This window comes from Veillonellales bacterium (genome assembly GCA_039680175.1).
Classification (GTDB): domain Bacteria; phylum Bacillota; class Negativicutes; order JAAYSF01; family JAAYSF01; genus JBDKTO01.
This window is the reverse complement of the sequence record JBDKTO010000011.1, coordinates 1-57,671: the sequence shown is the minus strand read 5'-3', so window position 1 is coordinate 57,671 and position 57,671 is coordinate 1. Positions and strand designations below refer to the sequence as shown.

The 57,671-nt window shown below is 46.6% G+C and carries 59 protein-coding genes and 1 other annotated feature (1 of these 60 running past the window's edge); of the genes, 35 read left to right on the top strand and 24 right to left on the bottom strand.

The features are described from left to right. The 3 genes from ABFC84_01835 to ABFC84_01825 form a co-directional block, all read left to right on the top strand. Positions 1-775 carry the 3' portion of an FAD-linked oxidase C-terminal domain-containing protein gene (locus tag ABFC84_01835; protein ID MEN6411487.1) on the top strand. It extends 620 nt beyond the left edge of the window, so 775 of the gene's 1,395 nt are visible here — the last part of the coding sequence; its start codon lies beyond the left edge, outside the window; its stop codon occupies positions 773-775. A gap of 381 nt (positions 776-1,156) precedes the next feature. Further along, positions 1,157-2,002, top strand: a complete 846-nt coding sequence (locus ABFC84_01830) for a hypothetical protein (protein MEN6411486.1) — start codon at positions 1,157-1,159, stop codon at positions 2,000-2,002. Between the two features lie 348 nt (positions 2,003-2,350). Then, complete coding sequence (locus tag ABFC84_01825; GenBank protein MEN6411485.1) at positions 2,351-2,509, top strand: hypothetical protein; 159 nt, start codon at positions 2,351-2,353, stop codon at positions 2,507-2,509. 218 nt (positions 2,510-2,727) lie between these two features. Here the strand turns inward: ABFC84_01825 and ABFC84_01820 are convergent, their stop codons facing one another. The 7 genes from ABFC84_01820 to ABFC84_01790 form a co-directional block, all read right to left on the bottom strand. After that, on the bottom strand, positions 2,728-4,005 hold the full coding sequence (locus tag ABFC84_01820; GenBank protein ID MEN6411484.1) for a M20 family metallo-hydrolase: 1,278 nt from the start codon (positions 4,003-4,005) through the stop codon (positions 2,728-2,730). 162 nt (positions 4,006-4,167) lie between these two features. Continuing rightward, on the bottom strand, positions 4,168-5,472 hold the full coding sequence (locus tag ABFC84_01815; GenBank protein ID MEN6411483.1) for an MFS transporter: 1,305 nt from the start codon (positions 5,470-5,472) through the stop codon (positions 4,168-4,170). 42 nt (positions 5,473-5,514) lie between these two features. Beyond that, a complete protein-coding gene (larA, locus tag ABFC84_01810; GenBank protein ID MEN6411482.1) occupies positions 5,515-6,810 on the bottom strand; it encodes a nickel-dependent lactate racemase in 1,296 nt (431 codons plus the stop codon). 11 nt (positions 6,811-6,821) lie between these two features. After that, the gene (locus tag ABFC84_01805) at positions 6,822-7,538 is read right to left on the bottom strand and encodes an aspartate/glutamate racemase family protein (GenBank protein ID MEN6411481.1); all 717 of its coding nucleotides are present in this window, start codon (positions 7,536-7,538) and stop codon (positions 6,822-6,824) included. Beyond that, complete coding sequence (locus ABFC84_01800; GenBank protein ID MEN6411480.1) at positions 7,539-8,132, bottom strand: indolepyruvate oxidoreductase subunit beta; 594 nt, start codon at positions 8,130-8,132, stop codon at positions 7,539-7,541. After that, positions 8,129-9,931 (bottom strand): thiamine pyrophosphate-dependent enzyme, encoded by a 1,803-nt coding sequence (locus tag ABFC84_01795; protein ID MEN6411479.1) that lies wholly within the window; start codon positions 9,929-9,931, stop codon positions 8,129-8,131. The genes ABFC84_01800 and ABFC84_01795 overlap by 4 nt, the downstream gene beginning before the upstream one ends. 13 nt (positions 9,932-9,944) lie before the next feature. Continuing rightward, complete coding sequence (locus ABFC84_01790; protein MEN6411478.1) at positions 9,945-12,089, bottom strand: acetate--CoA ligase family protein; 2,145 nt, start codon at positions 12,087-12,089, stop codon at positions 9,945-9,947. Positions 12,090-12,250: 161 nt separating this feature from the next. On the opposite strand from ABFC84_01790, the gene ABFC84_01785 reads away from it, so the two are divergent. The 4 genes from ABFC84_01785 to ABFC84_01770 all read left to right on the top strand — a co-directional run bounded on the left by ABFC84_01785 (position 12,251) and on the right by ABFC84_01770 (position 16,716). Continuing rightward, entirely contained in the window at positions 12,251-13,051 is an 801-nt protein-coding gene (locus tag ABFC84_01785) for an IclR family transcriptional regulator (protein MEN6411477.1), read from the top strand. A 6-nt stretch (positions 13,052-13,057) separates the two neighbouring features. Beyond that, positions 13,058-14,446 (top strand): dihydroorotase family protein, encoded by a 1,389-nt coding sequence (locus tag ABFC84_01780; GenBank protein ID MEN6411476.1) that lies wholly within the window; start codon positions 13,058-13,060, stop codon positions 14,444-14,446. Between the two features lie 32 nt (positions 14,447-14,478). Beyond that, entirely contained in the window at positions 14,479-15,774 is a 1,296-nt protein-coding gene (locus ABFC84_01775) for a CapA family protein (GenBank protein ID MEN6411475.1), read from the top strand. Between the two features lie 261 nt (positions 15,775-16,035). Continuing rightward, a complete protein-coding gene (locus ABFC84_01770) occupies positions 16,036-16,716 on the top strand; it encodes a hypothetical protein (protein ID MEN6411474.1) in 681 nt (226 codons plus the stop codon). A gap of 115 nt (positions 16,717-16,831) precedes the next feature. Here the strand turns inward: ABFC84_01770 and ABFC84_01765 are convergent, their stop codons facing one another. From ABFC84_01765 to ABFC84_01740, 6 genes are all read right to left on the bottom strand, one after another. Continuing rightward, positions 16,832-16,987 (bottom strand): hypothetical protein, encoded by a 156-nt coding sequence (locus ABFC84_01765; GenBank protein MEN6411473.1) that lies wholly within the window; start codon positions 16,985-16,987, stop codon positions 16,832-16,834. A 104-nt stretch (positions 16,988-17,091) separates the two neighbouring features. Beyond that, entirely contained in the window at positions 17,092-17,679 is a 588-nt protein-coding gene (locus tag ABFC84_01760) for an HDIG domain-containing metalloprotein (protein ID MEN6411472.1), read from the bottom strand. A 195-nt stretch (positions 17,680-17,874) separates the two neighbouring features. Beyond that, the gene (gene rbr, locus ABFC84_01755) at positions 17,875-18,411 is read right to left on the bottom strand and encodes a rubrerythrin (protein MEN6411471.1); all 537 of its coding nucleotides are present in this window, start codon (positions 18,409-18,411) and stop codon (positions 17,875-17,877) included. A 20-nt stretch (positions 18,412-18,431) separates the two neighbouring features. Beyond that, positions 18,432-18,812: a desulfoferrodoxin gene (locus ABFC84_01750; protein MEN6411470.1), complete on the bottom strand. Its 381-nt coding sequence runs from the start codon at positions 18,810-18,812 to the stop codon at positions 18,432-18,434. 133 nt (positions 18,813-18,945) lie between these two features. Beyond that, the gene (locus ABFC84_01745; protein ID MEN6411469.1) at positions 18,946-20,178 is read right to left on the bottom strand and encodes an HDOD domain-containing protein; all 1,233 of its coding nucleotides are present in this window, start codon (positions 20,176-20,178) and stop codon (positions 18,946-18,948) included. Positions 20,179-20,255: 77 nt separating this feature from the next. Further along, the gene (locus ABFC84_01740) at positions 20,256-21,242 is read right to left on the bottom strand and encodes an AEC family transporter (protein ID MEN6411468.1); all 987 of its coding nucleotides are present in this window, start codon (positions 21,240-21,242) and stop codon (positions 20,256-20,258) included. Between the two features lie 261 nt (positions 21,243-21,503). On the opposite strand from ABFC84_01740, the gene ABFC84_01735 reads away from it, so the two are divergent. After that, entirely contained in the window at positions 21,504-21,662 is a 159-nt protein-coding gene (locus tag ABFC84_01735) for a rubredoxin (protein MEN6411467.1), read from the top strand. A 93-nt stretch (positions 21,663-21,755) separates the two neighbouring features. Here ABFC84_01735 and ABFC84_01730 read toward each other — a convergent pair whose 3' ends face one another. After that, the gene (locus ABFC84_01730; protein ID MEN6411466.1) at positions 21,756-22,040 is read right to left on the bottom strand and encodes a hypothetical protein; all 285 of its coding nucleotides are present in this window, start codon (positions 22,038-22,040) and stop codon (positions 21,756-21,758) included. A gap of 110 nt (positions 22,041-22,150) precedes the next feature. Continuing rightward, on the bottom strand, positions 22,151-22,972 hold the full coding sequence (locus ABFC84_01725) for an NlpC/P60 family protein (protein MEN6411465.1): 822 nt from the start codon (positions 22,970-22,972) through the stop codon (positions 22,151-22,153). Positions 22,973-23,138: 166 nt separating this feature from the next. On the opposite strand from ABFC84_01725, the gene ABFC84_01720 reads away from it, so the two are divergent. The 7 genes from ABFC84_01720 (at position 23,139) to ABFC84_01690 (ending at position 29,981) form a co-directional block, all read left to right on the top strand. After that, positions 23,139-23,315: a hypothetical protein gene (locus ABFC84_01720; GenBank protein ID MEN6411464.1), complete on the top strand. Its 177-nt coding sequence runs from the start codon at positions 23,139-23,141 to the stop codon at positions 23,313-23,315. 59 nt (positions 23,316-23,374) lie between these two features. Next, positions 23,375-24,067: a DUF2225 domain-containing protein gene (locus ABFC84_01715; GenBank protein MEN6411463.1), complete on the top strand. Its 693-nt coding sequence runs from the start codon at positions 23,375-23,377 to the stop codon at positions 24,065-24,067. A 154-nt stretch (positions 24,068-24,221) separates the two neighbouring features. After that, a complete protein-coding gene (locus tag ABFC84_01710) occupies positions 24,222-24,869 on the top strand; it encodes a bifunctional 2-keto-4-hydroxyglutarate aldolase/2-keto-3-deoxy-6-phosphogluconate aldolase (GenBank protein ID MEN6411462.1) in 648 nt (215 codons plus the stop codon). Positions 24,870-24,880: 11 nt separating this feature from the next. Beyond that, positions 24,881-25,903: a sugar kinase gene (locus ABFC84_01705; GenBank protein ID MEN6411461.1), complete on the top strand. Its 1,023-nt coding sequence runs from the start codon at positions 24,881-24,883 to the stop codon at positions 25,901-25,903. A gap of 18 nt (positions 25,904-25,921) precedes the next feature. Continuing rightward, positions 25,922-26,932, top strand: a complete 1,011-nt coding sequence (locus tag ABFC84_01700; GenBank protein ID MEN6411460.1) for a substrate-binding domain-containing protein — start codon at positions 25,922-25,924, stop codon at positions 26,930-26,932. Between the two features lie 118 nt (positions 26,933-27,050). Continuing rightward, positions 27,051-28,067, top strand: coding sequence for a TRAP transporter substrate-binding protein (locus ABFC84_01695; GenBank protein MEN6411459.1), 1,017 nt, complete (start codon positions 27,051-27,053; stop codon positions 28,065-28,067). Positions 28,068-28,139: 72 nt separating this feature from the next. After that, positions 28,140-29,981 (top strand): TRAP transporter large permease subunit, encoded by a 1,842-nt coding sequence (locus tag ABFC84_01690; protein ID MEN6411458.1) that lies wholly within the window; start codon positions 28,140-28,142, stop codon positions 29,979-29,981. Positions 29,982-30,039: 58 nt separating this feature from the next. On the opposite strand, the gene ABFC84_01685 is transcribed toward ABFC84_01690, so the two are convergent. Continuing rightward, on the bottom strand, positions 30,040-30,543 hold the full coding sequence (locus ABFC84_01685) for a flavin reductase family protein (GenBank protein MEN6411457.1): 504 nt from the start codon (positions 30,541-30,543) through the stop codon (positions 30,040-30,042). Between the two features lie 216 nt (positions 30,544-30,759). On the opposite strand from ABFC84_01685, the gene ABFC84_01680 reads away from it, so the two are divergent. The 5 genes from ABFC84_01680 (at position 30,760) to ABFC84_01660 (ending at position 35,792) form a co-directional block, all read left to right on the top strand. Beyond that, entirely contained in the window at positions 30,760-31,479 is a 720-nt protein-coding gene (locus ABFC84_01680; GenBank protein MEN6411456.1) for a FadR/GntR family transcriptional regulator, read from the top strand. A 180-nt stretch (positions 31,480-31,659) separates the two neighbouring features. Continuing rightward, the gene (locus ABFC84_01675; GenBank protein ID MEN6411455.1) at positions 31,660-32,253 is read left to right on the top strand and encodes a DUF1847 domain-containing protein; all 594 of its coding nucleotides are present in this window, start codon (positions 31,660-31,662) and stop codon (positions 32,251-32,253) included. 319 nt (positions 32,254-32,572) lie between these two features. Continuing rightward, entirely contained in the window at positions 32,573-33,931 is a 1,359-nt protein-coding gene (gene dcuC, locus ABFC84_01670; protein ID MEN6411454.1) for a C4-dicarboxylate transporter DcuC, read from the top strand. A 70-nt stretch (positions 33,932-34,001) separates the two neighbouring features. Further along, complete coding sequence (locus ABFC84_01665) at positions 34,002-35,168, top strand: MalY/PatB family protein (protein ID MEN6411453.1); 1,167 nt, start codon at positions 34,002-34,004, stop codon at positions 35,166-35,168. Between the two features lie 243 nt (positions 35,169-35,411). Further along, positions 35,412-35,792, top strand: coding sequence for a RidA family protein (locus ABFC84_01660; GenBank protein ID MEN6411452.1), 381 nt, complete (start codon positions 35,412-35,414; stop codon positions 35,790-35,792). 264 nt (positions 35,793-36,056) lie between these two features. On the opposite strand, the gene serC is transcribed toward ABFC84_01660, so the two are convergent. Together serC and ABFC84_01650 are read right to left on the bottom strand one after the other, a co-directional pair. Then, positions 36,057-37,145, bottom strand: coding sequence for a 3-phosphoserine/phosphohydroxythreonine transaminase (serC, locus tag ABFC84_01655; GenBank protein MEN6411451.1), 1,089 nt, complete (start codon positions 37,143-37,145; stop codon positions 36,057-36,059). Positions 37,146-37,169: 24 nt separating this feature from the next. Next, positions 37,170-38,426, bottom strand: coding sequence for a DUF1015 family protein (locus ABFC84_01650; protein MEN6411450.1), 1,257 nt, complete (start codon positions 38,424-38,426; stop codon positions 37,170-37,172). A 62-nt stretch (positions 38,427-38,488) separates the two neighbouring features. Next, positions 38,489-38,689 (bottom strand) — a binding site (T-box leader). A 208-nt stretch (positions 38,690-38,897) separates the two neighbouring features. Between ABFC84_01650 and ABFC84_01645 the strand changes: the two genes are divergently transcribed. Both ABFC84_01645 and ABFC84_01640 read left to right on the top strand, forming a co-directional pair. Next, positions 38,898-39,905, top strand: coding sequence for an aldo/keto reductase (locus tag ABFC84_01645; GenBank protein MEN6411449.1), 1,008 nt, complete (start codon positions 38,898-38,900; stop codon positions 39,903-39,905). 37 nt (positions 39,906-39,942) lie between these two features. After that, on the top strand, positions 39,943-40,818 hold the full coding sequence (locus ABFC84_01640) for an NAD(P)/FAD-dependent oxidoreductase (protein MEN6411448.1): 876 nt from the start codon (positions 39,943-39,945) through the stop codon (positions 40,816-40,818). Here ABFC84_01640 and ABFC84_01635 read toward each other — a convergent pair. Then, positions 40,815-41,861, bottom strand: a complete 1,047-nt coding sequence (locus tag ABFC84_01635) for a hypothetical protein (GenBank protein ID MEN6411447.1) — start codon at positions 41,859-41,861, stop codon at positions 40,815-40,817. The two genes, ABFC84_01640 and ABFC84_01635, sit on opposite strands and share 4 nt — an antisense overlap. Before the next feature lie 129 nt (positions 41,862-41,990). After that, positions 41,991-42,665, bottom strand: coding sequence for a uracil-DNA glycosylase (locus ABFC84_01630; GenBank protein MEN6411446.1), 675 nt, complete (start codon positions 42,663-42,665; stop codon positions 41,991-41,993). A 138-nt stretch (positions 42,666-42,803) separates the two neighbouring features. On the opposite strand from ABFC84_01630, the gene ABFC84_01625 reads away from it, so the two are divergent. Together ABFC84_01625 and serS are read left to right on the top strand one after the other, a co-directional pair. Further along, entirely contained in the window at positions 42,804-43,787 is a 984-nt protein-coding gene (locus ABFC84_01625) for an HD domain-containing phosphohydrolase (GenBank protein ID MEN6411445.1), read from the top strand. A gap of 171 nt (positions 43,788-43,958) precedes the next feature. Further along, on the top strand, positions 43,959-45,233 hold the full coding sequence (serS, locus tag ABFC84_01620; GenBank protein MEN6411444.1) for a serine--tRNA ligase: 1,275 nt from the start codon (positions 43,959-43,961) through the stop codon (positions 45,231-45,233). A gap of 82 nt (positions 45,234-45,315) precedes the next feature. On the opposite strand, the gene ABFC84_01615 is transcribed toward serS, so the two are convergent. Then, complete coding sequence (locus tag ABFC84_01615) at positions 45,316-45,471, bottom strand: hypothetical protein (protein MEN6411443.1); 156 nt, start codon at positions 45,469-45,471, stop codon at positions 45,316-45,318. Positions 45,472-45,714: 243 nt separating this feature from the next. Here ABFC84_01615 and ABFC84_01610 point away from each other — a divergent pair, with 243 nt between their 5' ends. The 4 genes from ABFC84_01610 to ABFC84_01595 all read left to right on the top strand — a co-directional run bounded on the left by ABFC84_01610 (position 45,715) and on the right by ABFC84_01595 (position 48,808). Then, positions 45,715-45,945 (top strand): FeoA family protein, encoded by a 231-nt coding sequence (locus ABFC84_01610; GenBank protein MEN6411442.1) that lies wholly within the window; start codon positions 45,715-45,717, stop codon positions 45,943-45,945. A 21-nt stretch (positions 45,946-45,966) separates the two neighbouring features. Beyond that, a complete protein-coding gene (locus tag ABFC84_01605) occupies positions 45,967-46,179 on the top strand; it encodes a FeoA family protein (GenBank protein ID MEN6411441.1) in 213 nt (70 codons plus the stop codon). Positions 46,180-46,258: 79 nt separating this feature from the next. Next, the gene (gene feoB, locus ABFC84_01600; protein MEN6411440.1) at positions 46,259-48,637 is read left to right on the top strand and encodes a ferrous iron transport protein B; all 2,379 of its coding nucleotides are present in this window, start codon (positions 46,259-46,261) and stop codon (positions 48,635-48,637) included. Positions 48,638-48,655: 18 nt separating this feature from the next. Next, positions 48,656-48,808: a FeoB-associated Cys-rich membrane protein gene (locus tag ABFC84_01595; GenBank protein MEN6411439.1), complete on the top strand. Its 153-nt coding sequence runs from the start codon at positions 48,656-48,658 to the stop codon at positions 48,806-48,808. 64 nt (positions 48,809-48,872) lie between these two features. On the opposite strand, the gene ABFC84_01590 is transcribed toward ABFC84_01595, so the two are convergent. Both ABFC84_01590 and ABFC84_01585 read right to left on the bottom strand, forming a co-directional pair. After that, entirely contained in the window at positions 48,873-49,511 is a 639-nt protein-coding gene (locus ABFC84_01590) for a YigZ family protein (GenBank protein ID MEN6411438.1), read from the bottom strand. A gap of 155 nt (positions 49,512-49,666) precedes the next feature. Then, positions 49,667-50,944 carry a dicarboxylate/amino acid:cation symporter gene (locus ABFC84_01585; protein ID MEN6411437.1) on the bottom strand — a complete coding sequence of 426 codons (1,278 nt, stop codon included), beginning with the start codon at positions 50,942-50,944 and terminating at the stop codon, positions 49,667-49,669. Positions 50,945-51,172: 228 nt separating this feature from the next. Here ABFC84_01585 and ABFC84_01580 point away from each other — a divergent pair, with 228 nt between their 5' ends. The 3 genes from ABFC84_01580 (at position 51,173) to ABFC84_01570 (ending at position 53,708) form a co-directional block, all read left to right on the top strand. Continuing rightward, positions 51,173-51,664: a GNAT family N-acetyltransferase gene (locus tag ABFC84_01580; GenBank protein MEN6411436.1), complete on the top strand. Its 492-nt coding sequence runs from the start codon at positions 51,173-51,175 to the stop codon at positions 51,662-51,664. Positions 51,665-51,947: 283 nt separating this feature from the next. Further along, positions 51,948-53,054: a hypothetical protein gene (locus tag ABFC84_01575; GenBank protein MEN6411435.1), complete on the top strand. Its 1,107-nt coding sequence runs from the start codon at positions 51,948-51,950 to the stop codon at positions 53,052-53,054. A gap of 36 nt (positions 53,055-53,090) precedes the next feature. Next, positions 53,091-53,708, top strand: coding sequence for a LysE family transporter (locus tag ABFC84_01570; protein MEN6411434.1), 618 nt, complete (start codon positions 53,091-53,093; stop codon positions 53,706-53,708). 21 nt (positions 53,709-53,729) lie between these two features. Here ABFC84_01570 and ABFC84_01565 read toward each other — a convergent pair whose 3' ends face one another. Next, positions 53,730-55,100, bottom strand: coding sequence for an MFS transporter (locus tag ABFC84_01565; protein MEN6411433.1), 1,371 nt, complete (start codon positions 55,098-55,100; stop codon positions 53,730-53,732). A gap of 191 nt (positions 55,101-55,291) precedes the next feature. Here ABFC84_01565 and ABFC84_01560 point away from each other — a divergent pair, with 191 nt between their 5' ends. From ABFC84_01560 to ABFC84_01545, 4 genes are all read left to right on the top strand, one after another. After that, on the top strand, positions 55,292-55,771 hold the full coding sequence (locus ABFC84_01560) for a pyridoxamine 5'-phosphate oxidase family protein (GenBank protein MEN6411432.1): 480 nt from the start codon (positions 55,292-55,294) through the stop codon (positions 55,769-55,771). Continuing rightward, a complete protein-coding gene (locus ABFC84_01555; protein MEN6411431.1) occupies positions 55,764-56,102 on the top strand; it encodes a hypothetical protein in 339 nt (112 codons plus the stop codon). Before ABFC84_01560 ends, ABFC84_01555 begins: the two co-directional genes overlap by 8 nt. Before the next feature lie 48 nt (positions 56,103-56,150). Then, positions 56,151-57,050 (top strand): alpha/beta fold hydrolase, encoded by a 900-nt coding sequence (locus tag ABFC84_01550; GenBank protein ID MEN6411430.1) that lies wholly within the window; start codon positions 56,151-56,153, stop codon positions 57,048-57,050. Positions 57,051-57,101: 51 nt separating this feature from the next. Then, a partial coding sequence (locus ABFC84_01545) for an MBL fold metallo-hydrolase (GenBank protein MEN6411429.1) occupies positions 57,102-57,671 on the top strand: 570 nt, incomplete at its 3' end.

The window sequence follows — 57,671 nt, the reverse complement described above, 5'->3', positions numbered from 1 at the left end:
CATTACTCTGCGGCTGGTGCCTATCCCACCGGTAAAGAAAACTTTAATGGCCGTTTATGACCGCCTGGAGGATGCGGCGAAAACGGTAAGCGTTACCATGGCGTCGGGAATTATTCCGACAACACTGGAAATCATGGATAACTTAAGCATTGTATCGGTAGAAAACTATCTTAAAATCGGCTTGCCGGTACAAGCCGGCGGGTTATTGCTGATCGAAGTGGACGGTGTGCAGTCCACAGTCGAAGAAGATGCCGACCATGTCAGCGAAATCTGCAAGAAATGCGGTGCCAGCGAGGTGAAGATGGCCCAAAACGCGGCAGAGGCCGAAGAACTGTGGCTGGCGCGGCGATCCATCAATCCGGCCTTTGGCCAGGTGGCTCCCTGTAAGTTTGCCGAGGACGCGACAGTCCCCCGCAGTTTGGTTCCTGTTCTTGTCGGCAGGGTGCTTGAAGTTCAGAAGAAGTATGATGTACCGATTTTTATTTGCGGTCATGCCGGGGATGGCAATATGCACCCGACCATCATGTTCGATAAACGGAATAAGGATCAGAAAGAGCGGGCGGAAAAAGCGCTGCACGACGTGCATATCATTACGCTTGAACTGGGCGGCACTCTTAGTGGTGAACACGGAATTGGTTTCGCCAAAGCACCTTACCTCCGGGCTGAAACCGGCGAGATAGGTTACAAACTGGGGCAAGAAATAAAGCGGTCTGTTGATCCCCACGGACTATTGAATCCCGGGAAGATATTCTTTTATGAAGGTGTGCTTCATTAAAAAAAACAGGTAGAATTTGAGTAAGTTATTTACCTGGTGCGGGGGGCTCCTATGCCGGGTATTTTAAGAAACATGGCAAATATAAGCCATGTCTCAGTCAGTATTAAAGAAGAAAGGCCAGTGTATCTGAGATTGCCATACTCCGCTTCGCTGCGTTCGCAATGACAAATCACCCATTCTGTCATCGCGAGGAGCGATAGCGACATGGCGATCTTTGGAGTCTCCCAGATGTTCTTTCATGATACGTTGTGAATTTATTTCATGCCCGTTGCGAAGCAAAATGAGCGGTCCTGTTTAGGAAGGGTTTCACCTTTTTTTAACGAATATATACCACAACCTCCAGAGTGAATTCTATTTTTTGTTATGGATGAGGTGAAAAGGTTGAAAGAGGCAGTTGTTAAGGAAATTCAGGCATTCGTGAGTTCGTCGTCCTTGAATCGGAGTCAGGACGGCCGGTTTCCCTATTTTGACCAGCCTTTGATTGGTTTTGCCAGTCTACAAGACCCAATTTTTTCAGAGTACAAAGAGCAGATTGGCGATTTCTATGTATTGCCGGCCGAATGGCTTGACACAGAAGACAGATCGCCTTTACCCCGCCGAGGAACTGTCATTAGCTGGGTGCTGCCCATTCATGCGACGGTGTTGGCAAGCAACCGGCAGGAAATGTTGCTTCCCTCCCGGGAATGGGCCCATACCAGATTTTACGGCGAACAATTCAACCATGCGCTTGCCGACCATGTGGTAAAATTTCTGACTGAGACAGGGTTTTTAAGTGTTGCTCCTTCTCTTGACAGCCGATGGAGGCGGGTTTATTCGGAGCATCTCGGCCATGCTTCCAACTGGTCTGAACGACATGCGGCTTATGCCGCCGGACTGGGGACATTTAGTTTGAATGACGGGCTGATTACCACGCGGGGCATCGCCCATCGCTGCGGCAGTGTCATAACCGAGCTGGTACTTGAGCCGACGCCGCGGCCCTATCATGGTATATACGATTACTGCTTATACTATAATTCAAAAAAATGCGGCGCCTGCATCAAACGTTGTCCGGCAGGAGCCATTTCAAAAGACGGGCATAATAAAGACCTTTGTTTTCATTACACCCGCACGAAAGTCATGCCGGCAGTCAATGAAGACTATGGCGTTACGACGCCGAGCTGCGGCCTTTGTCAAACCAGGGTGCCATGTGAAAGATGCACCCCGGCGCCCCAAACGCCGAGTAAATGATATTTACTAATGGCTGCCCGGAATCCAGCAGGCAATCGGCGGATTCTGACCATTCCGGAGTGTTCCTGTGGCCGGTATGGCTGCGGACGGGACTCTTCTGGTCCCTTTGACTGGGTTCCCTGATCGTTTTAAACCCAATATATTCGTGCTGATAGCGCAAAGCGGACAGGCTGTTTGGCAGCCTGTCCGCTTTGTGGTTTCAAGGGAGCACTAGGGCATAAAGCGACGGCGGACTGCTAGGATATAGCGCTGCAGTTGCTATGCATTATGGCCATGGTGAGGATAAGTAACATATATTTTACTTCCTGCTTTCGGCGGTTTACAATGGAATCGAAAGGAGGAGTTCATATGGCAAACAGCATGAGTGTGAGAATGGCAGGCAGCAACTGGAGCAAGGACGCAGTTGCCGACGACATTGTCAGAAGAGGCTGGAGAGTGGCTTTTGACATGGGTGCCCTGGGTGTTGCGGTTCTCTTTGTTATCGCGTTAGTTTCCCTTGCATTCTAAAAAAACGCCAGGAGGAGCAGTCGACAATTGAATCGGATAGAAAAGACCGGAAAGCCAGCTCGCTGCAGTGGGAGAATCCACTGAGCAGGGCTGGCTTTCGGTTTTAGGCAGCAGAGGATTCAGCTTAAATCAGCTCTTTCCCCGTCTCATATTTCATCCAAAGCGTAATCTCCTGGGGGAAAAATCTTTACGGGTCTTATTTGCTGCTGTTTCCTGCTTCATTTCCTGGTTGTACAATAATCTTCAGTCTTCCATATAAAAGATTTTTCCGCTAAATCAATAATACTTGTTAGCAATATATGCGTTCCAGCAACTATGTCTTTTGTATCAGCCCATTCAGCCGGATTGTGACTGATTCCTCCGCGGCAAGGGATAAATAACATTCCGGTGTGTGTATATGCCGCAAGGTGCATTGAATCATGACCGGCGCCACTTGGCATTACCTTATAGGAATAAGAATTTTCACTGCATTTTGTGCTTAAAAAATCAGTCATTTCTCTAGATAGTTGTACCGGAGTCTCATCAGAAATTGTTAAGAATTCAATATTTACGTCACGTTTCAATTTTAAAGCAGCAATGGCTTCATTTAGTTCCCGCAGCATCTTTTGTTTGGTTTCATAGCAAGTTCCGCGGATATCGACTCCAAGTTCTACTACTCCGGGTATTACATTCATAACTCCCGGATATGCTTTGATCATTCCAGTCGTACCGACAATTCCCTTGTCGGCCCAATGACAAGCAATTGCCTCTACAAAAAGAATAATCTCAGCAGCTGCTGCTAAGGCATCTTTGCGCATTGACATGGGAGTTGCACCCGAATGATCTGCGTTTCCTCTAATGATTACGCGCAAGCGAGTTGGTGCGGCAATGGCGCTGACTACTCCAATTGTAGTTTTTGTTGTTTCAAGTACCTTTCCCTGCTCAATATGAAGCTCTAAAAAGGCTTTGATATTTTTTTTGTCATAGCAAGCTTTCTCTACATTTTCCGGAATGAGACCGCGCTTGCGCAATGCTGCCGGTAAACTTATTCCCTGCTGGTCTTTAAGACGCTCAATATCTTTATAAGTTAATTCTCCGCAGAAAGCTTTACTCCCTAAGGTTGCCGTCCCAAAACGACTCGATTCCTCCGCCATAAAAACAACCACTTCAATGGGATGATAGGTTTTTATGTTCTTATCCTTAAGACAGTTTATTACTTCTATAGCACCAAGGACACCAACAATTCCATCAAAGTTTCCGCCATGGGGAACACTGTCTATATGTGATCCCAGCATAACCACAGAACTATCACGGCACAAACCTTCCCTTCGTCCGATGATATTGCCAAATTCATCAATGCGTATCGTTAAACCAGCAGTTTCCATCATCTTCAGAATCATTCTCCGAGCTTGCCAATCAGTATCGCTAAAAGCAAGCCTGCTAAATCCGCCGTCTTTTTCAAGTCCAACTGTGGAAAGTAATGAAAAATTGTTCATTAGCCTTTGTTCGCAAACCACTAAAATCCCCCCTAAAGCCAACCTGCTGTCTTTCTAAAGATTGGTTAATTTTTTTGTATTACTCAAAGGAACAGCACACTGCTTTTGCTTCTAATTTCCTGACTGCCGTAAATATAAATTCCGCCAAAAATATTGGCGGAATTTATATTTACATAATTATTTCTAAATAACTTGACTGTCATTCAAGTTTTCAGTCTTCTTACCGGCTGTTTTTGCCGGAAACGAAAGTGCGGTCAGACAGGCAATCGCTAAGGCAGCCGCCATTGCATACAAACCTGCGTCGGTATTATGAGTTTGTGTAATAAGCCAGCCTACCAGGAACGGACCGACAAAACCGCCAAGATTGCCCATAGCGTTAATAAGTCCCAGTGCCCCGCCTACTACATTACGGGCGAATAACATTGGCGCTATGGTCCAGAATGGTCCGGCAAAACCCTGCATGAAGAAGCCGCAGCCAATTAGAAACGCATAACACACCCAAATCTGACTGCGAAACTGAGTAACCATAAAGAAGCAAACTGCAAAGCCAAATGCAGATAAAGCAACATAACCGCGCCGGTTACCACTACGATCAGATCTCCTCGCGATCAAATACTGCCCAATCATTGTGGCGATATAAGGAACGGCTGAAAAAAGCCCTACTGCCCCCATACCGGTATTCATCAATTGCTTCAAAATAGTCGGAAGCCACATTGTATAGCCAAGTATGCCAATCATATAGCAGAAAAAGAACAGTATCATTTTCCAAGTGTTTTTATTAAACCAAACTTCCTTATAAGATGTCGTTGCGCCGGCAGATTGAACCTTTACCTGCTCCTGCTCGCGACGCATTACCAGATAGTCCCTTTCTGCTGCCGATATCCATTTGGAATCTTCAGGTTTATCGTCAATAAACGGCCACCAGGCTGCCAACAGAAGGAAGGAAACGGCACCTTCGACTATGAAAACATACCGCCAGCCCCAAGAACTTATAATCCAGCCCGATATAGGCCCGGTAATTATTGACGCAATAGCAAGGTTCATAACAAAGAAAGCATTTGCTCTGGCTCGTTCTTCCACAGGAAACCATTTGCTGATAATGACCAGCATAGCAGGGAAAACGCCGCCTTCTGAGACACCAAGAGCAAATCTCAAAACTAGCAGTTGAGTTGTAGTGGTAACAAATCCCGTACAAACAGAAAGTGCTCCCCAGACGATAATAGTGCCGGCAATAAACTTCTTTGCGCTTCCTACTGCCGCAATATGTCCCGCGGGAATCTGCAAAAACAAGTAACCAATAAAAAATATACCTGCCGCCAAGCCGGCCATTGAGGCTGTCATACCAAGATCTTCATTCATGCCGCCGGCCATGGCAAATCCAATATTAACTCTGTCCATATAGGCAAAAATATAGACAAGAATGGCCGGCGGAATAATTCTTAGCCAACGCTGCTGCGGAATATTACTCGCTAATTGCTCTGCGCTCATGCTCCTCACCCCTGTATTTTTAATTAGATCCCTGATTTTGATTTAATCTTTTGCTAAAATCGGTACCGTATTTGCAGCATAAGGCATAACCATTATAGTATAATCCTTACGCCCCAGCTTTTTTTCTGCCAAATCCAATGCTTCTTCCATGGTTGTTACCGGAAACATTCCGGCTTTTTCCACAAAATCTTTGTTGCCCGGCAACGTTACCATAATATTTGGAACTTTCTGTGCCAGCTCGCCTACTTTCAAAGCGGCCCACCCCGGTACTGTAAACTCTTTACGCAATGCCATTTCCCTGTCATACAGCGATTCATAATTAAACCAACCGCTGAAATCAGGCGGCTCGTTAATGTCGGGCAGCTCCATTATGAGAATAATTACGCCGTCGTCCTTGCAGGCCATCGCCGCATTATCCATTGTTTTATCGGCCTGATACAAGTTAATATCCTTAGGATAGCCGCCGGCGGAGGCAATAACCAAGTCTGCTTTTTCTCTGATAGGAACGCCAAAAATTTTCTCAATAGTTCTGCATCCTTCAAGCCAAGCCTGTAACCAGTCACCGGCGACAAAACGGGCAAACTTTCCCTCAGCAGTTTGTGTAACATTAAACAAAAAATCAGGATGGACCATCTTGGCAATTTCAATCATATCTTCATTCATGGCATTGCCGTCAAGTTTGCCAGACACGCTATTGGGGTTAGTTCCTTTGCCTATTTCTTCACTCAAACAGAAACTATGATTGCCCTGTATAGTTGCGTAACCCGATACTCCCGGAAGTATAGATTTACGTCCGCCGCCAAATCCGGCCATTAAGTGATAGACGATTCCCCCGGTCAATATCACCTTGTCAGCCTTGACAATCTCTTTATTAACGCTTACCGCCACCCCGCGCGAAGTAGTACCAATATACGTAAAGTCTTCCTTAATTGGTGCATAACTTTGAATGATCCTGACTCTGTCTACGACTTCCCGTCCATATACGGTTACGTGCTCTTCAGGAGTATTTATCCGGTGAGCACCCAACGCTACAACTAATAAAATATCGCTGTCAGGTACACCGGCCTCATTCAGTTCATTAAGAATATACGGAAGAAAAATATCAAAACGAACCCAAGCCCTGGTAACATCACTAGCTACCACAGCAACTTTATCGCCGGCTTTCACGATGTCTTTTAGTGGTTTTGTTCCAATAGGATTGCGAAGTGCCTCCTTAATAGCCGCTTCAACATCAACTATAGGCGGATACTCTTTTCCTTCTACGACATCAATAATTTTTTCTTCCGGTAAAGAAAATTTGACCGCCCGTTTGCCTAACTTGAGTTCAAATTTTTTCATTATAATCCCCCCTAATCTTTACCCTTAAATTCTTTTTTTGGCGGAATAGAATAATAAGCGCGTTTGGAGTGTTTAAGTCCAAGGCTTGCCGTCGCCTCCGCAATCTTTAGCCCTACGGCCGAAGGCTCAAGCACCACAATGCCAAGCTTGTCTTCGATTTCTTTAGCATAACCGGCCATACCGGCGCAGCCAAGAATGATTACTTCCGCTCCGTCTTCCTCGGCCGCTTGCTGCGCTAGTTCAAAGGCGCGGGCTTTAGTACGTTCAGGGTCTGCTTCAGTCTGAGCCACAGTCATATTAAGGCTACGCACGGAAGCCAATTTGCTTTCGACGCCAACTCGGGACACATGTTCATATTTGGAAGCGACCCTTTCCTTGCGAGGGGCTATGAGTGTAAATTTGGCGCCCAGCATGCACGCCATGTGCATTGTGGCTTCGGCAATACCGATTACTGGAATTCGTGATACTTCCCTTGCCGCTACCAATCCCGGATCAGCGAAACAAGCAAGAAGAATCGCGTCGTATCCCTCATCATTGGCCTGCTTTACCAAATCAAGCATATAGACTGTAGCCCACGCTTCATCATAGGCTGTTTCAATTGTAATTGGACCGAACTTAGGACAAGTAACGGTAAGCTCGGTGTCGGGGCTCTTGACAGCTGTCAGGGTATGCCGGATATTATCAGTCATGGCCGTCGAAGTGTTAGGATTAATAACCATAATCCTCATTTAGCCCACCTCCATAAGTTTGCGTCCCTCTCTGAAGGCAGCAATGTTGAGCTCAACATGTTTAGGCCGAACCGTACCCGCAATTACTTTTTCCCAAATATCTGTCGGAATATCGAACAACGCCGAAGCAGCTCCCATAATAACAACATTTACCGTCTTAGAATTTTTAAGCTTTAGAGCTGTCGACAGAGCATCTATCTCGTACACTGTTTTTACATGCTTCTTAAGTGTGGTGATTATTTCCGTTTGACTTGGGTAATTAGTCTGACCGGAAGTAACCGATACCGGCGGAAGCTGTTGTGTATTTACAATAATAGTTCCTTCCGGGTTCATAAAGGGCAAGCGCCGCAATGCCTCCAGCAATTCAAAAGCCACCATATAATTTATTTCACCTAACCCGACCATAGGAGCATGTACCGTTCCTTGACTCCAGCGAATATGTGATGTAACGCTTCCGCCTCTCATTGCTAATCCTAGCACATCTGATTTTTTGGCCTCATAGCCGGCTTCCATGCCAACCGCTGCCAGAATATCACTGGCAACAACGGTACCTTGACCACCAACACCTGATACTAAAAAGTTAATGTTTTTCATTCTGCGGCCTCCTTTCGCCCTGTCTGATAGATGGCACCAGTTGGACAAATCTGTGAGCACACACTGCATCCGTTGCAAATCACCGAATTTATGCCCATTTTCCGCTTCCCGGTCTTAGGATTGATTTCATCTATACGAATAATAGCCGGACAACCCGCTTTGGTACAATTTCCGCAGGCAATGCACTTATTCGCATCTACAGCGTAAGCTTGCTTGGGATTACGGGCGACAAAAATGCACTCGCCGGTCGGAATAAGAACAGCCGGTCCATCGTTCCAGGCCAAGCATTCTTTTAAGCTTGCTTCAACCTCTTTAACATGAAAGGCATTGACTTTTTTAACCTTTTTTACACCCATTGCCAAACAAAGGTTTTCGATGTCAATTTTGGCTGTCGGCTTACCCATGAGCGTCTTATCCATACCGGGATGATCCTGATGCCCGGTCATAGCAGTAGTTTCATTGTCGAGAATAATAATAACTCCTCGCATGTTATTATGAACCATATTAGCTAATGCCGGCAATCCGGCATGGAAGAAGGTTGAGTCCCCGATTGTGCAAACAGCCCGTTCCGGTCCTCCGGCGGCCGATACGCCGTGAAGCTGGCCAATGGATGCGCCCATTGAACCCATCGTATGCTGAGCATTGAACGGCGGCAGGCAGCCAAGATTGTAGCAGCCTATATCGCCGGTAACGGGGACTTTTAACTTGCTTAACAGATAAAAGGTAGAACGATGAGGACAGCCTTGGCAGAATACGGCATTCCGCGAAGGCAGCTCACCAATATCAAAATTCGGCTGCTTCGGAAGCTCTTCCGCCGGCAGCAGTTTGGCCGCAACAGCTTGTTCACGCAAGGTAGACGGTAAAAGTTCGTCATAAGCTAAAAAGATATCCTTGCCTCTTACAGAAATACCCATAGCTTTAATTTGTTCTTCCAAGAAAGGATCTAGTTCCTCAATGACAACAACCTCATCGACTTGCCGGGCAAAATCGCGAATTTTTTTCTCAGGCAGCGGATAAACCATTCCTAATTTTAAAATAGAAGCATTCGGGAATACTTCCCGCGCATATTCGGAAACAATGCCGCTCGAAATTATGCCAAGTTTTCGATCACCCCAGGTAATGCTGTTAATCGCGGCTGTTTCAGCCCACTGAGCCAAGTCTTTTAATCTCTTAGCAATTACCTGGCGCTTTTCCCGGGAATATATGCAATTGCAGTTATATTTTTTAATATCACGGGGGAATTCCTTAGCGCTTTTTATATTTTTCTCCCGCTCTCCTAAGTTAACAATTGATTTTGAATGGGAGATACGCATCCCCGTACGAAGAATTACCGGTGTATTGAACTTCTCACTAAGCTCCATGCCCAATGCGACCATATCCTTCGACTCTTGGCTGTCACAAGGCTCTAGCATCGGTATTTTTCCAATCCGGGCATACCACCTGTTGTCTTGCTCATTTTGTGAACTGAACATTCCCGGATCATCCGCAGTTACAACAACCACGCCAGCCTCAATGCCTGTGTAAACAAGATAAAACAAAGAATCAGACAATACATTCATGCCTACCTGTTTCGTGGTAACGATGGTTCTGACTCCGGAATATGCGGCTCCGGCAGCAACATCCATTGCTACCTTTTCATTTGCCGACCATTCAGCATAAATATCTTCTTTGTACAACTTGGCGATATTTTCGAGAATTTCCGAACTCGGCGTTCCCGGATAACCGACTGCCACTCTGACGCCGGCCTCATATGCACCCCGGGCAATCGCTTCATTGCCGCTATAAAGCACTTTTCTCATTTCCATAATCCCCTCACCTCAATTCAATAATTGAATCCACTGCCATTACACCTTTTCCCTTTGGCAAAACAAATAAAGGATTAATGTCGATAGCGCAAATATGGTCTTTCCAATCAACGGCAAGCCTTCCTATTTGTACCAAAGCTCGCACAAGAGCCTCGACATCGCCTTCCGGCCGTCCCCGAAAGCCTTTTAACAGAGCCGAACTCTTAATCTCATTCAGCATCGCGGCAGCGGAATCATTAGTTAACGGCGGCAGCCGAAGTGCGGCATCTTTAAATATTTCAACTAATACACCGCCCATTCCGCAGGCGACAACCGGGCCGAAGTTTTTGTCAGTATTTACGCCGACAATAAATTCGGCTACCGCACCGCTGATCATCTCGCCGATAAGCACTCCATCCAGCACAGCCTTAGGGTTATAACGCTTGGCATTCGTTAAGATTGTGCGATATGCCGTCCTCACACCAGCTTCATCGGCAACCCCCAGTATTACCCCGCCCGCTTCCGTCTTATGGGCTATATCAGCAGAGTTAATTTTCATAACTAGCGGATAACCAATTTCATCGGCGTGGTTGACGGCTTGAGCTTCAGTACGGGCAATTAACTCTTTTGGCCTTGCAATACCATAAGTTTCAAGCAGTGCCTTAGCATCATACTCTGATAAAAAGCCCGTTTTTCCTTCAATCAGTCTTGCCGTCTGCTCAAAGGGAGGCGAAAAGCCGTTAATAGAAGAGTTATGCTTGGCATGCCTCACTTTGCTGTATTCAACAAAGCGTTTAACGGCTTTCAGCGATTCGCGTGTCCCCTGTAAGAAAGGAATTGATGCACTGTCGAGTATCTCTTTTACCTTTGTGTCAGTTCCGCCCGCGATGTTGGAAAAGGCGATAATCTCTTTACCGACGGTCCGTTTGACTTTGACGGCCGCGCGAGCCACATCCGCGTACTGTTCCCCTTGATTAGCCGCTAAACTGGCCGTGGCATCCAGCGAAACCGCGAGAATGTCAAAGTCCGGCTCTTGCGCCATTATCTCCATACAGCGCGGATAGCATTCTCGCAAATCGCCACTGCCCCAGGCATCTAATGGATTGCCTACATTGGTGAACGGCGGCAGAACCTTCTTCAAGGCACTATATCCGGCCGTTGTCAGCGGTGGAAACGAAAGTTTCATCTCAGCGGCGACATCACCAATGAGACCGATTTCACCACCCGAAACAGTAATCATACCAATTCGATCACCTGCCGGGAGAGAGGCTTTACTTTTTAGAAATAGTTCAGCCGTTTCAAGTAATTCATCCAGATCATCTACTCTGATTATGCCATGCTGTTTGAAGAAAGCATCTTGAACCTTGTCAGAGCCGGTCAGAGCTCCGGTATGAGCGGCTGTTGAGCGCTGAGCCATAACTGAACGGCCAACCTTTAACACGATAATGGGTTTATTAAGTTCAAGAGCCCGGCTGGCAACCTCCGCAAGCCGTTCAGGCCTGCGAAAGCCTTCGACAAAAGCGGTAATTACCTCTGTATTACTGTCCTCAAGCAGGTAGCTTATGTAATCGGTTAAGTCCAGTACCGCTTCATTACCGCTGGAAATGATTTTGCTAAATCCTATGTCGCGATTTGCGTCCGTTAGCGCGATGCATATGGCCCCACTCTGGACAATTACCCCGATTTTACCGCTTATTAGGTTCGGATTTAATGGTGCGCTATAGGTTGCCACATGATCGTTCATATTAGCAAAGCCTACACAGTTCGGACCGCAAAATGCGATATTATATTTATCGCAGGTTTCTTTTAGTTTTATCTGCAGTTCTTTCCCGGTTTCACCTGTTTCGGCAAAACCGCTGGCAAAGGCCCAAGCACCTTTTATACCCTTGCTGCCGCATTGTTCTAATACGGGGATAATTTGACCGGCCCCAATAGTAATTGCGGCACAGTCCACTTCATCAGGAATAGCATTAATTGACGGATAACACTTATAACCCAATACAACTTGGCGTTTGGGGTTTACGGGATAAATTTTTCCGGTAAACCCAAGCATTTTCAAATTTTCGATTACATTTCGCCCAGCACCGATACTGTCAGACGCACCTACTACAGCGATTGACCGCGGCTGCAGCAAAGAAGATAGATTTTTCGTCGGATTGATAATGATATTCACCTCCTATAAATAGATTACTTTTTTTAAAAAAACTTATTGCATATTATGGAACGCCGTTGTATAATATAATTGTAAGATGATTAGAGCAAAAGTGTCAAGGTGTAATTCTTTTGTATACATTATTTTATTTTTCGACATTTTTATATAAGGAGTAAAAATCTATGGTTTTAAATAACTCTCAAGAATCTCAGGTGATTCAGTCGGTTGACCGGGCAATTACTCTACTTCTGGAACTAAGTGAAGTACCACGGGATGTTGATCTGGCCGAACTTTCTAAAAAAACCGGACTCACCAAAAGTACAGCATCTCGACTGTTATCAACAATGCAAAAACGCGGACTGGTTAGACAAAACCCAACCACCCGACGCTTCTCACTTGGCACGGGGCTCATCCGGTTAGGTAACATCGCCCTGGGTCAAATATGGCGTCCCGAAACGTTTCGCTCGTATCTCGAACAACTGGTCAGCGATACAGGTGAAACGGCTTCAATTGCTATTCGTGACGGATATAAAGCCGTTTATATTGATCAGGTAGCAAGCTATAACATGATCCGTTCTTTTCCTCCAATCGGTGCGACAGTTGATCTGCATTCAACAGCAGTCGGCAAGGTTCTGCTTAGCGGCTTAACTCCGGCGGTAATTTTAAAAACGATGTCCGGCTACAAACTTACTGCCAATACTGAAAAAACAATTACTGATTTGAACGTTCTTTTAGAGGTTATTAGCCACGTTCGTGAACAAGGCTTTGCTGTAGAGTATGAAGAAACGGAGCTTGGGGGTTGCTGCCTCGCCGCACCAATTCTAGATAATGACAGTAAGGTGATAGCGGCAATTGGCATATCCGGCCCGATTATTCGCATTACCCCCGAACGAATAGCCGTTCTGTCTGAAATTGTAAAAGCGGCAGCAACTGAACTGTCAGCTGAATTTGGCTATAAGAATAAAAATAATGCTAGGGGATGAGTTAGATTGTACGACTTATTAATTAAAAACGGACGATTGGTAAGTAGCGACAAAATTGTAAAAACGAACCTTTATATTCAAAATGGTCAGATAGCCAGTGTTACAGAATCGGTCCACAAAGCCGCAAAAACTTTTGATGCATCCGGTCTGTACGTATTGCCCGGATGTGTTGATAGTCATTGCCATTTTCGCGAACCAGGATTAACGCATAAGGAAGACTTTAGCCATGGAACAGCTGCCGCGATTATAGGAGGAACAACAACAGTTTTCGATATGCCCAATACGAATCCGCCGCTTGTTAAAGCTGAGGAATTTACTGCTAAAGCCGCTGCTTTCAAATCTAAGGCATATAGCGATTATGCCTTCTGGGGATTGTGCCTAGGTCCGATCAATAACAATGATTTACAAGGTCTGGCAGCCGCCGGAGCTATTGCCTTAAAGTTTTTTTGGGGTTACGGAATCAATAATAAAACCTTACAGCTGATAGGAAATTACAAACCGGGAATGCCTGATTGCAGTCCTCCTCTAGACGATGGCGAGGTGTTTGAACTATTTGAACATGCGAGCAAAACCAATTTGATTTTTGCCATACATGCCGAAAATATTGAGTTAATTCAATTGATGACCAACCGGGTACTAAGCAGCGGAAGACGTGACTACTCGGCACTACTTGAGGCTAGACCCAATTTATCAGAAGTGCTTACGCTGCAGACGGCGATAGCTTTTTGTAAAGCAACACACGTGAGGCTGCATATTCTGCATCTATCAACGGCAGAAGGAGTAAACCTCGTTAGAAATGCTAAGGCTCAAGGCTTGCCCCTGACCGCTGAAACTTGTCCGCATTATCTATTTTTAACGAATGAAGACTATGACCAAGTTGGGCAAGCTATGAAAGTTTATCCGCCGGTTAGACAAAAAAAAGACCAGCAGGCGCTTTGGGCTGGTCTAAAGGACGGTTCTATATCAGTGATCAGTTCAGATCATGCACCGCATTCTATTGCCGAGAAAAATGGTGATTTATTTTCGGTTCCGGCAGGGTCATGCAGTGTCGAGGTTATGCTGCCGATGATGCTTAACGAAGTGAGTAACGGCAGGCTTACGTTGCCCTTTGTGGTGGATAAGCTCTCAGAAAGCCCAGCCAAATTATATAATATATTTCCTAAAAAAGGAAATCTTCAACCGGGTGCCGATGCGGACATCGTTTTAGTTGATATGAATAAGGTTACCCGAATTACGAATGACAAATTGCACAGCAAACAGCCGCTTACACCTTTTGCTGGAAAGATGATAACCGGCTGGCCTGTAGCTACGTTTTTAAGGGGAATTCAGATAGTGAGTAACGGCTCTATTATTCACACTGCTCCGTCGGGAGAACTAATAAAACCTTTAAAATAGTTCAATAAAAGCTCATATGGGGAGGCGTCGGTATGGATAAAACAATCTCTATTGTGGCAACGGGTGATTCATTTATTACTCAGAGGCTGCCGCATAATGATCCAAATCTCCAAAAATTAAGGGATTATTTAATGAAACATGATGTAAGATTTACAAATCTGGAAGTACTACTACATAATTTTGATGTTTATCCTTCAGCCACAAGTGGCGGTACCTGGTCGGCGGCCCGCCCGCAAGTTTTATCTGACTTAAAATGGCTTGGGTTTAATATGTTTGCATGGGCCAATAATCATACGCTGGATTGGTGCCACAATGGACTACTGTCCACTCGAAAGTATCTTGAAGAAGCCGAATGTATTCATGCAGGCGCTGGCATAAATCTAGCCGAGGCCAGTCAACCTCGCTATCTCGATACGCCACAGGGCAGGGTAGCGTTAATCGGTACTACTTCTACCGCTAACGACTGGCATCGAGCCGGAGCCCAAAGACCAGATGTTCTGGGTCGCCCCGGGGTCAATGCCCTCCGCTATAATGCTATTCACAAAGTAACAAAAGAAGATTTGGCACGGTTAAAAAGCATTATCGGCAAAACTGAAATCAATGCAAAACGGATGCTTGATGAAAAAGAAGGTTTTGCAAAAAAACAATCGGGGTTTATCGTCGGTACACTCCATTTTGAAATTGGAGAACCAGGTACAGAAACAAGAATGAATGAGCAAGATGCGGAACGAATCAGACAATCGATTACAGAAGCGTCCCGCCAAGCCGATGTGGTGCTGGTTAGTCATCACGGGCATGAAATGAAGGGTATGGATAAAGATCGGACTGCCGATTTCATGCGAGAGTATGCCCACATGTGTATAGATAGCGGTGCCCATGCTTACCTCGGACACGGGCCTCATATTTTGAGAGGTATAGAGATATACAAAAGCCGTCCTATTTTTTACAGCCTTGGAGATTTTATTTTCCAAAACGATTCGGTAGAAAAGCAACCCACGGAGTTTTACGATATCTATAACTTAGGTCCTACTAATACTCCCTCTGATGGATTCGATGCAAGAAGCGAAAATGAAACCAAAGGTCTAGTTGTAGATCGCCGAGTTTTTGAATCAGTAGTCGTTTCTTTTAATATTTTTCAAGGGAATATAAAGGCTATTAATCTGACTCCAATTTCCCTTGGATTTGAATTTGGACGTTCACGGAGAGGCCGTCCCCAGCTTTCCTCTGTCGAGGATGGAGTGCGAATACTTAACGACTTGCAGAGACTTTCTAATGAATTCGGAACAGTTATGGATATAAAAGATGGACTTGGCATTATAAACATTTAAGCAGTTAAACAGCGATGTAAATGGATAAAAAATATTTTGTCGGATAAGTCCACAGAAACGTCAGGTATGAGGGTACTACCACGCCTAAACTAGATCCATCTTTACGGTGGTGCCCTCACGGTGGTGCCCTCAAGCACAGGGGACGTTCATTTTGCTTCTTGCACGCGCAAAAAAATTCCAAACCCGGTGCTTTTTGGCGGTGGGATTAGAACGACACAAGATTGAAATACTAACAATAGAAGGTGTGGAAGGAGGAACGATATGGAAAAAAAATTAGGCAAACAAATGATGCTTCGCCGCAAGTACAAGCGTTACGCGGCTGCCTTAGCGGGGGCGGCTATCATGGCAGGCACCACCTTGCATGGTATCCCCGTCGCCAAAGCGGCGGCAACCGAGACGCCGGCTCCGTCTCCCTCCGTAGCCGGCGATCCGACGACGCCGATCGATAAGGATATCAAGAAGCCGATTGCTGAGCCGGATACTACGGGTACTGACCCTGTGGCAGCCACCGATCAAGAGGATAGTTCAGATAATAATAAAGTACCTGCTCCTGACCAGCGCGACAATCGAGATGGCTGGCAGAACGACCAGGATCGGTGGGATAAAGGAGACCGCGATCACGGAAGACACCACTATGACCATGAACGGTACAAGCACGAACGCTGGGCGGCTCAGGGTTATCCCTTTGCTCAGCGGATAGAATGGTATAATGACAGCCAGAATAAAATTCAGGTATATTACGCGGATGCCAATTCAGTGGATATTGTGATAGCAGCGGCGGAAATCCTAGGCTTTGATCCGAATGAAGACACATTCAGCTTGCTCAGTCAAATGGGTTCCCAATCGATTGTAAGAGTCGTTCATAATGGCAATAATTTCGATGTGACCGTTCAGAATTTATTGGACGGCAACTGGCTGATTTCCTATGTAAAACTTATTTAGTAAATTCCCCACAATTATATATATTGCGGCTTAAGTCTGAATCAGACAGAAAACAAGACCGGAAAGCCCGCCCTGATCAGTGGGAGAATCCACTGGTCAGGGCGGGCTTTCTGGGTTAAGATGCTTTTTTGCCTTTTTTATTTGGTTCAATCGCCTGCCGGTTGCCAAAATTTTGTCTTTCAGCCTGTAAAGAAGTTAAAATATCAGGCAGATCTGCCAACAATTCAGCTAACTCTTCCGGGGTCAGTGAAATATCATCTTCCGTATCCATAACATTCCGCCCTCTTTTTTATTTTTATAGTATCATGCGCTGCCAACCGGATTGTTAAGAGAATGTTAGTAATAGATTAAAAGTGATAAAGCCCAGAGGACAGATCAAAGGGGCAGTTCAGTTTTCAACCCGATTTCCGCGGCAATGGGTTTCATTCCCGCAATGGTTTCTTTGATTACGTCCTCCAGAGGCATACCCAGCATTTCCACGCCGGATTCAATGATTTCCCGGTTGACGCCGACGGCAAAGCTTTTTTGTTTCCATTTTTTCTTTACGGACTTCACTGTCAAATCCAGCAAGCTCTGGCTGGGACGCAGAATGGCTGTGGCTGCGATCAGGCCGGTTAGCTCGTCCACAGTGTAGAGGACTTTTTCCATGGTGGCAACAGGTTCTATGTCATTTACTAATTTGTAGCCGTGGCTTTCGATGGCCCGGATATATTCTTCCGGCCAGTGCCGGGGTGCTAGGATCTCCCGGGTCTTGCGGCAATGCTGGTCCGGATATTTTTCAAAATCAATATCGTGGAGAAGACCGATGATCGTCCATTTTTCCACATCTTCCTCATGGAATAATTCGGCAAAGTGGCGCATGACTGCTTCGACGGTTATACAATGTTTTAGTAAACTTTCGCCCTTTACATATTCCTGCAGCAGTTGAAATGCCGCTTCCCGGTCATATGATTTGTCCGGCATATAAATCCCTTCTTTCTTTTGATACGGCAAATGAGCGCATGCTTTTCAGCAGCAAAACACATAGTATTCTTATTGGATTAATTACATGAACTCATTTTATGTTTTTTTCGACAAACTGTCAATTCGGCTGGGAATAATGCAAAGGCTCAACCTGCAGCATTTGCTCCAGGTTGAGCCTTTGCATTATGTCCGGGATTAATAGTTGGCAGCCTTAATTTCAAAAAACGCTTTGGGATGATCACAAACCGGGCATTTTTCCGGAGCCTCCGTTCCGTAGTGAATATGGCCGCAATTGGCGCAGATCCAGATCTGTTTTTCTTCCCGTTTGAAGACAGCACCGCTTTTTAGATTGTCAAAAAGCTTTTGGTATCTTTCTTCATGTTCTTTTTCAATGGCCGCTACCGCTTGAAAAAGAAAGGCAATTTTATCAAAGCCTTCTTCTTTGGCGGTTTTGGCAAACCCGGCATACATGTCGGTCCATTCGTAATGCTCTCCCGCTGCGGCATCAACCAGATTTTTTTCGGTATCAGGCATACCGTCATGCAGCAGTTTAAACCAGATTTTGGCATGCTCTTTTTCATTGCCGGCAGTCTCTTCAAAAAAGTCGGCTATTTGTTGAAGCCCTTCTTTTCGGGCCTGAGATGCATAATAGGTATATTTATTTCGCGCTTGTGATTCTCCGGCAAAGGCTGCCAAAAGGTTGGCTTCGGTTTTTGTACCTTTAATACTCATAAACTGATCACGTCCTTATTTTAATTGATCTCGGCTTTCCAAAGCCCGTGAAGATTGCAATAAGCGTAAATTTCGGCATTCTCCCTGTCACAGAAAACGGCTTCAGGCTTGTCCGACGGAGAAAGGGATGTTCGCTGGGTGCTGTGACCATCGGTGACGGCGATCCATTCGATGCTGTGTTCCGGTGTCATGGGATGGGTAACGGAACCAACTTTGACAACCAGTTTTCCATTCTTACGTTCAACGACAGGAACATGCTTTTCAACAGCTGCATCGGTTGTATTGGCTTCCAGTTCTTCCATGGGTTTTCCACAACAGACAAGTTGTCCGCGTCCCTGCTTGATTAGTCCAACAAGATTGCCGCAAATGCTGCAGCGGAAAAAAGTGACGTTTCCCTTCATACTGCCAGCCTCCCTTTTTATAATCTAGTAATATTTTACCATTAGGGAGGCATAATTACAAATAGACAAAAAGAAAATTTTGCGAAAATTCTACAAATATCTTGCAAAAATTTTACAAACTATGATTGTTAGTTTATTCATTGTACATAATCAAGTCGTGGGCCCATACCAGAGATTCCCGGTAAGAGTTCAAAATTTTTCGCTCATCCATTTGCATTTCCTTTGCATAAGCGGTATAGAGGGTCCAATCGCCTTTTTCATAAGCCAGAATCAACTGATATAACCGAGAAAAGGGAGTGTGTCCTTTCGCAAGCAAGGCTTGTTTAATTTCCTCATCCAGAGAGAGTTCATCCAGTATTTCCTGCAGCGGGCGGTCCAGCAAAGCATCAATATGGGAAAGCAGGCCCATTAGAAATGCATCGGACATCCGCTGCCTTAACTGAAAGGTTGCTGCCAGCATTTCGGCAAACCGGGCCCGGATGAGTGATTCTAAAATCAATTCTCCCGGTTTATGATTGGCAATTCCGTTTAATGTGATTAGGGACATCCATTTGGTCAGCTCTTTTTGGCCTAAAAGGATTAAAGCTTGTCTAAGGGAATGAATCGGGTTTTTAAAGCCGAAGAGGGCTGAGTTGATAAATTTCAGCAGTTTATAGGAGAGAGAAACATCTCTTTTTATAATGGCTTCCAGTTGGCTGAAATCTAACTGAGGTTGATTGAGTTCTTTTAAAATCTGGAGATAATTTGCTTTGTATTCCGGCAGAGTCTTACCGGATACCACTACCGGTTTACAAAAAAAATAACCCTGGAAATAGGAATAACCCATCTGCAGAGCTTCCTTGAACTCATCAAAGGTTTCTACTTTCTCTGCCAGTAACTTTACGGAATAGCTTTGCAGACGCTGAATGAGTTCAGCTCGTTCTTTAGGCGGGGTAATACGAAAATCAACTTTAATGATATCGGCCAATTCAAGCAGAGGTTCGTATTCTGGCTGAAAGACAAAATCATCCAAAGCCAATATATAGCCGCTATGCTTTAGCTTTCTACAAGCAGCGATAATTTCTTCATCTGGAATAACATTTTCTAAAATTTCAACAACTACCAAATTTTCGGGCAACATAGAGGGAATATTATTCTTTATCGAATTTGCCGTAAAATTAATAAAAGCTTTTTTGCCGTTGGTCAATGTTTCCCGGCTGATTAGCAAAAAGCTGTTAGTAATGACACTATGAGTAGCTTTATCGCCGTCCAAGCCATCATAAGCATTGATAAAATTGCTGCGAAACAGCAGCTCGTAACCAAAAACATTCAGGCTTCGATCAAAAATAGGCTGTCTGGCTACATGCACTTCTTCGTGCTGTTCCATAACGCGCTCCTTTTATTGATGATTAGCTAAATTATACCATACTGCATTGCCTTTGTTAATCTCCTGTTTTTGCTAGCTTAAAAGGTCATATGGAACCACAAAAAAAGCAGAGGATAGACGATGACCAGGAATATGGCGGTAGTCAGGACAAAGGCGGCCCCGGAAACATGGAGGTTTAGGTCGTATAGCCGGGCAATAACCACGGCATTGATACCGGTAGGCACACAGGCCAGCACCAAGATTGTATCGAGCACAATGGGGTCGCTAAATAGTTGCCGGGCAATCCAATAACCAAGCAGCGGTGTAAGCATAAATTTAATGGGGATCAGATCGAGAATGCTGCTGTAGTATTGCTTCATAGCGGAAAAACGAATGGAATAGCCAACCGGGAGTAAAGCCGTCCAAGCTGAGATATGGATAAGTGGGTTGAAAATTTCTCCGAAAATTGCCGGACGGGGAACGCCGCACAGGTACAGGATCATACCGATTGCCAGGCCGACCACCGGCAATTGGTTCCGATTGAGAAACAGGGAGGAGAAGGTCAGTTTTTGGGCAGCACAGCCATCCTTGTTTTTGCTTTGTTGAGAATAATATTGAGCCATGGGAAAACAAAATAAAAAAAATACCAGGTTTTGGAATAAAGCAACAATTTGGCTATAGGCAAAACCGGTTTCACCGAATAAAATAAAGGCGCAAAGGCCACCCAGGGTTCCAATGTTGGATAAGATGGCCGATGCTAGATAGCTGCCTTTCTCCAACCCGCTTTTATACTTGTGACCGGAAATCAGGTAAGCCGTTATGCCGGGAATAAAGCTTAGCAAAATGCCAAACAGAGGCAGCCAGGCCAGTTCCAGTTTGAGCGGCAATACCCAAAAGCTTAAAATCGATAACAGGGTACAAAGGAATAAAATATTAATAACAATCAGCTTGTCACAAAATTTTTCACTCAGCCAATGACGGCTGTGGGCAATATAGCCGACGATAAGCGGCAGAATCAGATCAAGAAAAATATAAGCAAGTTTTATGTTGGCGTCCATGAAGCGGTCCTTTCTTCGTTTAACCATTACAAGAGCAATGCGTGATTGCGGGTTAACTAATATATAATTCTGCAGGGGAATATGGATTCCTTTATTCGTAATCGCGCCGGTTCAGCGGGTGAGCGGCGGTTAGGTTTTTGTGTTTTCCGTAGGGGAAGAATGGCCGGCGATGGTGCATTATTGGTGGGAAATTATATGGATTAACGGAAAATAGTTCCTTAAAAAGGTTGATTTTTTGTTACTGTATGATATAATCAAATAAAGAAAATTATAAGGGAGGACTTAAAATTGGCGAAATGGTCTTGTTCAATTTGTGGGTATGTCTATGATGAGGCGGCGGGTGATTCCGAGCACGGTATTGCAGCCGGTACTAAATTTGAAGAACTTCCGGCAGATTGGACCTGCCCCGAATGTGGTGTCGGTAAGGATGAATTTGAAAAGAGCTAAAAAAGAACCGCATTTGCGGTTCTTTTTTACGCCGATTATGATTTAAAAAAGGAGCCGAAATGGCTCCTTTTTAGGAGAATGAATCGCCGACTATTAGTTGGAATAATCGTTATTGGCGTCTTTTTTAGTTGTTGCCGTTCCCTGCTGATTTTTGTTTTGTTGATTTTTACTGCCGGACTGATTCTGGGTAGAGCTGGAATAGTCATTGTTGGCATCGGCCGCAGCAGTTAATGTGCCAAACTGGGATTTGCTTGTTTGCTGCTGGTTTTGGCTGGCTGCCTGGGCTTGAGTTGATTGGGAGTAATCATTGTTGGCATCAAATTGCGCGGTCATAGTACTTTGCTTTTTACTGGACTGATTTTTATTTGCAGTTGTCATAAGGTTCCTCCTTTGCAGCGTATATTGGGAACAATCTTATTCTTGACTTTATCGGCAAGCAATATGTTAGCAAATTTTTACATCAGGTTGAAATAGATGACAACAATGATTTACAGTACTCTTCTCGCTCCTAGGTAGGTCATGGCATAATAGGGTTTGTTGAGATCGGAAATAATTACTTGTCCGGCGGCGGAACTGGCATGGATGAATTTATCATCGCCCAGATAAATGCCCACATGCGATGGTCCGGGTTCATAGGTTTCAAAAAACACAAGGTCACCAGGCAGAAGCGCTGCCTTTTCAACAGAGGCGCCTTCATTAAATTGTGCGTCAGCCATGCGGGGGAGGGAAACCCCGTGTTCAATGAAGATATAGTAGATAAAGCCGGAACAGTCGAATCCACCAGGACTGTTTCCGGCCCACACATATGGGGTTCCAATAAAGTTGCTGGCAAAGTTAATTAGGGCAGAGCCGGTTCCGCTTGTTCCTGTCGCCGAGCGTTTCAGGTGCAAAACTGTTCCTGGGTTTAATAGAGCATGGGGATTTTCCAGGTCGTTATCACGAAGAATGTCATAGGCGGTCATGTCCAGCCGCTCGGCAATTGTATAGGCAGTGTCGCCGGGATGAACGATATATATTTCTTCGGTGTTATTGTTAATCAGATCAAGAATGGCCGTGGTGACAATGCCGTCCGCAATAACCCCGGATGATTTTTCAAAGGCTTTAACCGCATTACTGGTAATGGCATCAAATATTCCAGTGACCGGACCTTTGTAAAATCCAGCTTCCGCCAGCTTTTGCTGGATGATGGTAACTTCATAGCCGGTGGAGCCAATGCTCCAAAAAGACGAAGCCTGGGCCTGACCGGGAAGGTACAGGTTACTGCCGCATAATAGGATTATCGTAAGGGTATAAAGAATCCATTTATTCATAACTGCCTCCTGTTTCATTTTGTTGATATCTATTATGAAAGTTCTTTCCGGAGTTTGATAATCCTTTGCAGAATTCTACCTGTCGGTAATCCTAAATTGGGAACAGGAATTCCATTGCAGCAGGTCGAAGTTATCATTAAATCCTATCAAGTGGGAGATGATTGCAGTGGGATGGTATATATTGGGATTTGTGCTCAGCGTTATCGTATTTGCAGTGGGAAAAGACTTAGGAATTCCGCCTGTTTTAAAGTGGCTTATTATCGGATTGATCTGGGGCGGCGCTGTTCATATGGCTATGAGGGGCCAGGAAGGCGGCTACCGGAAGAAAAAGTCCAGCCGCTAGGGGGCCTTATCTGCGTGAGGATAGTGACAGGCGTATTTTCTGGAGATGGAGTGACATAAATGACAAATGCTTTATATGCAGTAGAAAAAACCTGCAGCATCTGCGGCGAAAGTTTTATGGTAACAAAAGTTCGTTCCCGGTTGGTAAAAATGAAGCAGGATACTGATTTTTGCTGTTATTACAAGGGGATTAATCCTTACTATTATACGGTATGGGTATGCCCTCATTGCGGTTACGCTGCACAGGATACAATGTTTGACAGGCTTTCTGCCGGGGCGGCAGCGAAAATCGAGAATTTTTTAGCGAGCAGAAAAGTAAATTTAAATCTTGGAGGAACCAGAACGCGGGAGCAGGCTGTGGATGCATATAAGCTGGCAATTTTTTATGAGGAATTGATCGAGGCTGCAGCCAGTAAGATAGGCGGGCTGTACCTTAGGCTGGCTTGGGTGTATCGGGAAGGACAGCAGGGAGAAGAAGAACAGCTGGCTCTGAAAAAGGCGGTGGAGTTTTATGATCAGGCGCTGTCCCGGGAACGGCTGCCGATTGGCGTTATGTCGGAGATTACGCTGACGTTTCTGGTTGGTGAATTGTATCGCCGGACCGGAGCGGTGGATAAGTCGCTGCAGTATTTCAGCAAAGTGGTTTCCAGTCCTCAGGCCAAACTGGAGCGGAGAATTCTGACAATGGCCAGGGAGGCTTGGCAGCAAGCACGGGAAGAGCGTCGGCAGACTGCCGGCGGCGCAGAAGAATAGACAAGAATATTCGTTGCCCGGCAGCGAATATTTTTTTTGCAGCTTTAAAATTTTTTGAATATTATGGCAGGAATTTTTTAGAAAACGCAGAATAATTTTTATATAAACCGATTTACTAAATCGGTTTATATAAAAAGGAGGGAGCACTACTATTATGATACCAAAATTGAAAGTCCTGGAGCAGATTATGGAGACAGGACTGGTTGCGGTAGTAAGAGCCGAAAGCTCCGAGCAGGCATTTAAAATTGCCGATGCCTGTATTGCCGGCGGAGTGGCGGCGATCGAGATCACCTTTACCGTACCGGGAGCGGCGGAGGTTATTAAAGATTTGTGTGCCAAGTATACATCCGGTGAAATTATTATCGGCGCCGGTACCGTACTGGATGCCGAAACAGCGCGAGCGGCGATTCTTGCCGGCGCTCAGTACATTGTAAGCCCGGCATTGAATGTCGACGCAGTTAAGTTGTGCAACCGGTATCAAATTCCGGTAATGCCCGGGGCTATGACTATTAAAGAAGTGATTGAGGCGATGGAAGCAGGCGCCGATATTGTCAAAGTATTTCCCGGCGAAGCTCTCGGTCCTCAGTTTATCAAAGCAGTTAAGGGGCCGCTGCCTCAGGCTCCGCTTATGCCGACAGGCGGTGTGGCACTGGAGAATGTGGCGGACTGGATTAAGGCGGGCTGCGTGGCAGTTGGTGTTGGCGGTAAACTGACTGGCGGGGCGAAAAAAGGCGATTATCAGTCTATCACTGATATTGCCAAACAATTTATTGCGAAAATTCAGGAAGCACGGAAAAAGTAGGGGGGATTTTTATGGCAAAGGTAGTATGTTTTGGGGAAATTATGCTGCGGCTGGCACCGGAGGGATATCTCCGGTTTGAGCAGGCCGATAAATTCGGCGTTGTATACGGCGGCGGTGAAGCCAATGTGGCCGTTTCCCTGGCCAACTATGGCATTGATGCGGCGCTTGTCACCAAAGTGCCGGAAAATCCGATCGGACAGGCAGCTGTCAATGAAATGCGTCGCTATGGAGTTGACACCCGATATATGGTCAGAGGCGGCGAACGTCTGGGCATTTATTTTTTGGAAAAGGGAGCTTCCCAGCGTCCCTCTAAAGTCGTGTATGACCGGGCTTATTCTTCTATTTCCGCGGCAGCAAAACAAGACTTTAATTGGAAAGAAATTTTTGCCGGCGCCGAATGGTTCCATTTTACCGGCATTACCCCGGCACTGGGCGACAATGTGGCGGAAATTGTCCTGGAAGCCTGTAAAGCGGCAAAAGAAGCAGGACTCACAGTCAGCTGCGATTTGAACTTCCGCAAGAACCTCTGGACAAGTGAAAAAGCCGGTAAAGTGATGGCCCGGTTCATGCCCTATGTGGATGTCTGCATCGCTAATGAAGAAGATGCGGAGAAGGTATTCGGCATCAAAGCGCCGGAAAGCGATATAACCGGCGGTAAGCTCAGCCATGAAGGCTACCAGAAAGTGGCGCAGGAGCTGAAAGAGCGGTTTCACTTTACCGCCGTAGCCATTACGCTGCGGGAAAGTCTTTCCGCCTCCGACAACAATTGGGCGGCGATGCTGTATAAAGACGGCCAGTTCCTTTTTTCGAAAAAATATCCGGTGCATATTGTTGACCGGGTAGGCGGCGGCGACTCCTTCGGCGGCGGGTTGATTTATTCCCTGTTGAGCGGTTTAAGTTCCCGGGATTCTCTGGAATTTGCAGTGGCAGCGTCCTGCCTGAAACATTCGGTCGAAGGCGATCACAACCATGTATCGGTAAAAGAGGTTAAAAACCTAGCGGCAGGGGACGGCTCCGGCCGGGTACAGCGCTAACAGACAGGAGCAGCGGTTATGGCAATTACAATTAATGATGTGGCGGCAAAAGCGGGGGTATCGAAAAGTACCGTTTCCCGCTATCTAAACGGCCGGTATGAGTGTATGAGCCTGGGAACCAAGGAGAAAATTACCCAGGTGATTGCGGAACTTGATTATCACCCCAACGCCGTTGCCCGCAGTTTAAAGCAGAAAAGCACCAAAACCATCGGTGCTATTGTAGCCAATATTTTAAATCCTTTCTCTACCAGTATCGTGCGCGGGGTGGAAGACTACTGCAAACAGTCGGGGTTCAATCTGATTTTGTGCAACGCCGACGACGATCCGGTGAAAGAAAAGGAATATATTACAATGTTAATGACAAAGCAGATTGACGGCTTGATGATTAATACCACCGGGCATAATAACGCACTGCTGCAGGGTGTTACCCAGCAGATTCCGGTGGTGCTGATTGATCGGAAAGTAGCGGCGATAAAAGCCGATACCGTTACGGCAGACAGTTGCAGGGGGGCTTATTTGGCAGTTCGGCATCTGATAGGACTGGGGCATACCCGGATTGCTTTGCTGGCTCTGCCCTGTGCCAATATTAGTCCCCGGCTGGAGCGGGTGCAGGGATATAAGCAGGCTTTAACGGACTGCGGGCTGCCCGTGGACGAGCGATTGGTGGTAGAGACTTGTACGGCGCAAGCGGTGGTTCTGGAAAGAATTAAACAGCTGCTGGCAATGAATCCAAGGCCGACCGCTTTGTTCGGTGTCAACAATTTAATGACAATGTCGATAATAAAAGCTTTAAAGAAATTGGCGATTCCCATTCCGGCGGATATGGCGGTTATTGGCTTTGACGACTGGGAGTGGGCGGAACTGCTTGAGCCGCCGGTTACTGTCATTGCCCAGCCTACCTATGATATGGGGAAAAAGGCCGGAGAATTGTTGCTTAAGCGGATAAAGTCGGGAAGGGCCGGCAAGCGCCCGTCAGTCATCGTTTATCCGCCTGCATTAGTGGTGCGTAAATCCTGCGGTGAAACATAATCCGGAAGAATTAATTAAATTTTAAAAATTGAGTGATAAAAGGCAGGAAATATATTCAAAAAATTGAATATATACCTTTATTAGGAAACCGATTTACTAAAAAGGGGGAGTCGAAAGAATGAAAAAGACCAAAACATTGATTGTGGCGATCCTGGCAATCTTTGCAATGGTAACTCTGTTGACGGGCTGTAGTCAAAAGCAGACTGCGCAGCCGGCCCAGGGTGCTAAGTACAAATTGAAACTGGCAACTCAATTGCCGGAATCTCATCCGGTTGCTGCCGCAGCTTTGATCTATGCGAAAAAAGTAAATGAGAGAAGCAAAGGCCAAATTGAAATTACCGTCTTCAACAATGGTACTCTGGGACAGGAACGGGACTTGGTAGAGGGAATGAAGCTCGGGTCCATCGATATGGCAAACGTGAACAGTGCCTTAATGACCAGCTTTGCTCCCAGATGGCAGCTGTTCAGTCTGCCTTATATCTTCCAGTCGGAAGAGCATATGAATAAAGTAGTAAACGGCCCGATTGGGCAGGAACTGTTTAAGGACCTGGAACAAAGCGGCCTGAAAGGTATGGCTTATCAATGGAGCGGGTTCCGCAGCATTACCACCAAAAAAGGACCGGTAAATACGCCGGAAGACCTGAAAGGTCTGAAGATCCGCACCATGCCGTCCAAGACGATGGTGGATGCCATTAATGCCATGGGCGGCATTGCTACGCCGATGGATCAGGGAGCTGTTTATAATGCGTTGCAGTCCGGCATTCTGGACGGCTGGGAGAATAATCCGGCTACAGTTGCTTCCTTCAAGATGAACGAAGTATGTCCTTACTTCTCCTTTACCAATCATTTTGCCGGTCCCAATATTTTGTTGATGAGCAAAAAAGTTTGGGATAAAATGGATCCGGAGGCGCAGAAGATATTGATGGAAGTTGCCGCCGAATCGCAAAAGGATGAAAGCGATCTCTTTAATCAAAATGAAAAAGAAACGATTGAAAAACTTAAGGCAGCCGGTATGAAATTCAACGATGTAGACACCAAGCCTTTCTATGAAAGGGCAAAACCGCTGTGGCAGTCGCTTGAGCAAGCCATTGGCAAGAAAATGATTGATGACGTGGAAGCACTGCGGACGAAGTAATCGACTGACGGTAATAATGGTTGGGTATCTGCCCAACCATTATTACTAATTATCTAACGGAGGATGTATACAATGCTGAGTGTTTTGCGTATTATCAGTGACCGGATCAACAGTTTTGCCAGAGGCGTACTGCTGCTGGCAGCCGGAACTATGGTAACCGCGGTTTTCGCCCAGGTCATTTTTCGCTATTTGCTGCATGCGCCGCTGTCCTGGTCGGAAGAATTAGCCCGGTATGCTTTTATGTGGACGACATTTATCGGGGCTTCAGTGGCCCTTAAATACAATTCGCTGCCGAACATCACCATGGGTTTAAAAATGTTTCCGGCTAAGATTCGTCCCTATTTGTACCTGGTTACTCATGGATTGTCGGCTCTGTTTTGCTATTATTTCATCGTATATGGCTTTGAGCTTGCCGTAACGGCTTTTCCGGAAAAATCTCCCGGCCTGGACTTTACCATGGCCTGGGCCTATGCGGCTCTACCGGTAGGCGGCCTGTTTATGCTGGTTCATACCTTGTATCTGGCAGCGGAGGAATCGGAGAAGAAACTGCACAGTCCGTCATTGGGAATCGGGCTTATGATTGGCATTGCAGTCGTTTTCTCTTTTTTGGTCAGTCAGCCGATCAGCGGACTGAATGGGTTGCTGCTGCTCTTGCTGCTATTGTTTTTTGCGATGAGCGTTCCTATTGCCATGTCATTGGCTTTACTGCCTATCGCGGCGTTTTCTTCTCTGGGAAATTTTCCGATGACGATTATTCCTCAGAGAATGTTCGTTGGTCTGGATTCGTTTACTTTAATGGCCGTTCCCTTTTTTATGCTGGCCGGTGCGATTATGCACTCCGGCGGTATTGCCATGCGGTTGATTAACTTTGCCAGCGATTTGGTCGGCTGGATTCGCGGCGGACTCATTCCGGCGAATGTACTTGCCAGTATCGTGTTTGCCGATATGTCCGGTTCGGCGGCATCGGATACGGCAGCTATCGGCAATGTTATGCTGCCGGGAATGATCAAACGGGGCTATGAGCGAAATTTTGTTACGGCATTGCAGGCGGCATCCGGTTCTCTGGGAGTTCAGTTTCCGCCAAGTTCGGGGATGCTGCTCTATGCTTTTGTGGCCAACGTCTCTATTGCCCATTTGTTTATGGCTTCGTTTATTCCCGGGTTTTTGGTAGCTACGGCTTTTGCTGTTACCGGGCTGATTATTGCCCGCCGCCGCAATTATCCGGCAGATAAATGGGTTGGTTTTAAGAATTTGGGGAAATCGTTTATTAATTCGATTTGGGCGCTATTGGCTCCCATTATCATTTTAGGCGGTATTCTGGGCGGTATTTTTACCGCTACCGAAGCCGGGGTGGTCGCTGTTGTGTACAGCCTGGTGGTCAGCACCTTTTTCTACCGGGAACTGCCGGTTAAAGAAATTCCTAAAGTGGTAACCACCGGCGCAGTCAACACCGCCCGGGTTATGTTCATCGCTTCCGCCGGAATGCTGCTGGCCTGGTATCTGGCTTCCCAGCAGATTCCTCAGGAAATTGCCAGTATGTTGTTTAGTATTACCCACGATCCTTTATGGATTTTAGTCATTGTGAACTTGTTCCTGATTCTGATTCATACCGTACTGGAAACCGGTACTTGCATTCTGGTGGTGATTCCCATTATTCTGCCGGCGATGCTGGCTGCCGGGGTGGATCCTATTCACTTCGGCATCATTGTAGCCATTAATTCGGCACTGGGAATGATTCTGCCGCCGATTGGCATCTGCCTGTTTGTATCAACGGCTATTACTAACATCAGTTTAGAAGATGTATCCAAGGCAGTATGGCCGTTTGCTGTAGCCAATCTGGTGGTTTTGGCAATTGTCACCGCCTGTCCGGGGATTGTTCAGATATTGCCAAGCTTTTTAGGAATGGTTAAGTAGCCGGAGAGAGGAATAGCGACTAAAATAAAAACAGCGGCTTTACGCCGCTGTTTTTATTTTAGTCGTTTCGATAGCTGGCAACAATTTCACCGAAGTAAAGGGTGTGATAATCGCCGTCGTTATAGCATTGCTGTTGAATTTCGTCGTCCAGATTGTCCCGGCTCATCGTTTGCTTATAAATGATTTTGCACTCATAGGTTAAGCCGCAGTCGGCGATAACCGGCGTCAACAGCTTTTGACCCGGTTTGGTGGTCAGTCCGGCGGCTGCCAGTTTATCCATGTCCCGGCCGGATTTGCTGCCGCAGAGACTCAAAGCAGCTTTCATATCTTTTAGAGGAATACTGACGGTAAATTCATTGCTTTTCTCAATTAACTGATAAGTATAGCGGGAATGACGGACCATGACGGTAAATACCGGTTTGCGCCAGAGAAAGCCGATGCTGCCCCAGCCGATGGTCATGGTGTTGACTTTACCGTCGCCGATTGTTGTCAGAAATGCTCCTTTGGGCAGCTGATCTATTACTTTTGCCGCATATTCGTTGTAACTGATTTCTTTGTTCATTTAAAACCCTCCTGTATGGTTGTTATAACTATGTATTCTATATTCAAAGTAGATTTCCTTTATCCTCGCTGCACGGATACATGCGTGAAGAGGGGAAAAAAGTTTACGGTAAAATACAATTTATCTTTATAATCAGAATTTGATTGACAGTTTTTGCAAGGAATATTATAATAAAAGCAGCTAATGGCATACTGGTATACCAGAGGAGCTGAAGCATTGAAAGCGGATATTGACAAAGAATTACTCAATAAAGTCATTGATAAGTCTTCTACTTCTTTATATAGACAAATTGTTGAACATATTCGTAACTGGATCCGCGAAGGAAAATTAAAGGAAGGGGACAGCCTTCCTTCGGAACGGGAACTTACTAAAATATTTGATGTCAGCCGGGTGCCGGTGCGAGAGGCATTAAAAACTTTGGAGTTTTTGGGAGCAGTTGAGCACATTCGGGGCAAGGGCGTATTTGTAAAAAAAATCAAGATGAGCCACATTCTAAATAATGTTGATTTTGTTATGGAGAATCCTAAGAGTACATTGGCGGATTTGTTTGAAGCCCGTGAGGCTATTGAGTCTTATGCGGTCAGACTGGCAGCGGAACGCCGGACAGTTCATGATTTGGAAGCGATGGAAAGTGCATTGATCGATATGGAAAGAAATATAAAAATGGGGAAAAGTATTTCTGATGCTTCGATAGGATTTCATTCGGCAATTTTTATTGCCACCCACAATGAAATACTCATAAAAATCAACGATTTTTTAACGGATCTGCTTTCTTATTCCCGCCAGTATTCTCAGAAAGATCCTGCCCGGTATCACAATGTACTTGAGGATCATAAAGGCATTTGGCAGAAAATTAAAGAACAAAATCCAGGGGGTGCAGCAGCGATTATGGCTGGACATTTGCAGCGGGCGAAGCAGGTTATTGATAGTCTGTAATGGCTGCTTCGGGAAATGCTTGATAAAAAAGGAGGGATTTTAATTTTTCATTAAGTGGTATACCAGTATACCGTTTAATGAAAACGAGAAACGGGATGCTGTAAGAAGAGGCTGTTACCGCTATGTTTCATAAAACCTGCTTGCAGGAAGAGAAAATTTTAATATAAGGAGATTGATCAAATGAAGTGCGCACACTGTAAACACAATAAGTGCTATGTTGAGGGGCAAAATTGTACCAAGCTGACGGTAGAGGCGGTGAAAGATTTTTATCAGGACGGTGATTTGGCGATGATGAAAGCCGCTGCCTGTACTGAAGGGCGAAACTATATGAAAATGTGCCGCTTGGAGGAAAGTGTGGACTTTGCGAAAAGCTTAGGGGTAAAGAAGATCGGTCTGCCATTTTGCATCGGTTTGGCTCAGGAAGCAAAGTTGATTGCGGTTTATTTTGAAAAGTTTTTTGAAGTACACAGCGTTTGCTGTAAAGTTTGCGGTGTGGCAAAAGAAAATTTAGGACTGGAACAAATTAAGCCCGGTGCCAAGGAAATGATGTGCAATCCTAAGATACAGGCCAAAATATTGGCGGATGCCGGCACGGAAATGAATTTTACGGTGGGCTTATGTGTGGGACATGATATGCTGTTTACCGCCGCATCGGCGGCTCCGGTGTCCTGTCTGGTAGCGAAAGACCGCGTGCTGGCCCATAATCCGCTGGGAGCAGTTTATTCCCGCTATTGGCGCAGAAAACTGGGGATTCTTCCGGAAGGACAAGTTTGACAGTAGCAGTGAATATAAAATCGGGAAGAGATTGCTATGTTGCACCGTGATTTTAGTAGATTGTAAAACTTTTTTAGGCGCAAATAGAGAAAAGAAATTTATTGCCTGAAACTGCATAAGTCCTGTTTTAAAAGTATGGAAGGTATGTTTAATTATACCGAACTCAAGTTGGTGATACCATCGTTTCCATATATAGCTAAGAAAGCTAAAGAGGCTATAGCGAGATAAGGTAGTAATGTTTCGCTTGGCTCCGTTTTAAGGAAATTGTGGAATAGCGTATTGAAGCGATACGCCAATTTCAAAAAGGCGAGGTAATAAAATGGGAAATATTATCGCGATTTTAGTCATTATTTGGGTTGTTTACATGATTATCAAAAAGTATTTTCCACAGGCAGTTCTTTTTATAGCAGGTATCACTCTCCTGCTTGCAGCATTCTTTATCGGCAGTAATCCAATACTTGCTGCTAAACAATCCTCCGGTTCGGCTTTTCTGGACATTTTTCACACGATTGAGGTACTGCTCAGCACCCGCGTTGCCGGTCTCGGTTTGACTATCATGTCAATAGCAGGCTTTGCAAAATATATGGAATATCTGGGAGCGAGTAAATCCTTGTTTGCCGTGGTTGCTACTCCACTTAAATTTATTAAATCCCCATATGTTTTGCTTGTTTTTGGTTTCTTCGTGAGCCAATTCTTGGTAGTGTTTATTCCAAGCCATGCTGGTTTGGGTTTACTACTCATGGTTACTATGTACCCAATCTTCATAAGAGCTGGTGTTAGTAAATTATCTGCCCTCGGTGTAATCGGCTGTTCACAATACATGGATGTTGGTCCCGGTTCAGGTAATGCAATTCTTGCAGCTAACGTCAGTAATTTGGATCCGGCAGTATATTTTGTAAATAATCAATTGCCAATATTTATAACAACAACTTTGATCCTTGGTATTGTACACTATTTTGTACAAAAATGGTGGGATAAAAAGGAGGGTTTTACTGGTCACGATGATTCTATTAACCTCGTTGAAGAAGACGCAACCCGTCCGCCTTTGATTTACGCCATTCTCCCAATAATTCCAATGGTGTTTATCCTTGGGTTCAGTCCGATTTTCCACAGTAAAATAAAAATGGACGTTGTTACCGCAATGTTCTTAAGTACCTTTATTAGCATGGCTTTCGAATATGTCAGAACTAAAGATATTCGTTCCACCTTACAGAGCTTAGAACATTTATTCAAAGGTATGGGCAACAGCTTTGCAACTGTAATCACATTGATAGTAGGAGGTGAAGTATTTGCTGCAGGGTTAATGAAGATTGGCGCTGTAGATGCTATGATTTCTAGTGCTCAAAATCTTGGCCTTGGCGTTAATGCCTTAATCATTTTCTTCTGTATAGTAATTGCTGGATGTGCCTTCTTAATGGGTTCCGGCAATGCCGCTTTCTTTTCTTTCGCAGCTCTTACGCCGAAGATTGCTGCAGCTATGAACATCAGCGCTGTTACTTTAGTGTTACCAATGCAGATTATGACGAGCTTTGGTCGCGTTGTATCGCCAATTACTGCAGCAATTGTTGCTATAGCCGGTGTTGCTGATGCATCTCCTTTTCAAGTTGTAAAAAGGACCTCGATTCCTATGGCAGTAGCTGCTCTTGTAAACATTGCGTTTATCTTCATAAACTCATAAGGAAGATGGTTATTACTAGGGCAGAACACTGTAATCCTAAATACATAAATTTTCAAGGAGGGTGAGTAAAATGATGAAACATAATTTTGATGAAGTAGTTGATCGCAGAGGTACCGAATGTAAGAAATGGGATACTTACGCTGATGATGTAATACCGATGTGGATTGCTGATACAGACTTCAAATGTCCGCAACCGGTTATTGATGCTATGGTTAAAAGAGCGCAACATGGTATTTACGGCTATCCTATAAATGTTAAGAATTTCGAACAGTCAATTGTTAATTGGCAGAAAAAAAGATTTGGCTGGAATATTGACATTGATTGGGTGGAATATACACCTGCAGTTATACCTGCAATCGTATATGCAATGCACGCCTTCACCAACCCGGGCGACAACATTGTCATTCAGATGCCTGCTTATCATCCCTTCCCTGATATTATTCCTAACAACGGCAGACATGTTCTTGGAAACAAGCTCATTCTCAAAGAAGATGGTAGTTATGAAATTGACTTTAAAAATTTGGAGGAATTACTTAGCAAAAAGCGAACCACAATGTTTTTGCTATGCAGCCCCCATAATCCTACAGGCAAATGTTTCACAAGAGAAGAATTGACTAGAATGTCTAGGCTTTGCTTAAAACATAACGTATTTGTAGTTTCAGACGAAATTCATTCTGATATTGTTTATAAAGGGAGTAAGCACATTCCCTTTGGCAGCCTTTCCCCAGAAGCTGCTGATAACTGTGTGGTTTGTGTTAACCCAAGTAAGACATTTAACATTGCTGGTGTAAGAACAGGGGCTGTAGTCATTCCTAACCGTCACAACCACGATCTCTTCTATGCTCCACTTGAAAATCTCAAAGCCTATGGCAGAACGATATTCGGTACGCTGCCGATCGAAGTTGCCTACAACGAATGTGAGTACTATGCGGATCAAGAGTTGGAATATCTTGAGGGCAATCTTGAATACCTTAAAAAATTCGTTTCAGAGAGAATTCCCCAAATTAGAATAGGTAATCCTCAGGCTACTTATCTTATTTGGCTTAACTGCAAAGAACTGAATATGGAACCGAAAGAATTGCAAAAATTCTTTTTAGAGCAAGCTAAAGTTGCTATGAATGAAGGTTCTACTTTTGGACCTGGCGGTGCAGGCTTCATGAGAATGAACATTGCTTGTCCGCGTTCCAGATTGGTAGAAGCGCTCAATAGAATAGAAGCGGCAGTAAATAAACTGTAAATAACTTATAAATAAAATAGCTTTGTCTTTTTTCTAGATCAAGAGGAAAATCGAAGTAATCGCAGTTTGTGATAAGTAGTTAAATTCGCAATTGTCCATTTATCGAAATATTATCCTTTGATAAATATGGAAGGAAAGTGTATTATATTATTAATGAATTTAGCTGGAATTCTTGTTGGCTAATGCCTTAGCACAGGGTGCGGATAGGTAGAATGCAGGAGAGAGAAAGAGAGGGGTTATTAGATGAAAGAAGTTGTATATAGTGAACAGGCGCCGCAGGCGATTGGACCTTATTCTCAGGCCATTAAGGCCAAGGGATTTTTGTTTGTTTCCGGTCAGCTGCCGGTTAGCCCGGCGACAGGAGAGTTTGCTCCCGGCGGCATTGAGGCCCAGACCCGCCAGTCGCTGGAAAATCTGAAAGCAATTCTATTGGCTGCCGGAAGTTCTTTTGAGGCGGTAGTCAAAACAACGGTGTTTTTAAAAGATATGAAGGATTTTGTCGCAATGAACGGAGTTTATGCCAACTATTTTACCCGGGATTGTCCGGCCCGGGCCTGCGTTCAGGTGGCGAAACTGCCCAAAGATGCCATGGTGGAAATTGAATTGATTGCGGTGTGCGATTAAGCGCTGAAGAAAAGAAAGATCTCTGTCTGTCCTTACCGGACAAACAGAGATCTTTTTTAAGCAATGGGTAATTATGTCAGAAAGAAACGCCGTTCTTGACAAAGTGCTCATAAGTTTGCATCGTAGAAATGGCGTCGCGGGGTGTTAGCCGTGGCGATCTCAAAGCGGGAAGAGGAACTCGCAACAGGAAGATTGCTTCGCTGCGGCTCGCAATGACAATTCCAGTGCTATGATCTATCGACTATGCGCCAGGCACTTCCCTCTTTAACCGTTTCGCCGCTGAAACTCCAGCATGAACTGTTTCAGAGATTGGCAGCCTTCCAGGGACATGGCGTTATAGAGAGAGGCACGAAGACCGCCGACCCAGCGATGGCCTTTCAAACCAATGAGACCTGCCTGGGTAGAGTCGGCGACAAAGGTTTTTTCCAGCTCCTCTGACGGCAGACGGAAGGTCACGTTCATCAGGGAACGGCTGTCTTTGTCGGCATGGCCCTTGTAGAAACCGCTGCTCTGATCGATGGTGTCATAGATTAAAGCAGCCTTTGCCTTGTTCCGGCGCTGGATGACGGACAGGCCTCCCTGGGTTTTCAGCCAGCGCAGTACCCGGCTGACGATATAGAGAGAAAAGCAGGGGGGGGTATTGTATAAGGAATTGCTGTTGGCGTGGGTATCATACCGCAGCATAGTGGGAGTGCCGGCCGGGGTTTTTCCCAGCATATCCCGGCGAATAATGACCACCGTTACTCCGGCGGGTCCGATATTTTTTTGAGCCCCGGCATAAATGAGAGCAAATTTAGAGACATCGAAAGGACGGCTGAGCATGTCGGAGGACATATCGGCAATCAGCGGTACGTCGCCGAAAGAGGGCAGAGCAGCCCATTGGGTGCCGAAGATGGTATTGTTGGAAGTCATGTGAATATAGGCAGGATCGGAGCTTAGCTGCACTTCCTCAATTTTTGGGATGCGTTTGTAGCTGCCATCGGCTGTACTGGCCGCTACATGAGTTTCACCAATCAGTTTTGCTTCTTTCTGCGCTTTTTCCGACCAGGAGCCGGTGAGAATATAATCGGCGGTGCGGCCGGGAGCAAGGAAATTCAGCGGCACCATGGCAAATTGGGTGCTGGCGCCTCCTTGGAGAAACAGTACCCGGTAATCATCTCCTACTCCCAGCAGTTCTTTCATACTGGCTTCCGCTTCCTCAACGATCGCGGCGAAGGGTTTGGAGCGGTGACTCATTTCCAGAATCGACATGCCGGTTCCCTGATAATCCAATAATTCGGCCTGAACTTCCTGCAGAACTTCCCAAGGCAGTACGGCTGGGCCGGCGTTAAAATTGTAAACTCGTTTGGTCACGGTAATTCCTCCTTCAATGTACGACTATAATTCAGGAATGGGTGTTAAATGAACAACAATGGCATCCCGCAGCTTTGGTTCAAACCAGGTGGATTTAGGCGGCATAATTTTATTGGCGTCGGCGATAGCCATCAGTTCTTCGATGGAAGTGGCATACAGGGAAAAAGCTACGGCGAAGTTACCGCTGTCGACTAATCGCTCTAGCTCCTTCATACCGCGGATTCCGCCAACGAAGTGAATCCGCTTATCGGTGCGGGGATCTTGAATCCCCAGCAGGGGGTGGAGCAGCTGATTTTGTAAAATGCTGACATCCAGTTTATCCACCGGGTTGCCGGGATCAAAGGAGTCCGCTTTAGCGGTCAAACGGTACCAGGCCCCCCCCAGATACATACCGAAGCTATGGGTTTGATCCGGTTTCAGCGGCCCGGAGGGATGCTGTTCAATTGTGAACTTTTTTTGCACTGCAGCGAGAAATTCAGCCGGAGTGAATCCGTTTAGATCCTGTACGATCCGGTTATAATCCATAATGTACATCATGTCATGGGGAAATAACACCGCCAAGAAACGATTATATTCTTCGTTTCCCGAGTGATGAGGATTGGCTTTGCGACAGGCATCACAGACTCTGGCTGCGGCTGCCGACCGATGGTGTCCGTCGGCGACATACAGAGAATCGACTCGGGCAAAGGCCGCTTCAATGGCGTTGGTTTTTTGTTCATCATCTACGACATACAGGGTGTGACGAATGTTGTCAGGCGAAGTAAAATCATATACCGGCGGGATTTCCATACAGGATGATAGCAGTTCTTGGATAGCCGGGACAGCCTTATAGGTCAAAAATACGGCACCGGTTTGTGCCTGGGTGGTTACAATGTGATTGACCCGGTCCTGCTCTTTATCCGGCCGGGTTAATTCATGCTTTTTAATCTTATTTTCCCGATATTCGGCGACGGAGGCAGCAGCTACTAAACCGATCTGGGTATGAGCCCCCATTTGCTGCTTATAGATGTAGAAATGGGGCTGCTCATCCTGAATTAAAATTTCGTCCGCAATAAATTGTTCCAATGTTTTTTTGGCCTGGGCGTAAACCTGAGGCGAATGGGGCGGGGTGCCGGGGGGAAGGTCGACTTCCGATTTGGTTACCCGCAGAAAGCTGTAAGGATTGTTGGCAGTTAGCTGACGGGCTTCCTCGGAATCCAGAACGTCATAGGGAAGGGAGGCGACCTGAGCTGCCAGAGCGGGGACGGGCCGCAGGCCGCGAAAGGGTTTAATAATAGCCATGATCTTGTCTCCTTGTTTGTTGATAGTAATGCGTTTGACAAAACAAAAAATCCCGCCCCCTCAATTGGGGCGAGATATACTCCCGCGTTGCCACCCAAGTTGCCGCATGATGCGGCCAACTCCAGCCGCTGTATCGGGCGGAACCCGTCACGATTTATCATCAGCCACTCCCGGGCGGAATTAGCTGCTTCATCCGCCGATTCGCACCCATCATCGGCTCTCTGGGGAATAAAAGCAATTAGCTTCCCGTTCATCATGTTAACGGCTTGCGATAGAAATAGCTAGCGTAAGCCCTGTATAATTTCAGTTTCATTATATTTTATCCCCTGTTGAAAGTCAAGGGATCGCCCAGCTGACTTTGGGAGAAAAAAGCGGCGCCGTTTATTATCTTTAGCAGGAGTTGATAAATGTCGCGCGAACAATCAATAAAGAAACAATATTGTTAGAAATAATGCGTGTGGGGGTATTTTTATGGAAAAAAGAAAATTAGGCCGTACGGGAATGGAAGTTACGGTCGTCAGCTTTGGCGCTTTACCGCTGCAGCGCTGTACAATGGAAGAAGCAGGGCCGGTGCTGCATAAGGTTCTGGACTCCGGCATTAATTTTGTAGATACGGCCCGGGCTTATACCGACAGTGAAACGAAAATCGGGAAACATATTTCTTCCCGCCGGTCGGAATACTATCTGGCGACGAAAAGCATGGCCCGGGATAAAGCGGGTATGGCGAAAGACATCGACATTAGTCTGGCGAATATGAAAACAGAGTATATCGACTTATATCAAATTCATAACATCAAGACCCGTGCCGACTTTGAAGCGGTGATGGCCTCCGGCGGGGCCCTGGAGGCACTGAAGGAAGCAAAGGCAGCAGGGAAGATCCGCCATATCGGCGTTACCGGCCATAATACCGGCTTGCTGGTGGAAGCGCTGAAAACCGACGAGTTCAGTACGGTGCAAGTGCCGTTTAACTTTATTGAGCCTCAGCCGCTGGAAGAATTATTTCCTTTAGCGAAATCCATGGATATTGGCCGCATTATAATGAAGCCTCTGGGCGGCGGTCAGGTAAAACATACTAATTTGGCTTTGCGGTATATTATCGGACAGGACATCACCTGCGCCATACCAGGAATGGACAAGGTGGAACAGGTTACGGAAAATTTGATGGCGGCTAAGGACTATAAACCGCTGACGGAAGAGGAAAAAGCGGTGCTGAAGGAAGAAGCGGCAGTGCTGGGACCTAATTTCTGCCGCCGCTGCGGTTATTGCATGCCTTGTGCCGTGGGAATTGACATTCCGCAAATGTTTATTTTCCATCTGCAATATGCATCCTATGGATTGAAGGATGCGATTCCCAAACGTTATGCGGCAATGGGAGCCAAGGCTTCCGACTGCATTGAATGCGGCGCCTGCGAAAAGCGCTGTCCCTACGATTTGCCGATCCGGCAGCGTCTAAAGCAAGTGGCCAAAGACTTAGGTTGAGTCGATTAGCAGGTGAAAAAGACAGGGAGGAAAGTACATGGCGGATAAAAAATTTGATATTGCGGTAGTCGGCGGCGGCCCGGCGGGTCTGTCGGCAGCGTTAACCGGCCGGATACGGAATAAGAGCATTGCCTTATTCGAGCATATGGGGTTCAGCTCCAAGCTGCAAAAGGCCCACATTGTTGATAATTATCCGGGACTTCCCCAGGTTACCGGCAAAGGGTTGATCCAGCAGCTGTCAGCTCATTGTCTGGCCCATGAGCCTACGCTGATTAAAGAAAAAGTTTTGAATATTTTTCCTGCCGGGGACAGTTTTACTCTGCTGACGCCGGCAGGCACTTATGAGGCGGGAGCGGTAGTTGTAGCCACCGGCGTTGTGGCTACGGTTCTGTTTGCCGGGGAACGGGATTTTCTTGGGCGGGGTGTCAGTTACTGTGCCACTTGTGACGGTATGTTTTACCGGGATAAGGATGTGGCTGTCATTTCCTATACGCCGGAAGGCGAGCAGGAAGCCAATTTTTTAAGTGAAATCTGCCGCAGTGTATATTATTTACCCCAATATAAAGATGAAGGTTTCCAGCTGCGGGGAAACATACGAGTATTGCCCCAGACTCGGCCGAAGACGATAACAGGGGACAGGCAGGTGGACATGCTGGTTACCGATAAGGAGGATTTAAAGGTACATGGGGTATTCATTCTGCGTCAGTCCGATCCGGTGGAAAACATTCTGCCGGGACTGGAACTGGAGAGGGAAGTAATTAAAGTGAACCGGGATATGTCGACCAATATTCCCGGAGTTTTCGCCGCCGGGGACTGCACCGGCAAACCCTGGCAGATTGCTAAGTCTACCGGGGAAGGTCTGGTGGCGGTATTAAGCGCCATCGGTTATCTGGACAAACAGGAAAAAGCTTAAGGAATACGAGCGAAACAAAGCCTGATGGAAAACCAGAGGGCGGCATAGCCGAAAATAGGATACAAGGCGACGATCAAATCGGCAAAGCCGAACTGGCTGCACAGCATGCTTAAACTGATCACGATTAACAGGCTGGCAGAAAAGCTGAAACGGGTGGAAGAATGCAGCTTGGCTGCACAGCCGTACAGGTTGGTCAAAGCGGTGGTATAGATGGTAGCGACGAACATCAGGCTATAGGTCAGCCGATTGAAATCATGCTGTGTGCCGGCTATATAAAGCATGGGAATTTCCTCGGTCAATATTTCTTCGTAATGGAGCATAACTGCCAGGACGGTGACTCCGGCCAACAGGGTAAGAGTCAGTCCGCCGATGAGGCTGCCCAGCAGCCGGGCGGTTTTTGGCACCGATGCTCCCAGGGGAGCGATAATGGCAGCGCCCAGCACCAGGTTATAGGATACATATAACAGACTGGCCAGCGGCCAGCAAGGTGCCGGCCAGTCTGTCGGCTGGGGAGAAAGGTGAAACAAATCGCTGTCCAGACCGTGATAGGCCAGACAGGATAAACCGATGACCAGCATTGTTGCTGCCAGTACCGGAGTGATGAACATGTTGGCGGTAGTGACGCCGTCAATGCCCCGCAAGGCAGTCAGGGTGACTGCCAATGCGGTAACTGCCAGTCCCAGCCAGTAGGGAAGACCGAATTGATCCCGGCATATAGTGCCGGCACCGGCCAGCATAACGGAGAGAACGCTGAATAAAAATAGAGCGATCATCATGTCTAGAATGAAGCCGGTTTTGGTGCCGCAGACGTAATACAGCAGCTGATGGTAGCCGGTTGCCTTTAAATGACAGCCTAACTCCAGCAGGCGGCTGCCCAGCCAGGCGAATAAAATTCCGGCAAGAACAATCCCCAGCAATCCGTTGCTGCCATAAAGGACAAAGAACTGAGTTAACTCCTGGCCGGAAGCAAAGCCGGCGCCGATAATGGCGCCGGAATAAGTGGCGGCAACGCGAAAAGTGTTTGCAAACGTGCCGTGGCTCATGACGTCACTCCTTTTCAGTCGCTGCTACCATATATATGATCTATGACGGAATTTCCGACATGGATTTTTTTGTAAATCGGGGCTGCGAGCTATGGCGATGGGGAATAAGCCAACAGACTACCGCCGCCGCTACCTTCTTTTCCGCCGTTCTTCCCGTCTGTCGCTGTACAGCGACAGTAAATCAGGCGGAACTTCTGATTTCAATTCAAAATCAGGGGCCGATTCCCGGCATTTAACTGCCGCTGCCTGGAAATCGTAGTATACCTGCCATTTAGCCCGGACTAGATCTTTGCCGGTCAGGCGCAGCAGATACGCCGGATGGTAAGTGGCAATGGCCGGGATACCGTATTTGGTAGTGAACCACTGGCCGCGGACTTTGGTAATCCGGCCGTCTGGCCGGTATAAGTAGCGCAAGGCCACGCTGCCGAGGGCAATAATGACCTTCGGTTGGACAAAGGCCAGCTCCAGATCCAGCCAGTGCTCGGCGCAAAACCGGCCTTCCTCAATCGTGGGAGTGCGGTTGCCTTTTGGGCGGCATTTAATTACATTCGTTGTGTAGACGCGATCCCGGGTAATGTTGACACTGGCCAGAGCTTTATCCAGCAACTGGCCGGAAGGACCGACCAAGGGTACGCCGTACTCGTCCTCCACGCCGCCGGGGCCCTCGCCGACGATAACCAGCGGGCTTTTAGGGGAGCCGTTGCAGGAGGTTGGACCGATGGCATCCTGGCACAGCGGGCATAAACGGCAGTTTAACAGGGACTGTTCTAATTCGGAATGGGTTGAAAAGGACAATGCTATCACCTCTGCTACTTCTTTTCGGTTGAAGCAGATAAATTCCTGCCAAAATCAATGGAGGTACGAAGGGATTTTCCGACATTAAGCGAATAAATATACTTGTCATAACAAGCGGAAATGGTGTGAAGCAGAGGAGCCCCACTTATGAAGAAAAATGTACTTATACGAGTTGCGGAAGCGGTTCAGGCCAGCTCAATGCACGGCTGGCTGGTTATTGACAGAAACTATAGGATTGTATTTGTGAATGATGCATTTTGTAAGCTGTGGGAAATGCCGAAAAGGGATTTGATTGGGCAGTCATTGTTGAAGGCGATTTTTGACGGCAGGAAACAAGACGACGACGGGATATATCACGGACCGTTGATTGAAACTATGGATACTGGACGGGAGTTTCCGGCCATGGAAGCTTGTATTGGCAATTCCCGGATGCATTCTTATATTTGGCATTTGGTCAGCACTTTTTTGCTGCGGGATGAGGAAGGTCAGCCGGAGTATGCGGCTGGTATTTATGTCGGGATTGATAAATTCAAGGTGATTGAGAAACAACTGGATACCATGAATATGGACATTATCCGGGCCTTTTGCAAAGCCATTGGCATCCGGGATGCGTACACCAAACAGCACAGTGAGCATGTGGCTACGTTGATGGTGGATTTGGCTGAGTACATGAAATTGCCGGCCCAAGCGGTCACTACCGCTTATTTGGCGGGAATTGTACATGATGTGGGTAAAATCGGCGTTCCGGAAAAGATTTTAAATAAGCCGGGACGGTTAACAGGGGACGAATACGAATTTGTAAAACGCCATTCCGCCCGCGGAGCGGATATTCTTACCGATATACCGGGGTTTGACAATATTGCCGATATTGTGCGGCACCACCATGAACGGTTTGACGGGCTGGGGTATCCGGCGGGGCTTAAGGGCGATGCGATTCCTTTGTTCAGCCGGATGATGTCGGTATGCGATGCCTATGATGCTATGACCAGCGCCCGCTGCTATCGGGAACCCCTTACATTGGCGCAGGCACTTGCTGAAGTGGTGCGTTGTACCGGCAGCCAATTTGATCCTGCCGTCAGCGAGCAGTTTATTCAATTTATTCATTCGATCCGGGCAAGCGGCAGTCATTAAATTGCTTTACAACCTGGTATGCATATTGTAAAATATAGCAGTATAAACTAATGATTAGCATTTTAGCATATACTATCACAGTAGCGCCCGTTACAACGGGAAATTACTCTCGTCTATAGCAGGCGGGGGTTTTTTACATGGAGTAGTGTCAAGATAATAGGGGGTTCGAAGATGCTTGATATCAGATTTGTGCGGGATAATCCGGAGAAAGTGCAGGAGGCGTTGCAAAACCGCGGCTCGGCGTTAAATCTGGATGAGTTTTTATTATTGGAAAAACAGCGGCGGGAGTTGCTGGGTGAAGTGGAAGGACTGAAAAACCAGCGCAATACAGTGTCTCAGGAGATCAGCCGTTTAAAAAAGGCAAAGCAAAACGCGGATGAACTGGTGGCCAAGATGCGAAATGTAGGTGAAAAAATCAGCAGCCTTGACACTATGGTGAAAGAAGTGGAGCCTAAGCTAGGCGAGATCATTATGACTATTCCCAATGTGCCGCATCCCTCCGTCCCTGTCGGCAGGGACGAAAATGACAATCCGGAAGTGCGTCACTGGGGTACGCCGAAAGTATTTGATTATCAGCCTCAGGCTCATTGGGATATCGGAGAAAAACTGGGTATTTTGGATTTTGAACGGGGCGGCAAGGTGACCGGCGCCCGGTTTACGTTTTACCGCGGGTTAGGATCCCGTCTGGAGCGGTCGCTGATCAGCTTTATGCTGGATTTACATACCGGTCAGCACGGCTATACCGAATTTTTTCCGCCGTTTATTGCCAATAAAGACAGCATGATCGGTACCGGTCAGCTGCCTAAATTCGCGGAAGATATGTTTAAGCTGGAAGGACTGGACTATTACCTGATTCCTACTGCGGAAGTGCCGATCACCAACCTTCATCGCGGTGAAATACTGGACGGCAAGGATCTGCCCCTCTATTATACTGCTTACAGTGCCTGCTTCCGGGCGGAAGCGGGTGCCGCCGGACGGGATACTCGCGGACTGATTCGCCAGCACCAGTTCAATAAGGTTGAAATGGTTAAATTTACCAAACCGGAAGATTCTTATGCTGAGTTGGAGAAGCTGACTAATAACGCCGAGCGGGTGCTGCAGCTGCTGGGACTGCCTTATCGGGTGGTGCTCCTGTGTACCGGTGATATGGGCTTCTCTTCCGCCAAAACCTATGATTTGGAAGTGTGGCTGCCCAGCTTTAATAAGTATCGGGAGATCTCTTCCTGCTCTAACTTTGAAGACTTTCAGGCGCGGCGGGCGGATATCAAGTTCCGTCGGGAACCGAAAGCCAAACCGGAGTTTGTACATACACTGAACGGTTCCGGTGTCGCCATCGGCCGGACGGTGGCGGCGATCCTGGAAAATTACCAGCAGCCCGACGGCTCGGTAGTGGTGCCGGAAGTGCTGCGGCCTTATATGGGTGTTGACAGGATTCAACCGCAGTAAATTTCCGCTGCTACCGCTGGAAAAATTCTACATAATAAAGACAAGGCATAACGACATACGCTACGCAAAATGTCGGCTGCGGCTAAACTCCGCCGCCGGCATTTTGCTGTTTGGCCATTGGATTTCGCGCAGCTTTACCCTGCCGCCCACGGCGTTGCCGCGGTGACGGCAGTGTTAGAGCAGTTCGGATTGTTTCTCCGCCGCTCACTACGGCAATGTTAGTACAACAATGGTCCAACAGCTAAAAATCGAACGCCAATCGCCGAAAACCGCCGTTTTTTTTAACAGCGGCAATCTATGGGAAAATAATTAGAATAAACTAGCTGTAACCAGGAAAATTTAATATTGACAATGAGAATCATAGTCAGTTATAATTTAATTGATAATGAATATCAATACTAATTTATTGCATAATAGCGCAGGCCCTGGTTTCGGTGGGTAATCCTGTCGCGACAAGGAAGGGCCAGAAAGGAGTGGTGATATGTCGAAGCTGTTAAGCCATCTGCAGCCGGGAGAAAAAGGGATTGTTGCTAAAGTCGTGGGGCAGGGACCGGTTCATCGGCGAATCATTGATATGGGGGTGGTTCCCGGAGCGATGATCAAGGTTTTAAAATATGCACCACTGGGTGATCCCATGGAGATCAAAGTGAAAGGATTTAATCTTTCCCTCCGCAAAACAGAAGCGGAAATGATTCAAATAGAGGGAGCCTAAAATGAATCGGAGGTGGCGGATATGCCGTTAACCATGGTCAGGCCGGGTCAAGAAGTAAAGATCATAAAGATGAACAACCCGGAAACTACTTGTATGCGTTTGGTGAATATGGGAATTACTCCCGGCGCACCGTTGCGGCTGATCAGCCGCAGCCCGTCATCCTTGCTGGTCGGAGTCCGGGAGACCCGCATTATGCTGGACAATCGGATTGCGCATCAAATTCATGTTCAGTAGGAATGGTGTGATAGAAAAGCTTGGTTCTGCCGTATTTTTTAACAAACAAATCTCAACTTAGCCGTGAAAGGATATGTTTATGCAGGACAATAAACTAACAATCGCTTTAGCGGGCAATCCGAATTCCGGTAAAACGACTATTTTTAATAATTTAACCGGGTCCCATCAGCATGTAGGCAACTATCCAGGCGTCACGGTGGAGAAGAAAGAGGGATTTTTCCATTATCAAGGCCGGGAAGTTATCGTTGTTGACCTTCCAGGAACTTATAGCCTGACAGCTTTTTCACCGGAAGAAGTGGTTACCCGGGATTTTATTGCCCGGGAGCACTGTGATGTTTTGGTCAATGTGGTCGACGCTTCCAATTTGGAACGCAATCTTTATCTGACTACTCAACTTCTCGAATTAGGCCAGCCAATGGTACTGGCGTTAAATATGGTGGACGTGGCCGCTTCGCGGCATATCGAGATTCGGGAAAAGGAGCTGGAGAAAAAACTGGGGATTCCGGTTATCCGGGTCGTGGGCAACCGCCGGGAGGGAATGGAGAAACTGCTCGGTACCGTCATTCAGGCGGCGGGGTCACATCGGCAGTCCGATTTTTCCATTGATTACGGCGAAATGATTGAAGATCGGGTGGAACAGTTAATCCCCCTGCTTGCCAATGCTCATGACCAGTTGTGTTTCCCGACTCGCTGGCTGGCTTTAAAGTTGTTGGAAAACGATCAGGCTATTTTGGCCGCGTTGCAGCAATTGACCGGCGGCGAAAAGGTTATTGCGGCTGCCCAATCATTACGGGGGGAACTAACGGAATTTTTAGGCGACGACCCAGAGCTGGAAATCGCCAACCGGCGATATTGGTTTATCGGAGAAATCTACCGTCAGGTAGTCAGCGGCGACAACGAGGAAACGGTTACTGCTTCCGATAAAATCGACAGGATACTGACGAACCGGATGTTTGGTTTGCCGATTTTTTTAGGAATGATGTGGCTGGTATTTAACCTGGTGTTTACCATCGGCGACTATCCGAAGGGGTGGATGGATCAGGGCGTTAAAATGCTGGCTGGTTTTGTTGGCCTGCACATGGCGGCTGGTGACTTGAAATCTCTGGTCGTTGACGGGATTATCGGCGGTGTTGGCAGTGTAATTGTCTTTTTACCGAATATTTTGCTGTTGTTTTTAGGAATCGCTTTATTGGAAGATACCGGCTATATGGCCAGAGCCGCTTTCATTATGGACCGGGTAATGCACAGCGTCGGACTGCATGGCAAATCTTTTATCCCGTTGCTGCTGGGATTCGGTTGCAATGTACCGGCAATCATGGGAACCCGGACGCTGGAGAATCCCCGGGACCGGCTGGTGACTATGTTGGTGGCACCCTTAATGAGCTGCAGTGCCCGGCTGCCGATTTATACTGTGCTGATTGCCGCGTTTTTCAGTGAAACCAGTGCCGGCAATGTGCTATTTTCGATTTATCTGCTGGGTATTGTGCTGGCAGTTGTTATGGCGCGGATATTCCGCAGCGTGCTGTTTCAGGGCGATACCGAGCCCTTCGTTATGGAATTGCCGCCTTACCGGCTGCCCAGCGGCAAAGGTCTGCTGATCCATATGTGGGAACGCAGCGTGCTTTATGTAAAAAAAGCAGGAACTATTATTCTGGCCGTTTCGATTATTATCTGGTTTTTGTCGAATTATCCCAGCCAATATACTCCTTCCAAAGATTACGCATCATTAACTCTCCAGGCTGATAGCACCTTTTCCCTGCAAGTAAAAGAGCAGGTTTTCCGCCCGCTTCAGATTGCCGATTTGAGCGATATTCCGCCCCTGGAAATGCTCGTCGGTCAAATATCCGCCGCAGAGGAAGAATGCAGCAGCAAAACCGGCGGGCTGACCAAAAATTCACCGGAGAGAATCGTCCTAGAACAGGAAAAGCAGACCAGGGTCGCTCAGCTTGAAGCCGACAGCCCTAACCTGTATTTGTATGCCAGCCGCTATATGGAACTGAAAAATAATCTGGATGCTCAAAAAGGACAATTGAAAAAAGAACAGGCAGGGGAACGGGTGGCCCAAAGCTATGTGGGAAGAATCGGACGGGTTGTTGAGCCGCTGCTGACTCCCTTAGGATTTGATTGGAAGATTGGGGTTGGCTTGTTTGCCGGCTTTACGGCGAAGGAAGTTCTGGTGAGCACTTTAGGTACAATCTATAATATCGGCGCCGTGGATAAAGATTCCACCTCTCTGTCGTCAGCCCTGGCGGCTGATCCGATGTTCAGTCCTTTGGTAGCCTATGCATTGATGGTATTCGTGCTCGTATACTCGCCTTGCCTGGCAACCATTGCCGTAATGAAAAGGGAGACGAATTCATGGAAATGGCCGCTGTTCAGCTCGGCATATTCCACTGGATTGGCTTGGCTGCTGGCATTTGTCGTATACCAGGGCGGACGGCTGCTGGGTCTTGGTTAGAATAAGGAGATGGTTTGAATGGAAACGGCTGTACTTGCGGCCATCGGTGCTGCAGCTGTATATTACGTAGTCCGGATGCTGTGGAAGGAAGCCAACGGGGAAAACCAGTGCTCTTGCGCTTCCGGCTGCAGCAATAAAAGCTGTTGCGGCGATAAAAAGAATAAAAAATAAAAATCAGACAAACCGTGCTGTGGTGCAGGTTTGTCTGATTTATGTTAAAGAAAGTTTAATCGCGTTAAGGATTTACTGGGATTTCCGCATAGGCCGGCTCTAAGTGGCGTATGCTTGCCCGATCCGCCGTCAAATCACAGATTTTTTTTGCAAACGCTGCTTCTTCGCCATATTTGACCAGAGTAATCAAAGTTACTTTTTCAGCGAATTTTTTATTTTCAATAATGTATCCACCGGTACGCAAGCTATTTTCCACACTGCCTTGCAGCGCATAGTCCAGGCAAATCGCCAGACGGGTGTGCAGCACCCGTTCAACCAGACCGGATGTCAGCAGGCCGTTGGCGGCAGCTTTGCCATAGGCCCGGATTAAGCCGCCTGTGCCTAATTTGATGCCGCCGAAATAGCGGGTAACAACAATAACAGTATTTTTTACCGCAGCTTTTTTGATAACCTCTAAAATGGGTCGACCGGCAGTACCGGATGGCTCGCCGTCGTCGTCGGCTTTTTGCTGCTGATCCTGGTCGCCCAGCGTATAGGCAGAACAATTGTGTGTGGCGTTCCAATGTTTTTTCTTTATTTGATCAATAAATTGGGCGGCATCACTTTCTGTTTCTATTCGATTTACATAGGTGATAAACCGCGATTTATTGATTTTAAATTCACTTTCACTGTAGCCTTTTACCGTATAATAATTTGCTATCAATTATATACACCTCGAATCAAGGGGACGTTCTTTTCGCTCCCAACTTGCGATTAGGATAAAATTAAGTGACAATAGAAAGGGAAAACGGAACCGGACATGTCTTTATAAGACAATGTCCGGTTTCGTGACGTGATACGTTCAAGCCCTGCGGTACGCTAGCTGAGCGGTTGAGCTTCCGGCTTATCATAACCTTTAATAAGCCAATCTTTTCCTTCTACTATTCTGGCAATGAGCATTGAACAAACTACATTGCCTGTAGAATTTAACAACGTTGCCGGAGCATCGATGATGGTGCTGATGACTGCGATGATGGGAAGAACCTCGGGAGAAAATCCGTAAACACTGATAATCAGCATTTCACCAATCATGCCGCCTCCCGGGATGGCTCCCATGACCGCTCCCACTAAGAAAGATACGCCAATAATTCCCGCGCAGGTAGATAAACTGCTCATATCCATTCCCAAAAGGCCAAATAAGAAAGTGATTTTTAACACGCCGCCAAAAACAGAGCCGTCTTTATGAATATTGGCACCTAAAGGAATAATTGTTTCCACCATATCTTTCGGTACGCCGATCGCCTTGGTCGCCACTAAATTAATCGGAATTGAAGCGGCACTTGAGCAAGTGGCAAGCGCCGTAACTGAAGGGGTTACCGCATTGTGCCAGAAAGCCACGATCCCTTTCCTTCCGGCAGCAATATAGGCATACAAAGTAAAAAAGCCAAAGTAATAGATAACGCTCAAAACTATATAAGTAATAAAAGTCTGTAAGTATCCGTGTAAGATTTGTGTACCCAGTTCGCCGACCACATTAGCAAAATAAGCTCCCAGGCCAATCGGTGCATAATACATAATAATCTGGACCAGCTTCATCATGACTTGGGTTGCTGCTGATAAAAAGGAGGCCACAGGACGTGCGTCTTCTCCCACCAATGCAGTGGAAAGACCAGTTAAAGCGGCTAAAACAATCAAGGGTAAAATATGCGTTTTAGACAAAACAGCCGGGAAATCGGATACTGTAAAGGTTTTCACGAGCTGTTCCAGAATGCCGGCTTGTTTTACTTTGTCCGGGCTGCTTTGATCAGCCTGAACGATACTTTGTAAAGAGGCATAATTGATCCCTTCTGTTGGATTCATCAACAAAGTAACAACAAGACCCAGTGAAGCCGCAATCAAAGCCGTGATAAAGAAAACCAAAATAATGCTTCCCATGATTTTACCTAAGCGCTTCATTTCTCCCATCGATGCTATGGCCGAAGCAATGCTGAAAAACACCATCGGTACAATGATCATAAATAATAAATTCAGGAATAAATCGCCGAATGGCTTGAGAACGGAAGCCTTTGGACCTAAAATCACCCCGATTACTCCGCCTAAAAGAACAGAGCCTAACAAAATTATGGAAAATAAATAATCTTTTGAAACTAATTTCATGATGGTGAATCACCACTCCTTTTTTAACCAAGATATTCTTTCTGACAGCAAATAAATCTAGAAATACTTCGCGATAAAATACGGGAACCCTTTATTGAGATGGTCTGTATATTTTATAATTTCGGATTCAGGTATTTATGCTATAATGAAGAACAGCGTGGACATTTGCCCGATGAACGGGTTTTCGGCTGCTTTACTAAATAAGTGGAGAGTATGAGGCGATACAAGATGACAACAGTAACAATTCGCGGTGTTCAGTCGGAAGATTTGGATCGTGTAGCGGCAATAGAAGCACTTTGTTTCCCTGAAGCAGAAGCAGCGCCATGGGAGTCCTTCAAGGAAAGAATCGCTGCTTTTCCGGAATGTTTTTTGGTAGCGGAAGCGGATGGCGTACTGATCGGGTTTATCAACGGATGCGTCACGGACAGCCCTGTTATTTACGACGAAATGTTTTATACGACCGCGCACCATACACCGGAGGGAATGAATTTAACTGTTTTTGGCCTGGATGTAATTCCCGAATGCCGGCGCCAGGGAATTGCCGCTAAGTTAATGAATCGTTTTATTCAATTGGCCAGGGACACCGGCCGGGAAAATGTTATTTTGACGTGCAAGGAACGTTTGGTCCATTACTATGAGTCATTTGGCTATGTGAATAACGGAGTCTCCCAATCAACCCACGGTGGAGCGCGCTGGTTTGATATGACACTTGTTCTTTAAGCAAGAAACAAAGAACCGGTTGTGCTTTGCCACTTTTCCATGCTCCTTGCAAATTTCCTAAAATGATGATGTATTTCCGGTATGAATAGACAATGTTTAGAAGACGTTCCTCTGATGTTGCCATAAGCATATAATAATACCGGGTAGGCGCCTTCCTCTGATAAGCATACGATTACCATACGCAGACCAACCGTCTAAGCAGTTTCAGATGTTAGTTTTCGATCATCGTGGTTGCTCCTGTGAAGTGCTCTTGTATTTCTAGTTTAATGGGAGGAGTAATAAAATGCCACAAAGGATCATGACGGTATGTGGGCCGATCACACCGGAGCAGCTTGGGGTTACCTCTATGCATGAACATGTTCTTTCGGACTGCTCCATGTTTCGCCATCGAGCCGGAAAACTTTGTTTTGTCCCCAGCCGAGACGCCGTAAAGCCGGCAGAGCGGCTGACGCTGAAGAATCGTTCAGCTTTGCGGCATAACATAGTGTTATCGTTAGACAACATGAAGTTGGATGACGAGCGGGTAATGACTGCCGAAGTCGCCGATTTTAAAGCCGGCGGCGGCTGTTCCATCGTCGAAGTGAGCGCGCCGGGGATTCGAAGTTCACCGAAAGACGTGATCGCCATACGGCGGATCGCTGAAAATACCGGGGTGCATATTGTAGTATCCACCGGACTGTATGCAGAAGATACCTGGCCAATTCATTATCGTACGATGAACTTTAAACTGTTTGTTAAATTTCTGCGTCGTGAGATCACCCAGGGGGTAGGTGATACCGGGATTTTCCCCGGACATATTAAGGCAGCTTATGAAGGATATACCCGGCAGCTGGATGAATATTTGCGCGCGGCCGCGGCTGTTGCCGGTGAAACCGGTTTGTCACTGCAAGTTCATCTGGGGCCGGATGTCACTGGGGATGAGGTGCGGCAGAATATAGTTAACCCACTTTTACAAGGCGGGTGTATTCCTGAAAGGACGATCTTGTGTCACGTCCAGTTGCTAATGGGCGCACTTTCCATTGAAGAATTGGTGAACAATCCTGGACGGGTGCCGTTTGATATCAGCCTGCACCGGGAATTGCTGGCGCGGGGCTTTGTTCTTTCGTTTACTCCTCTCGGATTTGAAGCGGATAACGAACCGTTGGGAATTGCCCATTATCCGGACTGGTATACTTTAGCAGGGTTAGTGGCTTTGATTCGGGATGGCTACGCGGGGCAATTGGTTATCGGGAACGATGTATTTACCAAGCTGGCCACTCGTCGAGGCGGGGGAGAAGGGTATAGGCGTATGGCTGATTTCATTATCCCGGCACTGAAAAAATGCGGTGTGACTGACAAGGATATAAATAAGATAACGGTAGAAAATCCAGCTCGTATTTTGGCCTTTTAGGAGATGTCATTTAAAATGGAGAGAGGGTAAAAACCGATGGAATTCTTTTTTCTGCTGAAGGGAGTGGTTTTGGGTTTTTCGATAGCCGCGCCGGTTGGACCGATCGGGATTCTCTGCATCCGTCGGACTTTGGCTTACGGTATGCTGAACGGTTTTATTTCCGGTATGGGAGCGGCGACAGCCGATGGGATCTATGGCGGCATCGCTGCCTTCGGCGTGACGGCTGTTTCTGCGTTTTTACTGGATTACCAAGTTTATTTGCGCCTTATCGGCGGATTTTTTTTACTTTACCTGGGCTATACCACTTTTACTTCCTATCCGGCTGAAACTGCCGTACAAGCGGGTGGGCAAAAGTTTTTCCAGGCGTACGGCTCGACAGTGTTGTTAACACTGGCCAATCCCATGACGATCTTGTCTTTTGCCGCTGTATTTGCCGGGATGGGGGTCGGGACAATTGATGGAGGCTATGGATTGGCCGCATTTATGGTCGTAGGTGTTTTCATTGGGTCGATGCTCTGGTGGCTGACATTAAGTGGAGGCGTGAATCTGCTTCGGTCAAAATTTGATACCGGAAAGCTTCTTTGGGTCAACCGGCTTTCCGGGACTGTCATCGCGGGATTCGGGATATTCAGTTTAATAGCCGTCGGGAGATAGCATTTTTCCCCTACGGGTTCTTCATTTTCCTCTTGCCAGTGACGCGAATACACCGCCGAGGCAAAGAACCGTAAATATGATAAACGCTGAACGAAAGCTGGTCATCAGCAAAGCGGAGTGCTCGGGAGAAAGGCTGGCATCGCCTAAATAAACGGATAGCACCAGCGAGACGATGGCCATACTGATTGCCTGTCCGAAAAGTCGTGCGGTGGACAGGGTAGAGGCGGCGACGCCATAAAAAATTTTTTCTACAGATCCCATGATGGCATTATTGTTGGGTGAGGCGAACAGGGCAAATCCCAGGCCGATAATGATCAGGTTGGCGATAACCAGCCAGGGAGATGTCTGGGGGGTGACAAAGGTAAAGGCAAACAGTCCCAAAGTGCTGGTCCCCATTCCGCAGGATGCAACAATACGCGGCTCAATCCGATCGGAAAGGGCACCGGTGAAGGGAGAGAAGACAGCCATAATCAGCGGCTGGGATAATAGAATCATACCGGATACATGGGCATCATAGCCTGCGATCGTCTGGAGAAACAGCGACACCAGAAAACCAACGGCAAAGGTGGCGCTGTAATTGATCATGGCAGCGAGATTGGATAAGGCAAAAACGGTATTTCGGCGGAAAAGATTTACATGAAAAATGGGATACTCCTGTTTTGCTTCATAAACGAGAAAGATAGCAGTGAATGCCAGGCCTACTCCCAGGGAGCCTTTTCCCCAAATGCTGTTCGATGCGGCGGAAAGACCGTACAGCATTGCGGTTACGGCAACAATATAGCAAGCACTGCCTGTGAAATCGAAGTGTTCGCCTTTGGCGTCCGCCCACTCGCCGTTCAGCCGCCAAACACAAATGAGCGCTGCAAAAATACCGGCCAAGGCGGCAAAATAGAAAATACTTCGCCAGCCGAGATAGTGAGTCATAAAACCGCCAATCACAGGCCCCAGGGATAAGCCGACATAGACGGCGGAAGCGTTTAATCCTATGGCACGTCCTCGCTTATGAGACGGATATACTGACGTAATAATAGCCATTCCAGTGCTGAAAATCATGGAGGTAGCCATTCCCTGTCCGAGTCGGAAGAAAAGAAGCGATTCCATTGACCAGGCCATTCCGGCTAGGAGCGCAAAGCAAGTAAATAAAAAAATACCCGTAAGCAGAATCTTTTTTCGACCGACGATATCAGCCAGTCGGCCGAAAGGAAGTAAAAATGCCGCCGAGGCAAGCAAATAACCGGATACTACCCAACTGAGAATCAGAGTGCTGCCGCCGAATTCAGCCCCAATGGCCGGTATGGCAAGATTGATTGCGCTGCCCATAAAGGGGGCGAGGAAGGATGTTATCATCACAACAGCCAGCACGGATGTTTCCAGTGAAATATTAAAGCCCATGTAGGTCCCCCATCTCTTGTTCCAATTTACAGCTTTACTTTCATTTTAGGGCAAGCGCAGTGTGATAACAATATTTTGTCGCATTTTTTTAATTGGTATGATCAGTTTGGCTTTTTTTGAAGATTTTTTTTTGCTGCAGTGATATACTTCAAATCAAATATAACTCTGTAATTACGCAAGGAGGGAACAGCATGAGTCAGGATATGCGCAGGAAAGACAGAAAATTGAATGAGTCCGCGGCAAAAGAAATATTAAAAACGGGAACATATGGTGTGCTGTCGCTCAACAGTGAAAGCGGTTATGCCTATGGAGTACCGTTAAGTTATGTTTATTCGGAGAACCGGGTTTATTTTCACTGGGCATTGGAAGGCCAAAAATTAAATCATGTCCGTCATGATAATAAAGTCAGTTTCTGTGTGGTGGAAGAAGCCCGGCCTCTGCCGGAAAAATTCAGCATGGGATATAGAAGTGTGATTGCTCTGGGCAAAATGAGCGAGGCAGTTGGTGAAGAAAAAATGAATGCCTTGCTGTTATTCGTCCAAAAATATTCCCCTGATTATCAGGAACAGGGAAAACTGTATGCGGCTCATGCCGGTGATAAGACGGTGGTTTTCCGGATAAACATTGAACATTTGTCAGGAAAAGCCAATCAAGCTCAAACCGATGTCTGATGCAAACGGTGCCGGCTGCAAAAGCGGCAGTCGTGAGGCACTGGTGGCGGATGATGGTGGGTTCACCGGACATGGTCGCTATTTTATTTTTTTAAGATGGTTTGACGAAAAATTTTTTACGCAGCACGAAATCAGTCTGGCAAGCTTCATCGTTTATGGTAAGTTTATAATAGGGAAAAATAAAAGTAAACCGCAAAGGGCAAAATCAGAGTATGTGGGTTTCACAAAGCAAGGCTACTATTTTGCGGCTATGACGCCGCTTGGTATTACGGCGCCGTCCCGGAAACCGGTGGCAGAAGCAGGAGCCCTCAAACAAGTAAGCAAAATGTAGGTAAGGCGGATATCCGTCCATAAAACTTAGTATAGGAGGCGTGTTACGATGTTTATCGCGAACGCAAATAAGAGACTATGCCTGCTTCTTGGTATAGTATGCAGCTTGCTGCTGAGCCCTTCCCTTGTATTTGCTTCTGATATCAGCGAGGAATATACTAAAATTCCTGCGAAGATTGACGGTATGATTTATAATCTGGATGCAAAGATTTACCGGCCAAGCGATGACGGTGTATATCCCCTTATTGTGCTGAATCATGGCCGGTCAACGAAAGCGGAAGAACGGAAGAAAGCGGAGCTCGTCGATTATTATAAAATTCAAGCCGAGACTTTGGCCAAAAAAGGTTTTGTTGTTGTGCTGGCGGTACGGCGCGGGTACGGTCTTTCCGAAGGACCGGATGCAGAGTATTCGAAGGCGGCGACGATATATAAGACCGGACTGGAAGGGACAAAGGATGTTGTTGAGACCGTCCGGTTTATGCAGCAAAAATCCTATGTGGACAGCAAGCACACAATTATTATGGGACAGTCGTGTGGCGGTCTCATAGCGGTCGCTTCTGCCACAAAAAATATTCCCGGTTTGGCAGGGGTGGTTAACTTTGCCGGCGGACTGCGTCACCCGGATACCGTCAATCCTGATATTTGGACGGTTTATGATGAACAATACCTGATCAGTACGTATTCGGCCTATGGACGGGACGCAAAAGTGCCGATGATTTGGCTTTATACCGAGAATGACTCTTATTTTCCTCCTGCCATTTCCAAGAGAATGTTTGACTCCTTTGTAGAAGCCGGCGGAAAGGCGGAGTTTTATTTATTGCCTGCCTTTAGAAAAGACGGGCATACCTTTTTCCCTAGTTCCGCGACGATTCCGATTTGGCTGCCCTTGTTTGAAAAGTTTTTAGATACCTTGAATATTCCGTATATCCATGACGCCGCCGGGGAATAAGGTGGTGTCTAAACCGGCATATATTAATTGGAATAGAAAGGCAGTGATAAGATGGATATCCGATTAGTAAGACATGCAACCTTATTGGTTCATCTGGGTGGGAAAACGTTATTGGTTGATCCAATGCTGGGCGACAAGGGAACAATGCCTCCTATTGTTAATTCTGCTAACGACCGGCGCAATCCCTTGGTAGAGCTGGCCGCACCGGTTGACTATTTAGAACAGATCGACGGGGTATTGCTAACCCATACGCACAAGGATCATTTTGACGATGCGGCTGCCGAAAAGCTGCCGAAGGATAAACCGGTGTTATGCCAGCCTGCCGATGAGACAAAGCTGGCGGGCTTGGGGTTTACCAACGTTGTTCCGATTCATGAAACGGCTGTATGGGAAGGTATCCAGATCATTCGTACAGGCGGGCAGCATGGCAGCGGAGAAATCGGCAGGCGGATGGCGCCTGTTTCGGGCTATGTATTGCAAGTAAAAGGGGAGCCTTCTTTATATATTGCAGGCGATACCATTTATTGTCCGGAAGTTGAAAATGCATTGGCGGCCTATCATCCCGACATCACTGTGGTGAATGGCGGGGGAGCCCGGTTTAAAACCGGTGATCCCATCACC

Coding starts and splice junctions, on each gene's coding strand:
- ABFC84_01825 (MEN6411485.1), top strand. CDS start 2,351: ATGGCAAACAGCATGAGTGTGAGAATGGCAGGCAGCAACTGGAGCAAG.
- ABFC84_01815 (MEN6411483.1), bottom strand. CDS start 5,472: ATGAGCGCAGAGCAATTAGCGAGTAATATTCCGCAGCAGCGTTGGCTA.
- larA (MEN6411482.1), bottom strand. CDS start 6,810: ATGAAAAAATTTGAACTCAAGTTAGGCAAACGGGCGGTCAAATTTTCT.
- ABFC84_01805 (MEN6411481.1), bottom strand. CDS start 7,538: ATGAGGATTATGGTTATTAATCCTAACACTTCGACGGCCATGACTGAT.
- ABFC84_01800 (MEN6411480.1), bottom strand. CDS start 8,132: ATGAAAAACATTAACTTTTTAGTATCAGGTGTTGGTGGTCAAGGTACC.
- ABFC84_01795 (MEN6411479.1), bottom strand. CDS start 9,931: ATGAGAAAAGTGCTTTATAGCGGCAATGAAGCGATTGCCCGGGGTGCA.
- ABFC84_01785 (MEN6411477.1), top strand. CDS start 12,251: ATGGTTTTAAATAACTCTCAAGAATCTCAGGTGATTCAGTCGGTTGAC.
- ABFC84_01775 (MEN6411475.1), top strand. CDS start 14,479: ATGGATAAAACAATCTCTATTGTGGCAACGGGTGATTCATTTATTACT.
- ABFC84_01770 (MEN6411474.1), top strand. CDS start 16,036: ATGGAAAAAAAATTAGGCAAACAAATGATGCTTCGCCGCAAGTACAAG.
- ABFC84_01765 (MEN6411473.1), bottom strand. CDS start 16,987: ATGGATACGGAAGATGATATTTCACTGACCCCGGAAGAGTTAGCTGAA.
- ABFC84_01760 (MEN6411472.1), bottom strand. CDS start 17,679: ATGCCGGACAAATCATATGACCGGGAAGCGGCATTTCAACTGCTGCAG.
- rbr (MEN6411471.1), bottom strand. CDS start 18,411: ATGAGTATTAAAGGTACAAAAACCGAAGCCAACCTTTTGGCAGCCTTT.
- ABFC84_01750 (MEN6411470.1), bottom strand. CDS start 18,812: ATGAAGGGAAACGTCACTTTTTTCCGCTGCAGCATTTGCGGCAATCTT.
- ABFC84_01745 (MEN6411469.1), bottom strand. CDS start 20,178: ATGGAACAGCACGAAGAAGTGCATGTAGCCAGACAGCCTATTTTTGAT.
- ABFC84_01740 (MEN6411468.1), bottom strand. CDS start 21,242: ATGGTTAAACGAAGAAAGGACCGCTTCATGGACGCCAACATAAAACTT.
- ABFC84_01730 (MEN6411466.1), bottom strand. CDS start 22,040: ATGACAACTGCAAATAAAAATCAGTCCAGTAAAAAGCAAAGTACTATG.
- ABFC84_01725 (MEN6411465.1), bottom strand. CDS start 22,972: ATGAATAAATGGATTCTTTATACCCTTACGATAATCCTATTATGCGGC.
- ABFC84_01715 (MEN6411463.1), top strand. CDS start 23,375: ATGACAAATGCTTTATATGCAGTAGAAAAAACCTGCAGCATCTGCGGC.
- ABFC84_01710 (MEN6411462.1), top strand. CDS start 24,222: ATGATACCAAAATTGAAAGTCCTGGAGCAGATTATGGAGACAGGACTG.
- ABFC84_01705 (MEN6411461.1), top strand. CDS start 24,881: ATGGCAAAGGTAGTATGTTTTGGGGAAATTATGCTGCGGCTGGCACCG.
- ABFC84_01700 (MEN6411460.1), top strand. CDS start 25,922: ATGGCAATTACAATTAATGATGTGGCGGCAAAAGCGGGGGTATCGAAA.
- ABFC84_01695 (MEN6411459.1), top strand. CDS start 27,051: ATGAAAAAGACCAAAACATTGATTGTGGCGATCCTGGCAATCTTTGCA.
- ABFC84_01690 (MEN6411458.1), top strand. CDS start 28,140: ATGCTGAGTGTTTTGCGTATTATCAGTGACCGGATCAACAGTTTTGCC.
- ABFC84_01685 (MEN6411457.1), bottom strand. CDS start 30,543: ATGAACAAAGAAATCAGTTACAACGAATATGCGGCAAAAGTAATAGAT.
- ABFC84_01675 (MEN6411455.1), top strand. CDS start 31,660: ATGAAGTGCGCACACTGTAAACACAATAAGTGCTATGTTGAGGGGCAA.
- dcuC (MEN6411454.1), top strand. CDS start 32,573: ATGGGAAATATTATCGCGATTTTAGTCATTATTTGGGTTGTTTACATG.
- ABFC84_01665 (MEN6411453.1), top strand. CDS start 34,002: ATGATGAAACATAATTTTGATGAAGTAGTTGATCGCAGAGGTACCGAA.
- ABFC84_01660 (MEN6411452.1), top strand. CDS start 35,412: ATGAAAGAAGTTGTATATAGTGAACAGGCGCCGCAGGCGATTGGACCT.
- ABFC84_01650 (MEN6411450.1), bottom strand. CDS start 38,426: ATGGCTATTATTAAACCCTTTCGCGGCCTGCGGCCCGTCCCCGCTCTG.
- ABFC84_01645 (MEN6411449.1), top strand. CDS start 38,898: ATGGAAAAAAGAAAATTAGGCCGTACGGGAATGGAAGTTACGGTCGTC.
- ABFC84_01640 (MEN6411448.1), top strand. CDS start 39,943: ATGGCGGATAAAAAATTTGATATTGCGGTAGTCGGCGGCGGCCCGGCG.
- ABFC84_01635 (MEN6411447.1), bottom strand. CDS start 41,861: ATGAGCCACGGCACGTTTGCAAACACTTTTCGCGTTGCCGCCACTTAT.
- ABFC84_01625 (MEN6411445.1), top strand. CDS start 42,804: ATGAAGAAAAATGTACTTATACGAGTTGCGGAAGCGGTTCAGGCCAGC.
- serS (MEN6411444.1), top strand. CDS start 43,959: ATGCTTGATATCAGATTTGTGCGGGATAATCCGGAGAAAGTGCAGGAG.
- ABFC84_01610 (MEN6411442.1), top strand. CDS start 45,715: ATGTCGAAGCTGTTAAGCCATCTGCAGCCGGGAGAAAAAGGGATTGTT.
- ABFC84_01605 (MEN6411441.1), top strand. CDS start 45,967: ATGCCGTTAACCATGGTCAGGCCGGGTCAAGAAGTAAAGATCATAAAG.
- feoB (MEN6411440.1), top strand. CDS start 46,259: ATGCAGGACAATAAACTAACAATCGCTTTAGCGGGCAATCCGAATTCC.
- ABFC84_01595 (MEN6411439.1), top strand. CDS start 48,656: ATGGAAACGGCTGTACTTGCGGCCATCGGTGCTGCAGCTGTATATTAC.
- ABFC84_01585 (MEN6411437.1), bottom strand. CDS start 50,944: ATGAAATTAGTTTCAAAAGATTATTTATTTTCCATAATTTTGTTAGGC.
- ABFC84_01580 (MEN6411436.1), top strand. CDS start 51,173: ATGACAACAGTAACAATTCGCGGTGTTCAGTCGGAAGATTTGGATCGT.
- ABFC84_01575 (MEN6411435.1), top strand. CDS start 51,948: ATGCCACAAAGGATCATGACGGTATGTGGGCCGATCACACCGGAGCAG.
- ABFC84_01570 (MEN6411434.1), top strand. CDS start 53,091: ATGGAATTCTTTTTTCTGCTGAAGGGAGTGGTTTTGGGTTTTTCGATA.
- ABFC84_01565 (MEN6411433.1), bottom strand. CDS start 55,100: ATGGGCTTTAATATTTCACTGGAAACATCCGTGCTGGCTGTTGTGATG.
- ABFC84_01560 (MEN6411432.1), top strand. CDS start 55,292: ATGAGTCAGGATATGCGCAGGAAAGACAGAAAATTGAATGAGTCCGCG.
- ABFC84_01555 (MEN6411431.1), top strand. CDS start 55,764: ATGTCTGATGCAAACGGTGCCGGCTGCAAAAGCGGCAGTCGTGAGGCA.
- ABFC84_01550 (MEN6411430.1), top strand. CDS start 56,151: ATGTTTATCGCGAACGCAAATAAGAGACTATGCCTGCTTCTTGGTATA.